The organism is Streptomyces sp. HPF1205, assembly GCF_020400825.1.
In the GTDB taxonomy this organism is placed as follows: domain Bacteria; phylum Actinomycetota; class Actinomycetes; order Streptomycetales; family Streptomycetaceae; genus Actinacidiphila.
Map to the genome: position 1 here is coordinate 173015 of NZ_JAINVH010000012.1, position 45060 is coordinate 218074.

43 protein-coding genes and 5 pseudogenes (1 of these 48 running past the window's edge) are annotated in these 45060 nt (G+C 71.3%); 24 read left to right on the forward strand and 24 right to left on the reverse strand.

What is annotated here, in order from left to right; all coding sequences use genetic code 11:
- The 4 genes in view from K7G61_RS16280 to K7G61_RS16295 are tightly spaced (at most 34 nt apart) and all read left to right on the forward strand, a layout consistent with a single transcriptional unit that may run on beyond the window.
- Window positions 1–362: the end of a putative baseplate assembly protein gene (locus tag K7G61_RS16280; protein WP_225847561.1), read on the forward strand. Its footprint begins 3418 nt before the window's first position; the window shows 362 of its 3780 coding nt (coding positions 3419–3780); the start codon falls outside the window, past its left edge; the stop codon is at window positions 360–362.
- Window positions 359–2587 (forward strand): hypothetical protein, encoded by a 2229-nt coding sequence (locus tag K7G61_RS16285; RefSeq protein WP_225847562.1) that lies wholly within the window; start codon window positions 359–361, stop codon window positions 2585–2587. Before K7G61_RS16280 ends, K7G61_RS16285 begins: the two co-directional genes overlap by 4 nt.
- A 34-nt stretch (window positions 2588–2621) precedes the next feature.
- On the forward strand, window positions 2622–4052 hold the full coding sequence (locus K7G61_RS16290) for a DUF6519 domain-containing protein (protein ID WP_225847563.1): 1431 nt from the start codon (window positions 2622–2624) through the stop codon (window positions 4050–4052).
- Window position 4053: 1 nt separating this feature from the next.
- Window positions 4054–4878: an N-acetylmuramoyl-L-alanine amidase gene (locus tag K7G61_RS16295; RefSeq protein ID WP_225847564.1), complete on the forward strand. Its 825-nt coding sequence runs from the start codon at window positions 4054–4056 to the stop codon at window positions 4876–4878.
- 159 nt (window positions 4879–5037) lie between these two features.
- On the opposite strand, the gene K7G61_RS16300 is transcribed toward K7G61_RS16295, so the two are convergent.
- Window positions 5038–9105 (reverse strand): beta-galactosidase, encoded by a 4068-nt coding sequence (locus K7G61_RS16300; RefSeq protein ID WP_225847605.1) that lies wholly within the window; start codon window positions 9103–9105, stop codon window positions 5038–5040.
- Between the two features lie 428 nt (window positions 9106–9533).
- Here K7G61_RS16300 and K7G61_RS16305 point away from each other — a divergent pair, with 428 nt between their 5' ends.
- The gene (locus K7G61_RS16305; protein ID WP_225847565.1) at window positions 9534–11552 is read left to right on the forward strand and encodes an NPCBM/NEW2 domain-containing protein; all 2019 of its coding nucleotides are present in this window, start codon (window positions 9534–9536) and stop codon (window positions 11550–11552) included.
- Between the two features lie 243 nt (window positions 11553–11795).
- Here the strand turns inward: K7G61_RS16305 and K7G61_RS16310 are convergent, their stop codons facing one another.
- On the reverse strand, window positions 11796–12500 hold the full coding sequence (locus tag K7G61_RS16310) for an SDR family oxidoreductase (protein ID WP_225847566.1): 705 nt from the start codon (window positions 12498–12500) through the stop codon (window positions 11796–11798).
- 138 nt (window positions 12501–12638) lie between these two features.
- Here K7G61_RS16310 and K7G61_RS16315 point away from each other — a divergent pair, with 138 nt between their 5' ends.
- Entirely contained in the window at window positions 12639–13292 is a 654-nt protein-coding gene (locus tag K7G61_RS16315) for a TetR/AcrR family transcriptional regulator (protein WP_225847567.1), read from the forward strand.
- 84 nt (window positions 13293–13376) lie between these two features.
- On the opposite strand, the gene K7G61_RS16320 is transcribed toward K7G61_RS16315, so the two are convergent.
- Window positions 13377–13931, reverse strand: a complete 555-nt coding sequence (locus K7G61_RS16320; RefSeq protein WP_225847568.1) for an NAD(P)-binding domain-containing protein — start codon at window positions 13929–13931, stop codon at window positions 13377–13379.
- A gap of 282 nt (window positions 13932–14213) precedes the next feature.
- On the opposite strand from K7G61_RS16320, the gene K7G61_RS16325 reads away from it, so the two are divergent.
- Window positions 14214–14795 carry a lytic transglycosylase domain-containing protein gene (locus K7G61_RS16325; protein ID WP_225847569.1) on the forward strand — a complete coding sequence of 194 codons (582 nt, stop codon included), beginning with the start codon at window positions 14214–14216 and terminating at the stop codon, window positions 14793–14795.
- A 459-nt stretch (window positions 14796–15254) separates the two neighbouring features.
- On the opposite strand, the gene K7G61_RS37295 is transcribed toward K7G61_RS16325, so the two are convergent.
- Together K7G61_RS37295 and K7G61_RS16335 are read right to left on the reverse strand one after the other, a co-directional pair.
- Window positions 15255–16169 carry an FG-GAP repeat domain-containing protein gene (locus K7G61_RS37295; protein WP_374204142.1) on the reverse strand — a complete coding sequence of 305 codons (915 nt, stop codon included), beginning with the start codon at window positions 16167–16169 and terminating at the stop codon, window positions 15255–15257.
- A gap of 121 nt (window positions 16170–16290) precedes the next feature.
- Complete coding sequence (locus K7G61_RS16335; protein ID WP_225847571.1) at window positions 16291–17310, reverse strand: hypothetical protein; 1020 nt, start codon at window positions 17308–17310, stop codon at window positions 16291–16293.
- Between K7G61_RS16335 and K7G61_RS16340 the strand changes: the two genes are divergently transcribed.
- Together K7G61_RS16340 and K7G61_RS16345 are read left to right on the forward strand one after the other, a co-directional pair.
- Complete coding sequence (locus K7G61_RS16340) at window positions 17309–17851, forward strand: hypothetical protein (RefSeq protein ID WP_225847572.1); 543 nt, start codon at window positions 17309–17311, stop codon at window positions 17849–17851. The two genes, K7G61_RS16335 and K7G61_RS16340, sit on opposite strands and share 2 nt — an antisense overlap.
- A 33-nt stretch (window positions 17852–17884) precedes the next feature.
- Window positions 17885–18779: pseudogene (locus K7G61_RS16345) on the forward strand (hypothetical protein).
- A 93-nt stretch (window positions 18780–18872) separates the two neighbouring features.
- On the opposite strand, the gene K7G61_RS16350 reads toward K7G61_RS16345, so the two are convergent.
- On the reverse strand, window positions 18873–19352 hold the full coding sequence (locus tag K7G61_RS16350; protein ID WP_225847573.1) for a macro domain-containing protein: 480 nt from the start codon (window positions 19350–19352) through the stop codon (window positions 18873–18875).
- A 9-nt stretch (window positions 19353–19361) separates the two neighbouring features.
- Window positions 19362–19634 (reverse strand): hypothetical protein, encoded by a 273-nt coding sequence (locus K7G61_RS16355; RefSeq protein WP_225847574.1) that lies wholly within the window; start codon window positions 19632–19634, stop codon window positions 19362–19364.
- 426 nt (window positions 19635–20060) lie between these two features.
- Between K7G61_RS16355 and K7G61_RS16360 the strand changes: the two genes are divergently transcribed.
- Together K7G61_RS16360 and K7G61_RS16365 are read left to right on the forward strand one after the other, a co-directional pair.
- A complete protein-coding gene (locus K7G61_RS16360; RefSeq protein WP_225847575.1) occupies window positions 20061–20315 on the forward strand; it encodes a hypothetical protein in 255 nt (84 codons plus the stop codon).
- Window positions 20312–20683: a fic family toxin-antitoxin system, toxin component gene (locus K7G61_RS16365; protein WP_225847576.1), complete on the forward strand. Its 372-nt coding sequence runs from the start codon at window positions 20312–20314 to the stop codon at window positions 20681–20683. Before K7G61_RS16360 ends, K7G61_RS16365 begins: the two co-directional genes overlap by 4 nt.
- A gap of 5 nt (window positions 20684–20688) precedes the next feature.
- Here the strand turns inward: K7G61_RS16365 and K7G61_RS16370 are convergent, their stop codons facing one another.
- The 3 genes from K7G61_RS16370 to K7G61_RS16380 form a co-directional block, all read right to left on the reverse strand.
- Window positions 20689–20889 (reverse strand): hypothetical protein, encoded by a 201-nt coding sequence (locus tag K7G61_RS16370; RefSeq protein WP_225847577.1) that lies wholly within the window; start codon window positions 20887–20889, stop codon window positions 20689–20691.
- Between the two features lie 408 nt (window positions 20890–21297).
- Window positions 21298–21690 carry a hypothetical protein gene (locus K7G61_RS16375; RefSeq protein WP_225847578.1) on the reverse strand — a complete coding sequence of 131 codons (393 nt, stop codon included), beginning with the start codon at window positions 21688–21690 and terminating at the stop codon, window positions 21298–21300.
- Between the two features lie 428 nt (window positions 21691–22118).
- Window positions 22119–23198 carry a protein phosphatase 2C domain-containing protein gene (locus K7G61_RS16380; protein WP_225847579.1) on the reverse strand — a complete coding sequence of 360 codons (1080 nt, stop codon included), beginning with the start codon at window positions 23196–23198 and terminating at the stop codon, window positions 22119–22121.
- 177 nt (window positions 23199–23375) lie between these two features.
- Between K7G61_RS16380 and K7G61_RS16385 the strand changes: the two genes are divergently transcribed.
- Window positions 23376–23585 carry a hypothetical protein gene (locus K7G61_RS16385; protein WP_225847580.1) on the forward strand — a complete coding sequence of 70 codons (210 nt, stop codon included), beginning with the start codon at window positions 23376–23378 and terminating at the stop codon, window positions 23583–23585.
- Here the strand turns inward: K7G61_RS16385 and K7G61_RS16390 are convergent.
- The gene (locus K7G61_RS16390) at window positions 23582–23944 is read right to left on the reverse strand and encodes a hypothetical protein (protein ID WP_225847581.1); all 363 of its coding nucleotides are present in this window, start codon (window positions 23942–23944) and stop codon (window positions 23582–23584) included. The genes K7G61_RS16385 and K7G61_RS16390 overlap by 4 nt on opposite strands.
- Before the next feature lie 122 nt (window positions 23945–24066).
- Here K7G61_RS16390 and K7G61_RS16395 point away from each other — a divergent pair, with 122 nt between their 5' ends.
- Window positions 24067–24492, forward strand: coding sequence for an ATP-binding protein (locus K7G61_RS16395; protein WP_225847582.1), 426 nt, complete (start codon window positions 24067–24069; stop codon window positions 24490–24492).
- 5 nt (window positions 24493–24497) lie between these two features.
- On the opposite strand, the pseudogene K7G61_RS16400 reads toward K7G61_RS16395, so the two are convergent.
- Window positions 24498–25177, reverse strand: a pseudogene (locus K7G61_RS16400) (transposase).
- A 541-nt stretch (window positions 25178–25718) separates the two neighbouring features.
- On the opposite strand from K7G61_RS16400, the gene K7G61_RS16405 reads away from it, so the two are divergent.
- Together K7G61_RS16405 and K7G61_RS16410 are read left to right on the forward strand one after the other, a co-directional pair.
- The gene (locus K7G61_RS16405; RefSeq protein WP_225847583.1) at window positions 25719–26339 is read left to right on the forward strand and encodes an L-threonylcarbamoyladenylate synthase; all 621 of its coding nucleotides are present in this window, start codon (window positions 25719–25721) and stop codon (window positions 26337–26339) included.
- A 54-nt stretch (window positions 26340–26393) separates the two neighbouring features.
- Window positions 26394–26561: pseudogene (locus K7G61_RS16410) on the forward strand (DNA helicase); the annotation flags it as partial.
- A gap of 109 nt (window positions 26562–26670) precedes the next feature.
- Here K7G61_RS16410 and K7G61_RS16415 read toward each other — a convergent pair.
- A complete protein-coding gene (locus K7G61_RS16415; RefSeq protein WP_225847584.1) occupies window positions 26671–27060 on the reverse strand; it encodes a DUF6233 domain-containing protein in 390 nt (129 codons plus the stop codon).
- A 104-nt stretch (window positions 27061–27164) separates the two neighbouring features.
- Here K7G61_RS16415 and K7G61_RS16420 point away from each other — a divergent pair, with 104 nt between their 5' ends.
- Genes K7G61_RS16420 through K7G61_RS16430 form a run of 3 tightly spaced genes read left to right on the forward strand, consistent with a single transcriptional unit; the run spans window position 27165 to window position 29193 of the window.
- Window positions 27165–27836: a helix-turn-helix domain-containing protein gene (locus K7G61_RS16420; RefSeq protein WP_225847585.1), complete on the forward strand. Its 672-nt coding sequence runs from the start codon at window positions 27165–27167 to the stop codon at window positions 27834–27836.
- The gene (locus tag K7G61_RS16425) at window positions 27833–28573 is read left to right on the forward strand and encodes an SRPBCC domain-containing protein (RefSeq protein ID WP_225847586.1); all 741 of its coding nucleotides are present in this window, start codon (window positions 27833–27835) and stop codon (window positions 28571–28573) included. Before K7G61_RS16420 ends, K7G61_RS16425 begins: the two co-directional genes overlap by 4 nt.
- A 47-nt stretch (window positions 28574–28620) precedes the next feature.
- The gene (locus K7G61_RS16430) at window positions 28621–29193 is read left to right on the forward strand and encodes a dihydrofolate reductase family protein (protein ID WP_225847587.1); all 573 of its coding nucleotides are present in this window, start codon (window positions 28621–28623) and stop codon (window positions 29191–29193) included.
- Between the two features lie 301 nt (window positions 29194–29494).
- On the opposite strand, the pseudogene K7G61_RS16435 reads toward K7G61_RS16430, so the two are convergent.
- Window positions 29495–29632, reverse strand: a pseudogene (locus K7G61_RS16435) (FAD-dependent monooxygenase); the annotation flags it as partial.
- Between the two features lie 324 nt (window positions 29633–29956).
- On the opposite strand from K7G61_RS16435, the gene K7G61_RS16440 reads away from it, so the two are divergent.
- Window positions 29957–30418: a hypothetical protein gene (locus K7G61_RS16440; protein WP_225847588.1), complete on the forward strand. Its 462-nt coding sequence runs from the start codon at window positions 29957–29959 to the stop codon at window positions 30416–30418.
- A gap of 201 nt (window positions 30419–30619) precedes the next feature.
- Here the strand turns inward: K7G61_RS16440 and K7G61_RS16445 are convergent.
- From K7G61_RS16445 to K7G61_RS16460, 4 genes and pseudogenes are all read right to left on the reverse strand, one after another.
- Window positions 30620–31639, reverse strand: a pseudogene (locus tag K7G61_RS16445) (ISAs1 family transposase); the annotation flags it as partial.
- A 149-nt stretch (window positions 31640–31788) separates the two neighbouring features.
- Window positions 31789–33003, reverse strand: a complete 1215-nt coding sequence (locus tag K7G61_RS16450; RefSeq protein ID WP_225847590.1) for an MFS transporter — start codon at window positions 33001–33003, stop codon at window positions 31789–31791.
- Complete coding sequence (locus K7G61_RS16455; RefSeq protein ID WP_225847591.1) at window positions 33000–34250, reverse strand: glycosyltransferase family 4 protein; 1251 nt, start codon at window positions 34248–34250, stop codon at window positions 33000–33002. The genes K7G61_RS16450 and K7G61_RS16455 overlap by 4 nt, the downstream gene beginning before the upstream one ends.
- A 325-nt stretch (window positions 34251–34575) precedes the next feature.
- Complete coding sequence (locus K7G61_RS16460) at window positions 34576–34986, reverse strand: hypothetical protein (protein ID WP_225847592.1); 411 nt, start codon at window positions 34984–34986, stop codon at window positions 34576–34578.
- Between the two features lie 397 nt (window positions 34987–35383).
- On the opposite strand from K7G61_RS16460, the gene K7G61_RS16465 reads away from it, so the two are divergent.
- A complete protein-coding gene (locus K7G61_RS16465; protein WP_308190638.1) occupies window positions 35384–35818 on the forward strand; it encodes a hypothetical protein in 435 nt (144 codons plus the stop codon).
- A complete protein-coding gene (locus K7G61_RS16470; RefSeq protein WP_225847593.1) occupies window positions 35815–36093 on the forward strand; it encodes a hypothetical protein in 279 nt (92 codons plus the stop codon). The genes K7G61_RS16465 and K7G61_RS16470 overlap by 4 nt, the downstream gene beginning before the upstream one ends.
- A 153-nt stretch (window positions 36094–36246) precedes the next feature.
- On the opposite strand, the gene cynR is transcribed toward K7G61_RS16470, so the two are convergent.
- On the reverse strand, window positions 36247–37152 hold the full coding sequence (gene cynR, locus K7G61_RS16475) for a transcriptional regulator CynR (protein WP_225847594.1): 906 nt from the start codon (window positions 37150–37152) through the stop codon (window positions 36247–36249).
- Window positions 37153–37276: 124 nt separating this feature from the next.
- Here cynR and K7G61_RS16480 point away from each other — a divergent pair, with 124 nt between their 5' ends.
- Both K7G61_RS16480 and cynS read left to right on the forward strand, forming a co-directional pair.
- Window positions 37277–37894 (forward strand): carbonic anhydrase, encoded by a 618-nt coding sequence (locus K7G61_RS16480; protein WP_225847595.1) that lies wholly within the window; start codon window positions 37277–37279, stop codon window positions 37892–37894.
- A gap of 109 nt (window positions 37895–38003) precedes the next feature.
- Window positions 38004–38474, forward strand: coding sequence for a cyanase (gene cynS / locus K7G61_RS16485; RefSeq protein WP_225847596.1), 471 nt, complete (start codon window positions 38004–38006; stop codon window positions 38472–38474).
- A 190-nt stretch (window positions 38475–38664) separates the two neighbouring features.
- On the opposite strand, the gene K7G61_RS16490 is transcribed toward cynS, so the two are convergent.
- Window positions 38665–40341 (reverse strand): acetolactate synthase large subunit, encoded by a 1677-nt coding sequence (locus K7G61_RS16490; protein WP_225847597.1) that lies wholly within the window; start codon window positions 40339–40341, stop codon window positions 38665–38667.
- Window positions 40342–40688: 347 nt separating this feature from the next.
- On the opposite strand from K7G61_RS16490, the gene K7G61_RS37300 reads away from it, so the two are divergent.
- Complete coding sequence (locus tag K7G61_RS37300; RefSeq protein WP_374204143.1) at window positions 40689–40988, forward strand: transposase; 300 nt, start codon at window positions 40689–40691, stop codon at window positions 40986–40988.
- 39 nt (window positions 40989–41027) lie between these two features.
- Here K7G61_RS37300 and K7G61_RS36450 read toward each other — a convergent pair whose 3' ends face one another.
- The 4 genes from K7G61_RS36450 to K7G61_RS16505 all read right to left on the reverse strand — a co-directional run bounded on the left by K7G61_RS36450 (window position 41028) and on the right by K7G61_RS16505 (window position 44137).
- On the reverse strand, window positions 41028–41150 hold the full coding sequence (locus tag K7G61_RS36450) for a hypothetical protein (RefSeq protein WP_263984455.1): 123 nt from the start codon (window positions 41148–41150) through the stop codon (window positions 41028–41030).
- A gap of 61 nt (window positions 41151–41211) precedes the next feature.
- Window positions 41212–41679 (reverse strand): nuclear transport factor 2 family protein, encoded by a 468-nt coding sequence (locus K7G61_RS16495; RefSeq protein ID WP_225847598.1) that lies wholly within the window; start codon window positions 41677–41679, stop codon window positions 41212–41214.
- Window positions 41680–41693: 14 nt separating this feature from the next.
- On the reverse strand, window positions 41694–42641 hold the full coding sequence (locus K7G61_RS16500; protein WP_225847599.1) for a pyridoxamine 5'-phosphate oxidase family protein: 948 nt from the start codon (window positions 42639–42641) through the stop codon (window positions 41694–41696).
- Window positions 42642–42931: 290 nt separating this feature from the next.
- Complete coding sequence (locus tag K7G61_RS16505) at window positions 42932–44137, reverse strand: MFS transporter (RefSeq protein WP_225847606.1); 1206 nt, start codon at window positions 44135–44137, stop codon at window positions 42932–42934.
- Window positions 44138–45060: the final 923 nt, after the last annotated feature.

Below are 45060 nucleotides of genomic sequence, written 5' to 3' on the forward strand. Positions count from 1 at the left end.
CCGGCGTCGACCGGATCGACGTGACCGCCTTCACCGGCGTGCCGGGCAGCCTCACCCCCGACGGCCTGGAGCACCTCGCCGAGCAACTCACCACCCCGCAGAGCGTGGTGCGGGCACGGCTCGCCCGCTACGACGAGCAGCGGTACCGCGTCCGAGGCGAAGCCGAGAGCCTGACCGCGATCGCCGCCCGCTTCGGCATCACCGTCGCCGACCTGCTGCGCCTCAACCCGGGCATCACCGGCACCCGGCCGATCGAGCCCGGCCGCGCTGTCGTCGTCTTCCGCGGCATCCGCCCCGCCCAACTCGCGGTGCTCGCCCCCGAACTGCCGGACACGCTGATCCTGAAGGAGGCGACCCGATGAGCCCGACGAGCGGCCGGGACCCCGACGGCCGGTACGGCAGCCGCGACCCCGACGGGCTGTACGCCCGGCTCCCGCAGTGGCACCGGATGCGGGACGCCGAGGCCGGCGAGCCGTTGCGGGCACTGCTGGCCGTCATCGCCGAACAGGCCGACCTGGTACGCAGCGCCATCGAGCAGAACTACGATGACTGGTTCGTCGAGACCGCCGCCGACTGGGCACTGCCCTACCTCGGCGACCTCGTCGGCTACCGCCTCCTGCCCGGCTACGAGGACACGCCCGGCACCGACCGCGGTCTGGCCGAGTGGCTCGCCCCGCGCCGCGACGTCGCCGACACGGTGGCCAACCGCCGCCGCAAAGGCACCCTGGCGCTGCTGGAGGAGCTGAGCGCGAGCGTCGCGGGGTGGCCCGCGCGGGCAGTCGAGTTCTCCCGCCTGCTCGCCGCGACGCAGCCGGTGCGGCTGTTCCGGGCCGACGAGGGGGTGGCCGACCGGCACAGGCTGCGCCGCGGACACCTGGCCGACCTGCGCGACGGCGACGGCCTCGACCTGCTCGGCAGCCCCTTCGACGGGCAGGCGCACACCGCGGACGTCCGGCGGGCAGCCTCACCGCGCAGGCAGGGCGGCTACACACCGGCCGGTGTCGGCCTGTTCGTGTGGCGGCTGGGGCCGTACGCCATCTCGCGCGGTCCCGCCTACTGCCTCGACCGGGCCCGCAACCTCTACACCTTCTCCATTCTGGGCAATGACAGCCCGCTGGTGACCAAGCCGGAGCCCGAGCCGTCGGCCACGCACATCGCGGCCGTCGACAACGTGCCCGCGTACATCAGCCGCCGGCTGCTGGCCGACCGCCTCGCCGACTACTACGGGCCCGGGAAGTCCTTCGCGATCTGGCGGGACGGCGAGTTCCAGCCGGTCCCCCTCGCCGACATCGTCGTCGCCGACCTCACCGACTGGACCTACCGGCCCCGCCGCGGACAGGTCTGCGTCGACCCCGAACTGGGCCGGATCGCCTTCGGTACCCGCTCGGCACCGCGGCGCGGCGTGTGGGTCACGCACCACTACGCCTTCGGCGACGACATGGGCGGCGGCCAGTACCCGCGCGACCGCGTCACCCCGCGCGAGGCCGCCGTCTACCGCGTCGGCCCCGGGCGCACCCACGAGCGCATCAACGACGCCTACGAGCAGTGGCGGACCGACAGGTCCTCCGGTGCGGCCGGGGCCTCGGCGATCATCGAGATCACGCACAGCGGCGCCTACCAGGAGCAGCTCGACTTCGCACTCGACCCCGGCGAGCGGCTGGAGTTGCGGGCCGCGGAGGGCACCAGGCCGGTGATCCGCCTGCTCGACTGGTACAGCAACCGCCCCGACGCGCTCAACGTCCGCGGCAACCCGGGGGAAGGCCCGGGCGGGCGGCTCGTGCTCGACGGGCTGCTCGTCACCGGCCGCGGCCTCAGCGTCACCGGCCCGCTCGGCAGCCTGATGATCCGGCACTGCACCCTCGTACCGGGCTGGTCCCTGGAGCACCACTGCGCACCCCGGTCGCCCCAGGAGCCCAGCCTCGTCCTGGACTGCACCACCGCCTGCGTGCAGATCGAGCGCAGCATCCTCGGCACGATCCGGGTGATCGGCGACGAGGTGGGCACCGAGCCCCTGCCGATCCACATCGCCGACAGCATCCTCGACGCAACCGCGGACGATCTGGAGGCGCTGTCCGCACCCGACTGCCGCCACGCACACGCCGTCCTGCACGCCCAGCGCACCACCGTCATCGGCGAGGTCCACACCGACACCGTCGAGATCGCCGAGGACTGCCTGTTCACCGGCCCGCTGCACGTGGCCCGCCGCTCGGTCGGCTGCATGCGCTTCAGCTACGTTCCGCCCGCCTCGCGCACCCCGCGCCGCTACCAGTGCCAGCCCGACCTGGTGCGCGCCGCCGTCGACGAGCGCGTCGAACGCGGCGAGCTGGGCGCCGCCGAGGCCGCGGCCGAACGCGAGGCCGAAGCCCGGCGCGTACGGCCCCGATTCACCTCCGTGCGCTACGGCACACCCGCTTACGGGCAGCTCGCCAGGGGCTGCGCCACCGAGATCACCCGCGGCGCCGGGGACCGTTCGGAACCCGGCGCCTTCCACGACCTGTTCCAGCCCCAGCGCGAGGACAACCTGCGGGCCCGGCTCGCCGAGTACTCCCCGGCCGGCACGGACGCCGGACTCTTCTTCGTCTCCTGACGCACCACCCGTGAAGCCCGAAAAAGGGGGAACCATGCACGCCGACTTCTCGCGCGTGACCTTCCGGCCCACCGAGCACTACGCCGCGGTCCTCGCCCAGCAGGGCCGCGTCCAGCTGGACGCCGACGCCAACGAGCAGGCGGCCATCGAACTCCACCGCGTCCGCACCCTTGCCGCAGACGTCATCGGGCGCAACGGCGGCCCGCTCGGCGCGGCCGGTTTCGCCATCGACCACGTGGCCGGCGACCACGAGGCGGACGACCTGACCATCGGCAGCGGCCGCTACTACGTCGACGGGATCCTCCTCGACGCGACGCGGCCCGAACCCGGCCAGGCGGTCCCGGAGGACGGCGTGTGGCCGCCCGGGCAGGACGAGTCCGGTGCCTCGGGCTCCTCGTGGACGTACTGGGACCAGCCCGACGCCTACCGCGACCCGGAACACGACCAGGACCGGCTGCCCAGCCGGTTCCCGTACCTGGTCTACCTCAAGGTGTGGGAGCGCGCCGTCACCGCCGCGGAGGACCCGGCGATCCGCGAGGTCGCCCTCGGTACGGCGATGCCCGACACCGCGGCCCGCCTCAAGACGGTCTGGCAGGTGCTGCCGCTGCCCGCGCAGGAGCTGGACGTCCCCGACGGCCCGGCGGAGACCGTCCGCAACGCCTTCGAGACCTGGGCCGACGCCCAGCAGACCTCCACCGCCCGGCTGGCCGTGCGCACCCGGCGCCCCGAGCACGCCGACGAGGACCCCTGTATGGTCCGTCCCGGAGCCCGCTACCGGGGCGCCGAGAACCAGCTCTACCGCATCGAGATCCACCACGGGGGAACGGCCGCCGAGGGCGCCACCTTCAAGTGGTCGCGCGAGAACGGCAGCGTCGTCTTCCCCGTCTCCGGGATCGACGGCACCTGGGTGGCGCTGGCCACCCTGGGCAACGACGACAAACTCGTGCTCGACGCCGGCGACTGGATCGAGATCGCCGACACCGCCTACACCAGCAGGGGCGAGCCCGCTCCACTGCTGCGGGTCGAGGAGGTCGACCTGCCCGGCCGCCGGGTGCGCCTGTCCGGCGAGCCGGTGCCGGGGGTCGGCCGGCGCGCCGACCGCCATCCGTTCCTGCGGCGCTGGGACCACGGCGCGGCCGGCGGCCCCGGCTCGCCCCGGCAGGCCGGCGGCGCCCTGCAGATCCCCGAGGGATCCTGGACCGACCTGGAGGACGGCCTTCAGGTGTGGTTCCGGCCGGGCGGCGCGTACCGCCCCGGCGACTACTGGACCGTTGCCGCCCGCACGGTCACCGGCACTGTGGAGTGGCCGCAGAACGCGGCCGGCGAGCCGCTGCTGCTGCAGCCGGCCGGCATTCGCGTCCACTACGCCCCGCTCGCCTGGGTGACCAGCGCGAGCTCGGTGGTGGACCTGCGGCGCACCTACCGCCGGCTGACCGACCCGGCCCCGGCCGCACAGGAGAACTGACGTGGCCTTCTGCCCGTTCGCCACCACCAGGCTGCTCGCCCCGCCCGGCACCCCTCGCCCGACCATCAACCCGACGCAGATCGTCGTCCACACCATGGGATCCACGCCGGCCGCCGCGGACCGCCGCTTCCGGCGCGCCGACGCCCACGGCCACGCGATCGGGCAGAGCCACTTCGGAATCGGCCGCGACGGCACCATCGTGCAGTGGATCGACACCACCGCACGAGCCGACGCGACCTACCGGGCCAACCGCCGCGCCGACACCACCGGAGCCGTCGCCGTCACCACCGAGGGCCACGCGTGGCAGCCGTGGACCGACGCCCAGACCGACGCGCTCGTCCGGCTGCACGTGTGGCTGCTGCGTACACACCCCACGATCGGCCGCCGGGTGTGCCGTTCCGCCGCCGACCCGGGCCTCGGCCACCACACCCTGTTCGGTGCCTGGACCGCGCGGACCCATTCCTGCCCGGGACGGCTGAGGGCGCCCCAGTGGAACGAGACCGTGATCCCTCGCGTCCTGGCCGCTTTCGGAACGCGGTACGGCGACCCGACACCCGACCAGCTCGCCGCGGCCTTCGTCACGCAGATGACCGGCGAAGGCGAGGACGCACCGCCGGAAAAGCCCCCGTTGCCCGCACTGCCCCGGGCCGACGAACCCGCCGCCCTCCCGGCAGCCGGCCCGCCCCCGGCCCCGCCGGCCCCCGGCGGCCCGGCCGTACGGGGGCCGGACCCCGAGCCGCCGCACACCCCCTCCGTTCAGGTCGTGGTGCACGCGGTCCGCGACTTCTTCCTGCCCGACTCGGCGCCGAAGCGGGACCACCCGTAGGGCACGGGCACCCGCCGGGCGTTCGACGGGATGCCGTTGAAGACGCTCGCAGCGGCCCGCCGCGCGAGGCGTTCTGCCGCTGAGCCCGGCTCAAGGCGCGGCACGCGTACGCCCGTCCGGCCGGCGGCCGGACGGGCGTACGACGGTGTCGGGCGGGGGTCAGCCGCAGGTCAGCACGGGCGTCCCCCAGTCGCCGTGGTCCTGCCCGTTGCCGTCTCCCGCGTCGCCGACCCGCAGGTCCAGGACCTGGGCGCCGGTGACGTCCACGTTGATCGGGACGGCCGCCTGGCGGCCGCGGATCGTCTGGGTGGTGGTGAGGACCTTGCCGTCGGCGAGCACCGAGAAGGTGACGGTGCCGCCGCCGCCCGTCTCGTCGTCGACGCCCACCGCGGCGGTCAGCCGGGTGCAGGTGCCGGCGAGGTAGAGCTGGACGTCGCTGATCGAGTTGGTGCCCAGCCCCTTGGCGTACTTCGTGCCGGCGATGGTGATCGGCCTGCCGTCGCCGGCCGCCTGCTCGCCGACGCTGGTGTCGCGCTCCACCGGCCCCCAGCCGTTGGAGGCGGACAGGAAGGGCAGGTCGCTCACCGCGTTCTGCCCGGCCGGCGGCACCGGCGGTATCGCCTTCATGACGCGCTCGTCGGCGGCGGTGGCCGCCTTCCCGCGCTGGGTGAAGTGCGCGGTCGCTGTCAGCGCCGAGGCGTCGGGCAGCGTCCCGCCGGGCGGGGTGACCGTCCAGCGGATGGCCGCCGACGTGCCGGGCGTGACCCGGGTGACCGCCGGGGGCTGCGGGGCGCTCGCTGTCCAGCCGTCGGGCAGCGTGAGGGCCGCCGTCAGGGCGGAGACCGTCGGCTGGTCCGCCGGGACGCTCACCGTCGCGGTCGCGGTGAAGGGGGTGCCCGCCTGGGCGGTGCCCGGCACGTCGAGCGCGACGTGGGCGCCGGGTGCCTTCGGCATGGCGTACGCCCTGGGGTCGTAGCGCGGGCCGGCGTTCTGCGCTACGCGCAGCGACGAGGCGTAGCTGCCGTAGTTCGTCAGCTCCACCTTGCCGAGCCCGCCGGTGGTGCCGTCCAGGTTCCATACCGCGATGGCGATGGTGTTGTGGCCGTTGGGGTCGAGGATGCCGTTCGGCACCGGGAAGGAGTGCTGTGGGCCAAGGTAGTTGACGTAGTTGCCGACCTGCCAGCCGTTGACGAAGATCGTCGCGCGGTACCGGCGCGCCGGGTCGTCGGTGAACGTCAGGCCGACCGAGGTGTCCTGGTGGTGCGGCAGGTCGAGGTCGGCGTCCGTGCGGTACCAGGAGACGCCCGGGGTGGTGTCGGTGGCGGGAAGGGTGACGTCCTGCCAGGACTCGTCGGGGTAGCCGGGCAGGTCCCAGCCGGCCCGCTCGCCGTACAGGCCGCCGTTGTTGAGCGGGCCGCGCACGGTGTCGACCGGGTCCTCACCGCCCCGCACGCCCTGGATGCGCCAGGTGACCGGGGTGAGCGGCGCACCGGTCAGGGAGGCGGTGGTCAGGCCGCGGGCGGTCTTGTTGCCGTTGGAGGAGCCGTAGTCCTCCTCGTGGCCCATGTTGACGGTCAGCACGGACAGTACGTTGTCGCCGGTGGGCTTCACCGCGCCGGCGGGGAAGGTGAAGTCGGCGCTGCCCGTGGTGGAGCTGCCCAGGAAAGTGCCGTTGAGCCAGGCGGAGAAGGCCTGGGCCCGGCCGCCGGAGTCGGACACCAGGTGGATTCCGGTCTCGGAGCCGGAGGCCCGGAAGCGGCCGCGGTACCAGGTGTTGCCGGTGTGGAAGCCGTAGTCGTCGGCGTAGAGCACCGGCAGCGAGTTGACGCCCGAGGAGCTGTTGGTGGTGGTCTTGTCGGCCACCTGCCAGCCGGAGTCGTCGAAGCCGGGTGCGGCCTCGGGGGACTCCTCGGCGTGCTTCCAGTCGGTCAGCGCGGGCAGCGTGACGGGCGCGGCGACCGGGATCTGTGCGGTGCGGCTGCCGGTGGCGGTGGCGGTGGTGGACAGGGTGCGGCCGTTCCATGTGACGGTGTCCGCCGAGGTGAAGACCTCGATGTCCTTGTCGTCGGCGTTGTCGCCGGTCAGCGCGACGATGTGGCCGCCGTCGAGGCTGGTGGCGGTGCGCAGCAGGTGGGTGCCGCGGACCAGGACCGGGCCGGTGGCGGTGTCCTGGCGCCAGAAGGTCGCCGCGGTGGCCTTGTCGCCGACGAGCAGCAGCTGCGGGCGGGAGCCGCCGCCGCTGATGGCGATGCGCAGCAGGCCGTCGTGGGTGTAGTTCAGCCGCAGGTCGCCGGTGGCCGGGTCCCAGGTGGTGGCGACGTCGCCGCCGGTGGCGGTGACGGTGGGCCGGGAGGTGTAGCGCAGCACCGTCTCGCCGTCGCTGCCCTTGTCGCCGTAGAGCACCGAGACGTCCCGGCCGCCGATCGCGGCGGTGGTCATGATCTCGGACGTGGAGTACTGCAGCTGGGTGTCGCCGAGCTTGTCGTCGGCGACGATGATGTGCGAGTCGCGGCCGTCGAGGGTGATCGCGGTGCCGGGCTGCTGTGGGACGACGGGGTAGGTCGGCTGGAGCGTCTCGCCGTCCTTGGGCACGTCGATGGCGTCGATCGCCACGAAGTTGTCGGTGGACGCGGAGCTGTGGCTGCCGGTCACGACGATCTTCAGGGTGTGGGAGCCCGCGGCCAGTCCGCTCTTCTGGAAGACCACCGCCTGGCTCTCGCCGCCGGAGTCGTCGACCGTGGCGACCTTGGCGCCGTCGAGGTAGACGTCGGCGTAGCCGTGATTGTCGGTCTTTGAGCCGATCCAGCGCACGGCGGTGCCGTCGAAGGGGACGGTGACCGAGTCGCCCTTGGTGTTGGAGAAGGACTCGGTGTGCTTGTAGTCGCCGCCGGTGTAGCTCTGGTCGGCCACGTGCGACCACGCGCCGGCGTAGGCCAGCGCCGGATCGGGGTCGTCCCAGGTGTAGGAGGTGTCGGCGGCGGGCTTGGCGTTGAAGTCCAGGGAAATGTGGGTCCTGTCCACCGCGGTGGACGTGGAGTTGCCGTGCCGCAGCACGTGGAACTGCGTCCCGGTGTCCGGGTTCCTGCGGGCGGTGTCGATGACCGCGGGGTCGTCCGGCGGGATGGTCCTGATCTGGTCGGTCTTGGTCAGCGGCGCCTCGGACTGGGTGAAGTAGCCGATGAGTTTGTCCTCGTCGTACTTCGGGTCGAGCTGCCGGGTCTCCCGGATCGCGGCGCCGTAGTCGTAGGAGGTGTAGTTCTCCGGCATGCCCAGCCAGCCCCAGTTGGTGCCGCCGTAGGTCATGTAGAAGCTCTGGGCGGTGGCGCCGACCGCGATGTTCTGCTTGTAGAAGACGTTCGCGAACTGGTCGTTGATCAGCTGGGCGCACTTGTCGTAACCCGGGCCGCCCCACGGGTCGAAGGCGCCGCCCTGGAACTCCGGGGTGTAGAGGGGCCTTCCCGCCGGGTGGTCGTAGCTGATGTCGGGCACGCCGGCCCACTGCGTGGGGCTGGAGCAGTTGAAGCCCTGCGGGTAGGAGTCCGGGCCGTCGACGTCGAGGGCGCCGTCACCGGAGTTGAACGTGCCGTTGTTGTTGCCGGTGAGGGGAACGGTGATGCCGTCGGCGCGGGCCTTGTCCTCCAGGTGCTTCATGTACGCGCGGGCGGAGGCGGAGCCGTTGTAGTACTCGTTCTCCACCTGGTAGGCGATGACCGTGCCGGTGCCGTTCGTCAGCTGGTGGCGGGCGAGGATGCGGTCGATCTGCGTGAGCCACTCGTCGGCGTACTTCAGGAACTGCGGGTCGTCGGTGCGGTTCTGCTCCTTTTTGGTGGTGAGCCAGCCGGGGAGCCCGCCGCTGTCGACTTCCGCGTTGATGTACGGGGCCGGGCGCGCGATGACGTACAGGCCGGCCTGCTGCGCCATGTCGAGCAGCTTGTCGACGTCGCGCACGCCGGTGAAGTCGTACACGCCCGGCGCGGGCGAGTGGTAGTCCCAGTCGAAGTACAGGGACGTGGCGTTGAAGCCGGCGGCCTTCATCTTCTGGAAGATGTCCAGCCACAGGTCCGGGCTGGGCAGCCGGAAGTAGTGGAACTCGCCGGACCACAGGTAGGTGCGGTCGCCGTCGACGAGGAACGAGTAGCCGTCGAAGGTCACCTTGTGCGGCGTGCCCGCGGCGGCGGGAGCCCCGGCGGGCGCCTTCGCGGTGTGCCCGGCGGCGTCGGCGGCCATCGCGGGGACCGCCTGACCGGCGGACAGGGCGAGGGCCACGGCCGCCGCGGCCGTGGCCCACCACCTTCTGCGGCGGCCGGATCTCCCGGCCGCGGAGTCGTACGGATGACGTCGCACTGCGCCTCCACGTTCGCTGATGAGTAGTCAACTCCAAACATATTCAATCGAAGTCGAACAATAGGAGGGTGAGCCCGCCGGAGCAATAGGCAGGACGAAGGTCATCACCGCCGAAGGGCGGAAACTCACTTGTCCTGGTTTGGTGGCCACAGGACGCGGATGACGGGGCAAGGTTGCGGGAGGTGCGGACCGATGAGTTCCTGTCACATCTCTTGACAGTGCACAGGTACCGGGACTGTCATGTGGCCAACTGTTGAGTTGCGTCGGATTCTGTTCCGACGATCCGGCTGGAACCTACGATGGGACCTCGTATGCCGATCACCCGCAGGATCCTGTCCTGCGTCACCGCGGGAGCCATGTGGGCCGGCGGCCTCTCAGTGGCCGCGGTCACGGCCGCCGTCGCCACGGCGCCCGGGGCGGCCGCCGTGGACAACGGCCTCGCCCTCACCCCGCCGATGGGCTTCAACGACTGGAATGCCTTCGGCTGCAACGTCAGCGAGCAACTGATCAAGGACACTGCCGACTACTTCGTCAGCTCCGGGCTGAAGGACGCCGGCTACACCTACGTCAACATCGACGACTGCTGGATGACCCACACCCGCGACGCCTCCGGGCGGCTGGTCCCCGACCCCGTCAAGTTCCCCGACGGCATCAAGGGCACCGCCGACTACGTGCACGCCAAGGGCCTCAAGCTCGGCATCTACGAGGACGCCGGCACCGCGACCTGCGCCGGCTACCCCGGCAGCCTCGGCCACGAGGCCGTCGACGCGCAGACCTTCGCCGACTGGGGCGTGGACTACCTCAAGTACGACAACTGCAACAACAAGAGCGACGGGACCAGGGCCGACTTCGTCAACCGCTACACCGCCATGGGCGACGCGCTCAAGGCGACCGGGCGGCCGATCGTCTACTCCATCTGCGAGTGGGGCCAGGTCCAGCCCTGGGAGTGGGCCGGCGACATCGGCAACCTGTGGCGCACCACCGGCGACATCAGCGACAACTGGGGCAGCCTGAAGTCCATCACGGACGCCAACCTGCCGCTTGCCGCCTACGCCGAGCCCGGCGCCTGGAACGACCCCGACATGCTGGAGGTCGGCAACGGCGGCATGACCGACACCGAGTACCGCACGCACTTCTCGCTGTGGTCGATGATGAACGCGCCGCTGCTCATCGGCACCGACCTGCGCAAGGCCACCCCGGCGACGCTGCAGATCCTGCTCAACAAGGACGTCATCGCGCTCGACCAGGACCCGCTGGGCAAGCAGGCGACCGTGCTGTCCTCCAGCGGCGGCGCCCAGGTGATCGTCAAGCAGCTCGCCGGCGGCGACCGCGCGGTCGCGCTGTTCAACGAGTCCGACCGGCCGCAGCACATCTCCACCACCGCGGCCGCGGCCGGCCTGCCGGCCTCCGACAACGGCTACCTGGTGCGGGACCTGTGGCAGCACCGCGACTTCCAGTCCGCCGGCACGCTCGCCGCGACCGTCCCGGCACACGGCACCGTGCTGCTGCGGGTCGGCACCGACGCGCACGCGATGCAGAACCCGGCCCTCCTCGACGCCGGCGTCACCGGCACCGCTTTCGTCCAGCCCGGCAAGGGCGCCGACATCACCACCTCCGTCACCGACCTCGGCACCGCCCCGGCGCACCAGGTCCAGGTCCGGCTCACCGCACCCGGCGGCTGGTCGGTCCGCCCGGCGGGCGCCACCGGCACCCCGGCGCTGCCCGGCGGCCACACCCTGGCCACCACCTGGCACGTGGACGTGCCCGCCGGCACCGCGACGGGCACCTACGACCTGTCCGGCACCGTCACGTACACCCGCGGCGGCGGCAAGGGCGCCGTCACCGTGCCGCTGGCCGGCCGGATCACCGTCGCCGTCCCGCCACCGGCCGGCACCTCGTACCTGAGCGACCTGCCGTGGCTGTCGGCGAGCAACGGCTGGGGTCCGGTCGAGCGCGACACCAGCAACGGTGAGACGGCCGCGGGCGACGGCCGGCCGATCACCCTGGGCGGCACCGTCTACGCCAAGGGCCTCGGCGTCCACGCCCCCAGCGACGTCGCCTACTACACCGCCGGCACCTGCACCTCGCTGACGGCCACGGTCGGCATCGACGACGAGAAGATGAACAGCAAGGGCTCGGTGGAGTTCGAGGTCCTCGCCGACGGCAAGAAGGTCGCCGACAGCGGGATCGTCACCAGCACCACCGGCGGCCACCCGCTGACCGCCGACATCACCGGCGCCCAGACGGTGGACCTCGTCGTCACCGACGGCGGCGACGGCAACGACAGCGACCACGCCGACTGGGCCGGCGCGCAGATCACCTGCTCCTGACCCCGTCCCCCCGGCCGGTGCCCCCGCTCCCACGCGGGGGCACCGGCCGCCCCGCGCTCAGAACGGCATGGCGGCCAGCCGGTCCCATACGCCCTCGCGGCCCGTGGCCCGGGCGGGGACGAGATGCTCCGGGCGGAGCGGGTCTCAGCCGCGACCCACGAGGGATCGTGATCGCGGTCCTGGTGACCCTCCGTAGCCCCGACGTCGTGGCCTGGACGCGGCAACCGGGCGGCGGTGGCGGGCTCAGCGCGCGAGCTGGGGGTAGAGAGCCGCGACACCGGCGGACAGGCCCGACTTCACCTGCTTGGCCGTGTCGTCCGCGAGGACCTCGAAGTCGCCGGCGGCCAGACCGGCGAGGGCGGTGCGGACGATGTCCGCGGGTGCGGACTTCGGCGCCTGGACCGCCGCCGTCATGTCCGTGTCGACATAGCCCATGTGCAGGGCGGTCACCTGGGTTCCCTGGGCGGCGAGTTCGACCCGCAGGGCGTTGGTGAGCGACCATTCCGCGGCCTTGGCCGCGCTGTAGGCGGCGCTGCCGGGCAGGGCGAGCCAGGACAGCGCGGACAGCACGTTGAGGAAGGCGCCGCCCCCGTTGCGCGCGAGGACCGGCGCGAAGGCCCGGCTGACCGACAGGGTGCCGAGAACGTGCGTCTCGTACTCCCGTCGCCAGTCGGCCAGCTCGCCGTCCAGCAGGGCGGCCCCGGTGGACGTGCCGGCGTTGTTGACCACCAGCGTGACGTCGGGAGCCTGTTCGGCGGCGGCGCGTACGGCCTCGGGGTCGGTGATGTCCAGCCGCAGCGGCACGGCGCCGGGCACGGTGACCTGCCGCGGGTCGCGTGCGGCGGCGTACACCTGCGCGGCGCCCGCGTCGAGCAGCGCCCTGACGAAGTGCTCGCCGATGCCGCGGTTGCCCCCGGTGACGAGTGCGACGGAGCCCTGGATGTCCATGGGAAGCCCTTCGTGATCAAGCTCGTGGTTGTGGGCCGGTTCCGGCCGGGGCTTGCGGGGCCCACTGGAAACCGATCGGTTTCCCCGACTGTAAACCGATCGGTTTCCGATGTCGAGCCGGGGCGCTAACCTGGGCGCATGACCACCACGCCGAAGCTCTCCCCCCGCGACCGGCTGCTCGACACCGCGGCCGCGCTCTTCTACCGGGAGGGCGTGGGTACGGGCATCGACGCGCTGTGCCGGGCCGCGGGTGTCTCGAAGCGCTCGATGTACCAGCTCTTCGACAGCAAGGACGAGGTGTTGGCCGCCGCCTTGGAGCGCCGGGCCCCGGCCCTCAGCGCACTGCTGCTGCCGCCGCCCGGCGAGCCCGAGGCGCCGCGCGACCGTGTCCTGTACGTCTTCCGGCGGCTGGAGGAGGCCGCGGCCTCGCCCGACTACCGCGGCTGTCCCTTCCTGGCCACGCAGGTGGAGTTGAAGGACCCGGGGCATCCGGCCAGCGTGGTGGCCGCACGCGCCAAGCGGGACCTGACCGACTTCTTCCGGGCCGAGGCCGAACGCGCCGGCGTCGCCGATCCCGTCCTGCTCGCCCGGCGCCTCACCGTCGTGTACGACGGGGCCGGCGCCCGCGCCGGCATCGGTTCCGAGGTGCTGGACGGGCTGGCGGTCGGAACCGCGGCGGCGCTGCTGGACGCGGCGGGCATGGGGGACACCGCGGCGGCCACCGGGGCGGACGCCACGCCGGCCACCGCAGCGGGCACGGCGGGCGGCGCGTCCGGCCCGCCGGCCGGCTGACCCTGCCGCCGGAAGCCGGGGGCAGAGCCCCCGGACAGTCCTGGCCCGCCGCCTCAGCCGGCTGGACGGGATTCCGTGGGAGGTTCAGGCCCTGGCCCGGGCGACCAGGCGGGCGGCTTGGACCAGACCGGACGCGCCTGCCTCACCACGTGCCAGGACGTCGTCGGGACATGCGCCGCGCTCGCGTACGGCATGCGCGAAGGGGTGCATGTCCTCGCGCATCAGCGGTTGGAGGTGTTCGGCGAGGTCGGGGGTGATGTCGGTGCCGAGAGCGCGCAGTGCCGCGCTGCCACCGCTGCCGGCGCCGATGGCCTCGATCAGCGTGGGCACGTCGAGACCGATCCGTTCGGCCAGGGCAAGGACGTCTTCGGCGTTCTTCATGTTGGTGATGGTCAGCGCGTCGTTGAACAGCTCGGTGAGCTGTCCGCCTCCCACCGGGCCCATCAGCCGCACGGTGTCGCTGAAAGCCTCGAACACCGGGCGGGCGGCGCGGAAGGTGTCCGAGTGCCCGCCGACGCATGTGGTCAAGGTGCGGGCCCGGGCGCCGGGACCGCCGCCGCTGACCGGTGCGTCAAGACAGACCGCGCCCGCTTCGGCGACGTGCGCGCCGATCCGCTCGGCCTCGGCGGGGTCGCACACATGGCTGGCGATGCCCGGTCGAGTCCGAGTTCGGCGAGCCGCACTCGACGCCGGGGCCTGCCGGAGCCGCGCCGGGTCCTCGCCGACCCGCCGGAGGGGGCTGAAGCGCGGGTCCCCCCGGCCCGCGCCGGGCCGTGAGCCGAGCGTGCCCGTCCGGCCGGCTTGAGGGTGCCGCGCGCGGGCATGCGCTCCCGCAAGGGTGCACGTGAGGTGCCGCCCGGGCGTGGTGCGGACGGCGGGGACGTCGGAAAGAGGGGCGGGATGGCCGGGCGAGGGGTGCGGGTGACGGAACAGGGAGACGGGCCGCGCGGGGGCGCCCGCACGCCGCCGCTGCGTCCCGGCGGTTACGATCCGGCCGACCACGCCGCGGCCTGCGTGCGCAGCGCCGCGCGGGCCGGGGTCCCGCCCCTCCTCGTGCTGACCGTGCTGCACAACGAGGCGTACAAGCCCCACAACCCGCTGCTGGAACGGCTGTGGCAGTGGTGGAAGCCGGGGGCGTCGTACGGCGTGGCCAACATGCACCGGGCGACGTTCGAACAGGTACGGCGCGACCACGGCCTGTCCGGGCGGTGGGAGGACCTGCGCGACGACCCCGCCTTCGCCGTCCACGCGGCCGCCCTGCACCTGGGGGACCTCGACCGCCGCCTGCCGCGGCGGCACGTGCGCCGCTACACCCGGGACGAACTCCTCGCCCTGGGCTACAACGCGGGCGCACACAACATGCGCGCCTTCGCCCGCGGAGTACCCCCGGGCCCCATGGCACGCTCCTACCTGCGGCGTTACCGTGCGCACCGCAGCCGGGCCGCCGACATTCTGGCGGCCCTGGGCACCTGCGGGCCGGATACGGCCGCCGCGTCCGGGTAGCCCGGGCCGCCGTTCGGTGCGCTTCCTCGCGGCGGGGCCCGCGGGGCTGGGGAGGACCGGCTGGGCCCGACGACGGGCAGGCCCGCCGGGCGAAGTGATGGAGTCGACCGCGGCGACCCCGACCGTGACTCAGGACGGGATGAGTACGCGCACCCATGCCGACGGAGCAACAGGGGAGTTGAGTAGGGGCATGGACGCATACCCGAACGCCGGTGCCGACGAGGACACCGACTTCGACGAGGACGACGCGAAGTGGGAGTCGTACCGGGGGCCGCGTACGGCGGGTCCCGACGAGCGCGCCCGCCTGGGGGCCGGCCCGCTGCTCTCGATGATCGCCACGCTGCCCCTGGCAGGACTCGCGTTGGTGTTCGCCTCAGCCTCGGCGATGGCGTGCGACGCGTGCGACGGGGCGAAGGCAGACGCCTTCGACAGCAGCTTCACCGGCGGCTTCCACGTCCTTCAAGCCGTGCTCGGGGTGGCGCTGTCCGTGCTGTTCGCGAGCTGGGTGCTGCCGCTGCGGGAGCGGTACCGCACCGTCCGGACGCTGCTGGCGCTCAGCGCGCCCGTGCTCGTTGTGGTCGGCTTCCTGGCGTTCGCCGAACTGGTGGACTGGCCCAGCCGCTGGGGGTGAGTGGCAGAGCAAGCGGGGGCGGCGGCGATGTCCGCGATGCCGTCGCCGGTCAGGTCGCCGGCGCCGACGATCCGGTTGTAGATTTTCCAGCCGCCGCCGATCAGGACCGGCTTGCCGGTGAAGGCGCCGCTCGCGCCGCGTGCCTTGAACCACAGGTCGCCGTGGGTGTCGCGGGCGACCACGTCACCGTGGCCGTCGCCGTTCAAGTCGCCGTTCAAGTCGCCGGGGCCGGCCGCCGCGGTGTAGTGGCCGCCCGGGATCGTCTCGGACGCGGACGCCCCGATGTTCGTCAGCTCGTTGTAGCTGTTACTGGCGAGCATTCCGCTCTGGCCGTCGTCGGTCGCGGCCACGGCGTACGTCAGCAGGGGGTAGTACCTCGGCGTGAAGCCGGACCCGGAATCCCCGCCCGGGAAGAGCGTGCCGTCCTCCCGCCCCGTGTACACGTAGAGCTCGCCGCTGGCGGTCCGGCCGACGATCTGGCCCTTGCCGAAGTCCGGCTGGTGGCCATCGTTCGCGATCACGTTGTAGCTCGCCAGGCCCGTGGCGACCCGGACGCGGCCCGCGTAGCCGCCGGCCCCGTCGGAGTCGTAGGCGTACAGCGTGCCCGACTCGGTGCGGCCGATGATGTCGCCGCGGCCGTCGCCGTTCCAGTCGAGGCCGAGGAACTGGTCGTACATCTTCCTGCCAGTGCCGATCCGGCGGCGGCCGCAGAGCGTGCCGTCGCTTTCCCGTCGTACAGCCACAGCCGGCCCTGGAGGTCGCGCGCGAGGAGGCAAGCGCGGGGCGGAACCGTGGAAGCCGGCCGCTGACGGCCCCCGGCGCGTCGGCCGGCCACGGCCGTACGACAGATCCTGGCCGCGCCGGTCAGGGCTTGGCGGGTGTGGGCGCCGGGGTGCCCAGCAGCGCGGAAAGGTCACGGGTGTTGGCGGCGTCGAACAGGACCCCGGGCTCGTGGTCGTGGGCTGCGTGTGCGCGCAGCTGCACGATGTGTGCCGCACCGCCTACTACCTTCGCCTGGGGAGCGGTCAGCAGGTCCGACCATGGCTGCGCGGTGCGCTGCGACGTGCCTTGCGCCACCCGGTCCGGCCACGCCGCGGCCAGCGCCTTGGCCGAGGCGTCGTCCTTCGTCGCGACACAGAGGACTTCCTCCTCGTCGGTGGCCGAAGTGGCGGTGACGCCGACACCGAACGGCAACGGCCAGGTCTGCGGATCGGTCTGGATCACCGCGGCACGCGCGTCGCCCAGGCAGCCGGCCAGTCCGGCGTACGCCGGGTCGTCGGCCAGCGTCGGCTTGCCGCTGAGCGCCTGGTCGATGTCGGAGCCGGCGCCGCCGTAGACGATGCGCGTGTCCGACACGTGCACGACGTTGAGCTGCGCCACGATTCCGAGGTCGGCCAGCGGACCGTTCGGGTCGAGCCGGTGGTCGTCGTGCAGGGTCCACACCGTGTCCCCGCCGTCGGCGCGCTTGTGGTAGCCGAGCGCCTGCAGCTTGGTGCCTATCGCGGCGGCGTCGAAGGAGCCGTACAGGACCCCGACCTGGTTCGGCGGCCGGCCGATGGTGATTGCCGAGGTTGCCCGGGTCAGGTCGATGCCGGTCTTGTCCGGCAGGAGTTGGTACTGCGCGGCGATGCCGGACGCGCCGTAGTCGAACAGTTTTGAGAACGGCGCGCTGCCGGTGGTCCGCCCGCCGTCGAGACGGAGCAATCCGGCGGTATCACCGAACTCGAAAGCCGTCTTGGTGAGGTCCGTCGCATGGACCCTGCCCAGCGCGTCGGCCACCGGCCCCCTGCCGCCGCCGGCAGCGCTCTTCGAGCCGCTGCCGGAACAGCCGGCCAGCAGGATCACCGCGACGGCGACCGCCGCAAGTCGTGGACCGGTTCGCATGCGCCGACTCCCCCTGTCGGAACCAAGGCTGACGGCCCGAGAGTTTACCGGCTCGGCCGGCGAGGTCTGCTGGCACCCGAACACCTGGTTGCTGCGCTCCGCGGACCGCCTTGGCCCGGTCTGTCCGGCGCGCGCCCTGACCACGGCCGAACTGCGCCGACGCGGCGTCACAACCGACGTGATCGGCCCGATTACCCTGGTCATCGATCCGCACGGCCCGGCCGGGCGAGCCCGGCACGCCCAGAGCGCGCTGACCGCCCTCGCCGTCCGCCTCGCCCCGCCCGGCATGCCGTTCATCCAGGTCCTGTCCCTGCTCCATGACCAGCTGAATCCCCCCAGGGGCGGACCCTACGTCTGGGGGTGGCGCGGCCATCTTCCTCTGGTCCGCCCGCTGATCCAAACGAAACTGCCTAGCGACCTGAGTCGGAGATTCGTCGGCCGCGTCCCGGCCGACGCCACACCGGCCGTCCTCGGCTTCACCATGGCCGGTCACACCCTCGGACGCGCGGTGTTGATCGCCACTGCCGAAACACCCGCGTGACAGCGCCACCCGCCTCCGGGAGACACCACCGCCATGCACCTCGACGCCCTTCCCGGCTCCGCCCGTACCGGCGGCGGCCCGATGGACCTGAACGCCGTCCGTGACGTCAGCCGCGCCGTCAGCGCCGCCCACCTGTTCATCTATCTCGCCCCCGAGAGCGCCGAGGAGGCGGCCGGGCTCGGCGTGACCGACCGCGGGCCGGCGTATCTGGCCTTCCGGTCGGCCGCGATGGGCGCGGTTCCGTGGCAGGTCACGCTCGCGGCCTTTTACAACTGCAGCCCGCGGGCAGTGCGGGCCATGGCGGGCGTATGGGAGGCGGCGCCGCCGGAGCAGTGGCAGGCCGCCCGTTACCTGGCCGCCGGACGGGCGATGCGGCGCGTCAACGTACATCTCAGGGATGACCACCTTGCCGAGGCGCGCTTGCTGATCGACGCGGTCGTCGCCGGCGCCGACTACGCCGGAAAGGTGCTGGCGGCCGCGAACGCAGCGGTCCCGCTTCCATCCGATCCCCTTGTCGCACTGTGGCAGCAGATCACGGTGGCGCGCGAGTGGCGGCGACGCGTATCTCGTCGTACTCGCCGACAACGGCCTCCGACCGTGCGACTGCCTCGTCCTGCACACCGCAACCGGCCGCCTCCCCACCGCTCTCGCGCGAGCGACCCGCCAGTGGGACGACGAGGAGTGCAGCGCGGCGACAGCACGCCTCGTCGCGCGCGGCTGGCTCGACTCCCACGGCGTTGTCACCGACACCGGCAGCGCGGCACGCGAGCGCATCGAAGTGGAGACAGACGAGCACTGCGCCGCGCTGTGGGCACCGATCGGCAACGCAGGCGCCCGCCGCTTCGCCTCGCTCATCGCGCCGATCACCAACGCGTTCACCGCAGCAGGAACGTTCCAGGCCGTTCCCGGACAGTCTGATCTCGCATGAACAGTCCTTTGCGCGAGCAAAATCAATCACCAATCCGCCGGGCCCCGCCGATCCCGGATTCGCTCTTGAAGAACCAAACACCCACTTAGCTGATCACGCCTGGTAGTCGTAGATGGTGACGGGTATCCCTTGTTCGGTCAGTCTGCGGACGACGAGGGGTTCCACCCGGCTCCATTTCCCGCCGGCCAGGCCGCAGCCGATGCGGGGCATGTGGACCGATGCGTGGAGCTGAAGGGCGCGGTCGGCAAGCGTGGCCAGAGCGGTGTCGATCGCCTCGTACCGCACCGGTGGGCCGTTGCTGCCGGTACGGATGCCGTGCTGGCCGATCATGTTGGCCACCCACAGCAGCCGGTCCACCTGGACGAGCTGGACGGCTCCGAGGCCGAAGCCGTTCGATGCCCGTTCCCGGTGCCAGCGGCGGTAGGCCGCCTCCGGCTCGGGCCAGCGCCTGGAGACCGCGAGCACGAATCCCTTGCCCCAGCCGCCCCGGTCATTGCACAAGTGCCCGATGATCTTCGGTCCCCCGCTGTGCGGCTGGGTCGCGTCCCCCCGCACGTAGGTGATCTCCTCCATACCCGGACCCTACGGCTGAGCACCGACAGACGTTGGCGTCCGCGCCGCCCACCGGCCGTTGCCGGTCAGCGCCTGCGCCCGCCCGGGCCGGTCAGCGCCGGGCCGCAGCCAGCGGTGCACCTGCTGGACGACGGGCGCGGGTTCGTCCGAGAGCCTGCCGTACCTGTGGGTGGCGGCCGGGAGGTGGATCTGCAGGTCGTACCACCATGTCGTGTCGGCCTCGCAACGCCGGCGCTTGACGACGGCGTACAGGTGCTGGCCGTCGTGGAGTTCCACGCGCACCAGCGGCCCGTCGGCCAGGGCAGGTCTTCCGGGCTGCCCGCGTCCTCGCTCACGGCTCCAGGCTAGTTCGATTCTCCGTTCGATTCCATGGTGGAACAGCCTCCACTACCGCACCCGGCGGGAGTTGTTCTGTGCCACCGAACCTTGATCGTGTGCCATCGAACTTTGACAAGCGCGAGTTCGTGTCATCGAAGTTTGATCAGTCCCACCCGGGTCCGGGCCCGCGGCATCAACCGAACCCAGTAGCCGCTGGGCCCGGCTCCGCCCACGGTCGGCGGCATGGCTGACGAGCGCTTCGGATATCCACGGCTTGCCGCCATCTATGACCCCTCGACCCCGACAACGGCGGCCGCCACCCGAACGGGCGACGGCAACCGTCCCCGAAGCAGGTTGTAGCGGCTCGTAGACGCCGCTACGCTCGACGCCATGGGACTGAAGCAGATCAACATCAGGGTCGACGAGGAGAAGGACCTGCCCGGCATCGAGGCCCGTGCGAAGGCGGCCGGCATGAGCGTGACGGAGTACGTGACGACGCTGGCGACCGACGCGGGAAACGACCTGCGGCACCGCTTCCTGCAGGCCGGCGCCCACTTCGCGGACGCCTGGGCCGAGGACTTCGCCGAGCAGTTCGGCCGCCCCCCGGCCAAGGACACCGGCCGGGATGACGTGAACGCCGCGTGATCGTCACCATCGACCGGGCCTGGCTCCTCGACCTCGCGCAGAAGTCGATCCCCGGCGACCCCGACACCGTCGACTTCGGGACGATGGCGGCAGCCGTCGCTCGCCATACCGACAAGGTCATGGACACCTACGTCTACACCGACGTGCACCACCGCGCGGCCGCCCTGATGCACCAGCTCGTGCGCGTACCCGGCCTGGAATACGGCAACGAGCTGTTCGGCGCGGTGGTCGCCGCCTCCTACCTGACCGCCTCCGGCGTGGCCGTCACCGCCACCGGCAAGCAGGCCGCCGAGCTGGCCGCGCGCATCCGCGACGGCCTTGACGTGCGCAGCGTCGCCGAGGAGATCCGGGGCTGGATCGGCGCGTAGCCGGGTCAGCGGGCCGCCCGGCAGATGTCGGACGGGGCCGCCGGGAAGACCGTGCGCTGGGCCCGGTCGTCCTGCCGGTCCTCGCCCCCGATCGCCTGGCAGGCGCGGGCGATGTTCAGCGCGTCGATGCGGTCGGGGTCGCCGTCCAGCGCGGTACGCAGCACCGCCGACGCTGACTCCGCGGACCGGGCAGGGCCTGCAGCCACGGCAGGTGCGTGGTCATCTCCAGCCGGCAATGCCGCTCAACTCGTCGGTCGCCGCGCGCAGCGTGCGGGCCCGCTCATTGGTGCTCAGCTTCTCGTCGTGGACGGGCCGTGCCAGGGCCGCGACCCGTGGGACCAGTGCGGCCGCGTCGGGGGACGGGTCCGCGTCGGTGAAGGTGCCTGGTCATCCGCCGTGGCGCAATGGCCGGCCGGCGCGCAGCGCAAGAGCGGAGGACCGCTGGCGTCCGCTGCCAGGCTCGATCAGGCCAGGACGTCACCGTGGCCTGGCCGGACCTGGCAGCGGCAGGCCGGCCTTCGCCGGGGCTGATCGGTGTTGCGTAAGGCTCCGGGGTGAATCGGCGCAGCTCAGCAGCGATACGGAGGTAGCTGTCGGGCGCAACAGGTGCTGCGCTACCCCTCGCCGGGGTGATGCGTCGCCCGGGACAGACGTCTTTCGTCGGACCAGGCCAGGGGTGAGGAGGCGTCGCCCAGGAGCAGGGGCGCCAGCGTCTGGTGAGACGTGGCAGGAGGCTCGGTGTCGGTAAGGAGGGGCCGCCGGCCGCCTGCTGCGGCGAGGAGCCGGGCCGTCGCCGGTGCGGCTCCGTCCGGGTCCATCATGCCCGCCCGCTGGGCGAAGGCGAGGGCCACGGCCGTCGACAGCCCGCGGGCGGTCGAAGTCTTGCCCGCACCGACGCGGCGGTATCGCCCGGTGGTGAAGTTCGCTTCGGTGATGCGCCGTACGGCCGCGAGGTCGGGGCGCGCGGGCCGCGGCGCGGTCAGGGCGCGGGCCTGGGCGCCAGTCATGCCAGTGGCTGCGACGAGGGCCTTCACGGCGGTCTCGGGCAGGGGGGCCGGCGGCGACTTCGTCGAGGTGGTCGCCGGCCGAGGCGCCGGGCTGGAGGCCGAGGAGTTCCATGGTGCGGTGCCGGGACGCGGCGGCCGGCTGTCCTGTCCCAGATAACTGTGGGCAGGGTGGGGCTCTGACCCTGGGTGCCTACGGTTGAGGGGGACAAGCCGGGACGGTTGTGTCCCGCCCAACCGTAGGCAGCGTGATGTTCATCCGCGGAGCCGGGCCGGCAGGCGCCGTTGAGTCGGTCGCGACGTGTCGGCTGTCGTGGCCTTGGGAGCCGGCTTGGCTTTCCTGACTTGTTGGAAGAGCCGGTATTCGTCGGCTTCACGGATGAGTTCGTGGGAGCGGATCCGGTGCAACTCGAAGTGCATGCCGCTCGCTCCTACTGCTGGAGCTCCATGACGTCTGCGACCACGCAGCTGACGTTGTCGGGGCCGCCGGAGCTGATGGCGAGGGTGATGAGTTCGCGGACGGCCTGCTGGGGTGTGCTGATCTCGCAGAGCACTCGGCGAATGTGTTCGGTCGGCACGACGGTCGACAGACCGTCGGAGCAGAGCAGATATCGATCTCCCCGCTGGGCGTCGTGCAGCCGCATGTCAGCAGTGGTATCGGCTCCTTGGCCCAGGGCTCGGACCAGCAGTGACCGCTGGGGGTGGGAGGCGGCTTCTTCCGGGGTGAGCCGTCCTTCGTCGACCATCGACTGGACCATGGTGTGGTCGTGGGTGATCTGGCACAGGTCTTTGTCGCGCAGGAGGTAGACGCGGGAGTCGCCGATGTGGACGAGGCCCAGCTGTGTTCCGGTCCAGAGCATCGCGGTGAGTGTCGTGCCGGTTTCTTCGGGCGAAGCGCCGCTCCCGGCGGCGTCGTGCACGGCCTGTCTGGCCTGTTCGATGACGTCTTCGAGGACGTTGAGGAGACTGCCGGCCGGGATGCTGTCGGTTTCGAGGTGCTTGAGTGCGTTGACGGCGGCTGTGCTGGCAGGGGCTCCTTGGCTGCCGCAGCCGTCGGCGACGGCGAGCAGGCGGGGACCGGCGTAGGCGGTGTCCTGGTTGGTCTCGCGGACCAGGCCCGTGTCGGACAGAGCGGCGTAGCGGATTCCCAGGGGCTTGGCGGTGGGGGACATGGCAGGGTCCTTCCAGGACAGATGGTCGATGAGGAAGGTGGCCAGGTCCCGCCGTGCGGCAGTGGCGGCCTCGAGCTGGACCCAGAACGCGCGGACCTCCTGGGCTGCCGCGGCTGCATCCAGCGTGCAGACGCGGCGGATGCGGGCCAGAGGCATTCCCAGGCGGCGGAGCCAGGCGACCAGCCTGGCCTGCTCCAGTTGTTCGGGTGCGTAGAGGCGGTAGCCGGTGACCGGGTCGACACGAGCGGGGGTCAGCAGACCGAGTTCGTCGTAAAGACGCAGTGCCTTCGGCGACAGCCGGGACGCCTTCGCGAACGCCCCGATGGTCAGCAGCCCCATGCCCGCTCCTCCTCACGTCGGGCACATCGCCCGGCTCCCTCATGCTGTGGCTTCCCCCAAGGTGAAGGTCAACCAAGGCACTGCTCGGCTGCGTCCGGATTGGCGATGAGTGTGGCCGCGCCCTCGGGGTTGCCGACGAATCGGGCTAAGCCCAGGCTCCGCTGCCGGCCAGGTTGCTTGACCTCGCGAGCAAGCAGCCCACCACTGGACGGCCGGCCCCCCGACCAGCAGCGGATCACCACCAAGTCCCGCGAGAAGGTGGTGCGAGCGCTGCGGAACGCCGACCGGAAACTGAACGAGGAGAACGAACGGCTCCGCAACGAACTCGCCGTGGCCCTCGGACAGCTCCGCGACCTTCGCCGAAGCATCCCCGCCTCACGTGGCTAGGGTCCAGCCTTGGGGGGCGGCCCGACATCGGCGAACCGGCGGATCCGGTCCTTGTCGGCGGTCTCGTCGGAGGCGTCGAAGTGCCGTACCTGGTTCCACCAGCGATCATGGTCATAGCCCTCGCAGTGATTGAACTCGTGGGCCGTACTGCGTAGCCGCTGCCACTCGCGCACGATCGCGGCCCGCTGCCACCTCTCGGGCCGCTCCACCGCGAGCAGGGTGGAGAGGAACCCGGCCGAGTCGCAGACCAGGCGGAGCAGAGACCGCATTGCGAAGGACTTCTCACCCGTCTCGCCGACCTCCTCGTACCCCCGCCCCAGCCGGACATTGAGCAACGTCTCCAGAGCGCCGACGTCCAAAGGCTCGGACGCCCTGAGTAATTGTCAAATCCTGTGGACGAGCTGGTGTGACCGCATGACCGGGTCGGGGACGTCTGCCCGGTTCTGGCCTGGACGGCGGTCGGGGGTGCGGGGGTGTCGTCATGTTGATCGTGATGGCGGGGCTGCCCGGTTCGGGGAAGAGTTCGCTGGCTGAGGCGTTGGGGCGGAGGCTGGCTGCTCCGGTTGTCTCTGTCGATCCGATCGAGGCGGCGATGTGGCGTGCGGGAGTGGCTCGTGGCCAGCCCACCGGCCTGGCGGCGTATGTCGTGGCCGAAGCCGTGGCCGGTGGCGTGCTCGCCCTTGGCCAGACGGTGATCGTCGACGCGGTCAACGCCGTGGAAGCGGCGAGGGATCAGTGGCGGTCGCTGGCGGGTCGATCTGGCGTGCCGATGGCGTTCATCGAGGTGGTGTGCTCGGACCCGCTGGTGCACCGCCGGCGGCTGGAAGGCCGCTCCCGCGGGATCGACGGCTTCCCGGAACCGACGTGGGAGGCAGTGGAACGGCTGCGGGAGGAGGTCGCCCCCTGAACCGATCACCGCCTGGTACTGGATGCGGTGACCGACGTGTCGTCGAACGTGACGGCGGCTGTCGAGTTCCTGGCGGCGGTTTCCTGAGCGGCGTGGGGCTCACGGCAGGAGCGTTGGGCCATCAGGCAGCGGCGCCCTGCTCCTCGCGCTCGACCAGGACGCCGTTGTCGAACCGGGCGCGGGAACGAACCCAGGGGGACGAGGTGGGCTCCGGTGATCGCGCGCCGGCGGTCCTGGGCGGACTCGACGAGCTTGAACACCATCGCGAGGGCCGCGGCCGGGCTTCCGGCGCCGCGGGTGACCTTGGTGCGGAGCTTGGCCGTGGAGAAGGTCGACTCGATGGGGTTGGTGGTCCGCAGGTGGATCCAGTGCTCGGCCGGGAAGTCGTAGAACGCCAGCAGCTCCTCGCGGTCGTCGGTGATCTTCGCGACGGCCTTGGGCCATTTCGTGCCGTGGGTCTTCGCGACCGCCGCGATCGCCTTCTCGGCGTGGGCGCGTCCTGGGCGTTGTAGATCTCCTGCACGGCCCTCGTTGCGCCTGGTTGGGCGGACTTCGGCAAGGCGTCCGTGACATTCCGGGCTCTATGGACCCAGCGCCTCTGGTGCCGTGCAGTGGGGAAAACCTCGGCCAGGGCCTTCCACAGGCTCATCACGCCGGCGCCGATGACCAGCTCCGGGTCGCGCATGCCGCGCCGCCGGCAGTCGCGCAGCAGGCCGCCCACGACTCGGTCGACTCCCGCAGTCCCTCAGCGAGCGCGATCAGCTACTTGGTGCTGTCCAATCGCACGCCGAGCAGGACCAGGACGCACGAGTGTGCCTGGCCGAGCCGGACCTTGGGGTGCACTCCGTCGACCCAAAAACGTAGACGAAGTCGCGGTCGGACAGGTCGCGGTCCTGGATAGCCCGTGCCCGAGCTCAGGAGACCCCCTTGGTGATGACGGCGTTCTTCTGCACCGGCGCAGCCCTCACCTTTGGCCGCCACCGGCCGGCTGCTTGCCACCTTCGTCGCCCTCCTCGCCCGGGACCCCGCCCGCCGTGCCCAGGCCCGCGAAGTACTGCGTCTCCTCCTCAACCGCCGGCCGCGATCGCAGCCAGCGGTGATCGTCACCAGTAATGGCGGGTACGCGCCCGGGCCCGCGGGCAGGCGGCCACCTCGGGGGACCCTCGCCGGGATCGACACGATCGACATCTGATCCGCGGGGTGCGCCCAGGCCCTAGGGTGGGCGGGTGGCCCGATACTTCGACGTACACCCGGACAACCCCCAGCCCCGGATCATCAGCGCCGTGGCCGACACCATCCGGTCGGGCGGGCTCGTCGCCTACCCGACCGATTCCTGCTACGCGCTCGGCTGCGGGCTGGGCAACCGCGACGGCATCGACCGCATTCGTTCCGTCCGTCACCTTGACGACCGGCACCACTTCACCCTGGTCTGCCATAATTTCGCGCAGCTCGGCCAATTCGTGCAGATCGATAATGATGTGTTCCGCGCGGTCAAGGCGGCGACTCCCGGCAGTTACACCTTCATCCTGCCCGCGACGAAGGAAGTGCCGCGCCAACTGCTGCATCCCAAGAAGCGAACCGTCGGCGTCCGTATCCCCGATCACGTCGTGACGCAGGCGCTGCTTACCGAGCTCGGTGAGCCGCTGGTCTCCAGCACTCTGCTGCTGCCCGACGAGGCCGAGCCGATGACGCAGGGCTGGGAGATCAAGGAGCGGCTCGACCATGCGCTGGACGCCGTGGTGGACTCGGGCGACTGCGGCACCGAGCCCACCAGCGTCATCGATTTCTCCGGCGATGAACCCGAAGTCCTGCGCCGCGGCTCCGGGGACCTGACGCGGTTCGAGTAACTGTCCCCTCGGCGGGCAGCGGTGGTCGCTTCGCGGCAGCGCGCACTCATCCGATGGGTCATGGTCGGCGACTTCGCCCAGGCCATCTACCACTGGCGCGGCGCCCGCGACATCATGACCGGATTCCGCGGCACCCGCCTGTCCCTGTCACGCTCTTTCCGCTTCGGCCCCGCCCTGGCCGAAGAAGCCAACCGCTGGTTCGCCATCGCCGTACCGGTCAGGACACGCCGGGCGTCCTGGGTCATGGACGGTGCGCCGGATGCCCGGCGCCTCGCGGTGGCGCCGTGCCATTGGCAAGGGCGTTACACCGGAGACAGGACCTGGGTCAGGCCTACGCGGCCCTGCCGAGTGGCCGGTCGGGGCGGCAGAGCTGACAGGTTGCGGTGTCGGGGCGCTCGAGGGCGGTGCGGGCCTGGCCGGTGGTGGCGGGCTGGGCGAGGACGCGGTAGGTGCTGCGATGCACGATCCGGGCCGACCCGGACTCGGTGCCGAAGGAGACGGCCTGTTCGATCTTCCAGTCCGGGGTGACGCCGTGTCGCTCGGTGGGCACCTGGTCGTACGCCTGGCCCTGGACCGGGTCGCAGCGCGAGGCGGGGGCCTGGAAGTCGACGGGTGCGGGTTCGTCGGTCAGGCGGCCGTACCGCTGGGTGGCGGCGGGGAGGTGGATCTGCAGGTCGTGCCACCAGGTCGTGTCGGCCTCCTTGCGTCGGCGCTTGACCACGGCATGGATGCGCCGGCCCGTCGTGGACTTCCTCGTGCAGAGACGCTCTTACCGACAACTCGAATTTTCTTGACAGGAATTCTTGTCGGTCGCATCCTGGAACGGTGCTGGATGTCGCTGTGATCGAAGAGCCCGCCGCGGCGGAGGCGTCCCTGGACCCGATACGGTCCCGGATCCTCGCCGCCCTGGCCGAGCCCGGCTCGGCCGCCATGGTGGCCGGCCGCCTTGACCTGCCCCGGCAGAAGGTCAACTACCACCTGAAGGAACTGGAGCGTCACGGGCTGGTCGAGCTCGCCGAGGAGCGGCGCAAGGGCAACGTCACCGAACGGATCTACCGCGCCACCGCCGCCTCGTACGTGATCTCCCCCAGCGCGCTGGCCGCCGTCAGTCCCGACCCCTCCCGCTCACCGGACCAGCTGTCCGCGCGGTGGCTGCTGGCGCTGGGGGCCCGGCTGGTGCAGGAGGTCGGGGCCCTGCTGACCGGTGCCTCCCGAGCCCGCATGCGGGTGAGCACTTTCGGCATCGACGCGCAGGTGCGGTTCGCCTCCGCGGCCGACCGCACGGCCTTCGCCGACGAGCTGACGCAGGCGGTCGCGGCCCTGGTCGGCCGCTACCACGACGAGTCCGCTCCGCGGGGCCGCACCCACCGGGTGGTCGTCGCACTCCACCAGATCCCCGCAGCCCAGCCCCGGGACGCGGCTGAACACACCGAACCGCGGCGGCCCGCGGCGACGGACACGACGGAACGTGAAGCAGGACAGGACGAGGAACGATGACGCATCCGTTCGAGATCGAACTGGAGACGACCCTGCCGGCCAGCCCGGAACAGGTGTGGGAGGCGATCGCCACAGGACCGGGGATCGACTCCTGGTTCATGGGGCGCAACGACGTGGAGCCGCGCGAGGGCGGAATCGCCGGCATGGACACCGGTGGCCACCGCGAGGAGGCGGTGATCACCGCGTACGAACCTGGCAGGCGCCTGGCCACGCGTACCGCCACCGCCGACGACGGCCGCTTCATGGCGTTCGAGTACCTGATCGAGGGCCGAGACCAGGGCAGCACCGTGCTGCGCGTCGTCCACAGCGGTCTGCTCGGTGACGACTGGGAGGACGAGTTCGACGCCCTGCGCCGCGGCTGGCCCTTCCATCTCCACACGCTGGGCGAGTACTTGGCGCACTTCCCCGGCCGCACCGGTGTTCCCGTGTTCGCCGTGGCGATGCCGGGCGGGCGGCCGGCGCACGAGGTGAGGGCGGCGCTCGCCCGCGCCTTGTCGCTGCCGGCGCCGGTGGCCGCGGGCACGCGGGTGCGCGCCGAGCCGGCGGGCCTTGCGCCGGTGGACGGCGAGGTGGTCTGGGCGGACGACGAGCGCTTCGCGGTCCGTACCGGCGACGCGATCCTCACCTTCCACCACGGCGCCGCCGGCCCCGTGCTGATGTTCCACCACCTGTTCGGCCCGGACACGCGCGGAGCCGAGGCCGCCTGGCAGCAGTGGCTGAACCGGCTCCTGGCCTGACCCCGGAAACCGACCGGACACCGCTCACGACAACCCGAGGAATCACCATGCGTACCCTGATCAGCACCGCGTTCATCTCCCTCGACGGCGTCGTGGAGGCCCCCGGCGGCGAACCCGGCTACCGCAACTCCGGCTGGACGTTCAAGGACGTCGAGTTCGTCCCCGAGGCCTTCGAGATCAAGGGGAGGGAGCAGGAGGAGGCCGGCGCGATGCTGATGGGCCGGGTCAGCTACGAGGCGTTCAGCCCGGTGTGGCCGGATATGGAGGAGTTCGCCCGCTACAAGGCGATGCCGAAGTACGTCGTCTCCACCACCCTCATCGAGGGCGACCTGGTCTCCGGCTGGGGACCGACCACGATCCTGCGCTCGCTCGACGAGGTCGCCGACCTGAAGGACACCGAGGGAGGCCCGATCATCGTCCACGGCAGCGCGTCCCTGAACCATGGCCTGTCCGACGCCGGCCTGATCGACCGCTACCACCTGCTCGTCCACCCGCTGCTGCTGGGCGCGGGCAAGCGCCTGTTCAGTGCCACGGACAAGGACACCCAGAAGCTGAGGCTGGTCGAGCACGACACCTACTCCAACGGCGTGCAGAAGCAGGTCTTCGACGTCGTCCGCTGACCGGGGACCCCGGGTGATCGGGGCGGGCGGCACCGGGCCGCCCGCCCCCGCGTGGACATGACGCCGCCTGCCGGCGCGGCGCCCTGTCAGGCCGTGACGGGTGTGTTCCAGGGGATGCGGTGGTCGTACTGCCGGGCCGTCTTCTCGGGGGTGGCCGGGCGGGCGACCGGCGGCAGGACGGCGTCGCGTACGACGCGGCCCACGGGCCCGCCGCCTTGTTGCTGTTGATACGGGCGCCCTGGGCGATGACCTTCTCCACCCTGGCCCGGCGGGCGCGCTCGTAGGTGGCGAAGGCCTGGTCGTACGGGAGGTCGCGCAGCGCGCGGGCGAGTTCGACGGCGCTCTCCGCGGCGAGCGAGGCGCCCTGGCCGGAGTTGGGCGACGTGGCGTGCGCGCAGTCGCCGACCAGCACGATCCGGCCGCGGTGCCAGTGCGGCACGTGCGGCAGGTCCTGCCCTCGCCGAGGGCAGGCACCTCGCCTTCGGCAACGTAGTGATCAGCCGGCAGGGGGTGCGCGGGCAGGTCGGCGTGCTGCCCTGGTCGCAGGTGGAACCGCTGCAAACGACCGCGGCGAGGCAATCGTCAAACGCTTCGGACAGCTCCGCCCGCTGGCCCGTACGCACCTCGGCTCGATCCCGAACCTGCCCATGTTCCGCACCCTTTACGAGGACCTGCGCCGGGCGCGGCCGGCCCGACGGAAGGGCTGTGTCACAGCCCCGTCACAGCGGGCGTCCGGCGGGCGGCGATCCGGCAGGCTCAACGCATGCGTACCCGACACTGCGCCGCGGCTCTGGCCTCCGCCGCGCTTTTGGGCCTCACCATGGCTGCCTGCTCGTCCTCCGGCAGCAGCGGCGACGACGCCAAGGCCACCACCACGCCGCCGACAACCACGACCGCGCCGGCCACCGCTTCCGTGACCCCCTCCGCGACCGCCGGTGCGTCCGGGCCGGCGTCGAACTACACGGTGTACCGGAACTCCGGCGGCGGCGCGGAGATGGGCATCGCCGACCTCTTCCTGCCGGACGCCACCGAGGCGACCGCACGGGCCGCGATCCAGGACTTCGTGCGGAAGAACAGCGCCAGCGTCGGCTACAGCGTCCAAGTGGTCCGCACCAAGGTCGCCGGCCAAGGGTTCGTCTGCCAGGGCCAATGGCGCAAGGACTCCGCCACCGCCAAGACCTACGGCGGGACGGTGGGGCTGACGATCACCTGCCCGAACCCGTAACCAGGGCTTCGGCGTAGTTGGCGGCCGTCCGTTTTGTGATCACGTGAGGTCGAGGAGTTCGAGGGGTCGGCGGGCGTCGCGCGCGTTGCGGCGGAGTCCGGCGGCGATGTTCTTCACGCCGCTGAGCCGTGGAGCGCCGGCCGCGAGGTTGCGCCAGGTCGCCATCGCTCGGGGAGCATTGCCGGTCCGCAGCTGGGAGGCGTCCTCGGCGAAGGTGGTGTCGCGGACGTGGTGCAGCGCCTTGATCTTCCAGTGGCCCCGGATCAGCCGTGCGGGCTGGGCGGGGTTGGCTTGCTCGGCGGTCGGGCTCGTGAGTGCGTACACGGTCGTGATCGTGGTCCTGCCGGTCTTGCGGTCGGTGCGGCGGCGTTTGATCTGGATGGCCTGGAAGGTTCCGGGGAAGAGCAGGTTGCTCATGGTGGCGGTCTTGATCCGGCGGATCTCGGGGCGGCCGTGGCCTGTGCCCCGGGTACGGCCCTGGAGCGGAATGTCCTTCCAGGGCAGGGACTTCATCTGCTTGCGCGGCTTCTTCTGGTTGCCCTTGACGATCGCGATGTAGTGGGCTCGGCGGCCGAGGAGGTGGCCGGCGTGCTCGCGGTGGGTGTGCAGCGCGTCGCTGGTAACGACCGTCCCGGCGAGGTCGGCGACGGTCTCCAGCAGCGGCTGGAAGCGGGTGGGCTCTGCGGTCTTCTCGCCGACGTCGAGCTGGGCCGGGACCGGCCCGGTGGTGTGCTCCACCGCGGCGAGCAGGTGTATCTTCCGTCCTCGGGCTTTCGCCGTGCCGCGTAGAGACTTGCCGTCCACGGACAGGCCGTGCAGTCCAGAGCCCGCAGGCCGGCGGTCGGTGAGCCAGCCGCCCACCGCCGGGTCCAGGGTATCGCCGTCGATGCGGGCGGGCAGCCGGCGGACCGTCGCTTCGGCCGGCACCAGCCGCCTGGGCAGTACCGGATCGGGTCGAACCCCGAGACGCTCCAGCACGTGCGGTGGTGCGTCCGCGATCCGCTCGCCGACCGCCAGTAGCGAGGTCGCCCCGGCCAGTACCGCGCATGCGGTCAGGGCGAGTACGACGGCCGGCGCGTGCCGCACGCCACGCGGATCGCGCGGGTCCGGGACCCGGGTCAGCCGCTCCAGCAGGCCGGGCACTTCGCCGGGCCCGACGTCGGGCTGCTCGCGGAGTTGGTCAAGGGCAGGCGGAATCGGAGATGATGCGTCGGCAGGCACGGTCTTCCAGGCAGGTCACGGGGCGTCGAGAACTCCATGATCTTGGAAACCGTGCCTGCCCTGCATCCGCCCCTGACCCCCAACGAACCATCACCAACCAGCCGACAGCCCACTACGGCGCAGCCCTGGGGGCGGGACGGGAAGGTGCTTCACACGGTCATTTCGGCCGGCACGGAGCGCCGGAGGGTCTGGCCGCCGAGGACGGTGATCAGCATGGCGAGAGTGGCGGCCAGGCCGGCGACGAGTGACACGAGGCCGAAGGAGCTTCGCTCGACCAGGAAGCCGCCGATGGCCTTTCCGGCCGAATCGCCGATGGCGTCGGCCGTGGTGATCCACATGAATGCCTCGTTGGCGAAGCGGTTCGGCACGGTGCCGTCCAGCAGGAGGTAACGGCACGTGATCATGGGGGCGGCCGGCAGGCCGACCAACAGCGTCAGTAGCACCACGGCGGGCATCGAACGCGCGAGGGAGAGCGCGGTCATCAGCAGGGCGAGGAGCAACAGGATGGCCGCGTAACGGCGGTCGACCGCGGACCTCCAGGTGCGGTGGCCGTATGCGAGCCCGCCCACGAGGCTGCCGATGGCGACCAGGGCGATCAGCAGCCCGGCGATGCCAGGGACGGCGTGCCGGGTGGCGTAGGCGGGGAGGTCGACTTCCACGACGGCGAAGGCGAAAGCGGTGGGCGCCGTCGTCGCGATCAGGACGGCCAGCGGTCCGCTGGCCATCACGGCCGGCCTGCTCCACATCTGCACTGCGGCCCGGGGTTGGCTGCGAACCGCGGACAGCCGGCTGAAGACCAGGGTCGCCGACCAGGTGAGGCAGGAGGTGGCGAGCAGGGCGAAGGTGGTCCCGGCCTGCGCGATTGCGGCACCGGCGCCGGCCGGGCCGCCGATGTATCCGATCTCCTGGAGGACCGCCTGAACCGCGTAGGCGCTCTCGCGGTCCTGCTCGCCGGTCAGCCGCGACCAGGCCGACCGCATGGCTGCGTACACCGCGGAGTAGCCGGTGCCGACGGCTGCCGAAGTCAACACCAGGACCACCAGCGGTGCGTGGGCTTCGCCGGCGGCGACCAGCGCCAGGGTGAGCACCAGGTGCGCCGTGGCGATGACGGCGAGCACGGCGGCGCCGTACCGGTCGGCCAGCCGGCCGCGCACCGGAGCGGTGGCGGCCGAGCTCAATCCGTAGCAGCCGATCACGATCCCCGCGGATCCGAACGACCCCGTGGCGTGGACCAGGAACAGCAGCATCGCGAGCGGTTCGGCGCCGACGCCTACGAACACCAGCGTGCCCACGACCGTCAGATTCCGGGTTTCGCTGCTCAGGAGGAGACGGCCGACGCGCTGACGGTCGGTCTTGGTGCTCATCGCGGGTTCTCGGCCAGGCGAGGAAGGACCGCTTCGTAGACCGCTGTGATCTGCCGCAGTGCTGCCGGTGCGCCGTAGGTCTGCTCGACCGCCGGCCCGGCCGATCGGGCGAGCGCCGCATAGCGATCGGGCTCCGCGATGATCCGCCGGACCTTCGTCGCCAGCGCGTCGAGGTCGCCCGCCGGCACCAGCATGTCCGGGCAGAGCCGGCCAACGGTCGTGCGCAGACCGCCAACGGCGAAGGCGGCCATGGGAGTTCCGACGGCCAGCGCCTCCAGTGCGACGCCGCCGAGTTCCTCGTAGGAGGAGGGCATGACGAGCGTGGTCATGACTGCGAGGGCCTCCGGGACCCGGTTGTTGGGGACGAATCCGGTGATCAGGAACTCGTCCGCCAGTCCCTCGGCGCGGATCTGCTCCTCCAGGCGCTCGCGCTGCGACCCGTCGCCGACGATCAGGAACAAGGGGTGGAGGTCGCGCAACCGCAGTGCCAGCGGCACCAGGTACTGCCAGCCCTTCTCGCTGGCAAGGCGACCGACGAAGCCGATGATCGGGCGGTGGCCGGCGGCGGACGCCCAGGCGCCGAAGTCGCCCGCGCCCGCTCGGGACACCCGGGGCGGGGCGGGCCCGGTGTCCACGATGTCCGGCACCACGGCGAAATGCTGCTCGCTCACGCCAAGGGCCTTGGCCGCAACGCGCGCTGTGCTCTCCGTCAGCGTGACGACCCGTGCCGCGCGGCGGATCGCGTGCTTCTCCGCGATGGCCCCGAAGCGCTGCTGCAGCCGGGCCATGGCGGACCGCGGGACGTAGCCCGCGAGGCGCGAGCAGTGCAGGGTGAGGACGTACGGTGCACGGACCAGCCGGGCGGCAACCGGGGCGAGCAGCAAGGTCCAGAGCGCCCCATCGGCATGGACGTGGACGAGGTCCGGCTTCCACCGCCGCAATCCGAAGCAGGCGCCGAGCGTGGCGAAGAACCACGCCGGGGTCAGCCCCACCAGACCGGTCGATTCGGAGCGGATCTCGGGAATCGGCATCCGGGCGATGCGTACGGTCAGCCCTTCCCGGTCCTCGCGGACCGGCGGGAGCCCGGGGAAGCCGACGGTCACCACCACCTGCTGCACGCCGTCCTCGGCTAGCATCCGGGACAGTCGGGTGGTCTGGATCTGCATTCCCCCGATGGAGTCGTACTCAGCGGGCCAGGCATCGACCTGGTCGTGGTAGTACCACGGTGTGAGCCGCAGGATGCGCAACGGTTCCCCCCGGTCCCTGTCGTTGCTCGGCAGATCAGGAAGGCGGCGCGGTTCCTCGGGCCCTGGGCGCGATCGATCGAACCGGATCAATTCGCACTGTCCCACGGGAACGATCCCGTCATCCCGACGAGCGTGGCCGCCAGGGCCGCCGCGGCGACGCCCAGGGATGCGGTCCGCCTCCTGGTCATTCCGCTCATGCGCAGCTTCATGTGATTCCCTTCCGAATTCGTTGCCGGCGGCGATGCGGGGCTGCGAGGGGCTTCCCGCGTGGCGCACCGGGCCGGCACTCGGACCGCGGTGAGCCCTGGGGGACGTCCGTCAGCGATCAGTTGGGGGGACCGTAGGCGTCGGCGCTGGCGACTCCCTCGTCGAGCACCCTCACCCTGAGGCTCACGCCGGGGCCGTCGTAGATGCCGTCAGGCTGCGGCTGGTTCCCCGCGGCGGACCTCGTGAGGAAGACCTCCGCGAGGCTGTTCCCATCGACGATCTCGTATACGCAGTCGGGGCTGTTGTCGACCGTCGGGTCCAGGAACATGTGGTCGTGGCCGTTGATGATCTTGGTCAACTCTAGGGCCTGGCACGCCGAGTCGGCCACCACCGGGGTGGGGGCCACGCTGGCACTGGCGATGCCCGACGTGGAGAGCACCACCGCGGTGGCGGCGACCGCCGGCACAGCGAGCCGGAGGAAGCCCTTGCGCGACCTTTTCACCGCCGCCGCCTTGACCGAGGGATTCATCACTGTCCTTTCGCCACACCGGAACCTTCCGAATGCTGACGGTGACCTTATGGACACCGGTCCGTTGACCGTCCTAGGTTCGTCCTAACGCGAGGTCGGCGAGGGGCTCGGCGCTGAGATCGTGAGGTTCCGGGGGGAACACGGGATTCGGCTTCCCGGACCACGTCCTGTGCGGTGAGGCGGGGATCCTCGTAGCGGCAGATGACGGCGGCGAGTTCGGGAACGACGACCTGCCCGCGGCGGCCCGATCACCGGCTGGATCGAAGCATTCCGGCGCGATGCGTACGCCGATGTGCCGGCTCCGGCGCCATTCACGCACGTGAGGTACATCGTGGGCTTTTGGGCGAGCGGGTGCGGGACTCGAAATATCGGCCCCCGGGGGATCGTGCCTCGTTCGGTGGCCGGCGCGGGGTCGTATCCCGTTCGGTGGCCGGCGGCCACCGGCTTCGACACCTCACTCTCGCCCATCGAGGCCGCCCGCCACGCCGGCCAGATCAAACGCCGCCGCACCGACCGCAAGACCGGCAGGACCACTGTCACGACCGTCTACGCGGTCACGAGACTGACCATCGGCCAAGCCAATCCCGCCCAGCTCGCACAGCTGATCCGAGACCACTGGAAGATCGAGGCGCTGCACCACGTCCGCGACACCACCTTCGCCGAGGACGCCTCCCGACCCCGGACCGGCAACGCTCCCCGCGCGATGACGGCCTCCTGGCGCAACCTCGCCATCGGCGCCCTCCGGCTGAACGGCGTAACGAACATCGCAGCCGGACTCCGCCGCAACACGCGCGACGCCCGCCGCCCTCTCGAACTCCTCGGCCTCGCATGATCACAAACCGGACGCTCGCCGACTACGCCGAAGCCCTGCAGAACGAGCTGCGCACGCTACGCGCCCAGAACCTGGGCGCCCGCCTCCGCAACGGCCTGGACGCCCACTCGCCGCGTGACACGGAAATGGAGGAATTGCGCAAACAACGAGACGCCGCACTTACAGCCGGCCGCCAAGCAGAGACCGCCATGCAGGCACTCCGCAACGTCAACCAGCGGCTGATGGTCGAGAACAGCCGGCTGATCGCCGCAGATGCTCCGAAACCAACCGGATAGCCCAAGCCCGCAAGCCGCCCCACCTCTGAGAACCTGCGAAGCGCCGCGATGTTCAGCGAGCCAATCTCGCTGATGCGCGGCCAAACGAGGGCAATTCAAAGCAAAGGCAGGGCGTCCCCGTGCCATGGGTCACAGCCCACTGCCGCCGCGACCTCACGGGGAGGAGTATCCGCTGGGGGCGACCCATTGTCGGGTGAGGTGGGTGAAAGCGCGGGCGGCAGCGCTTTGGTAGGAGCCCGAGCGGCAGAGCAGGGTGACAGTCCGCTCGGGCAGGGGCGGGTCGAGGCGGATGGCACGCAGATGCGGGTGATCTCGGGTGATGGCCTCGGGCAGCACAGATGCCAGAGGGGTGCGCTGGATCATTTCGGTGACGGCATTGACCGAGTTGGCTTCCATCGCGATGCGCGGTGTGGTGCGGTACTGATCGAAGTAGGTGTCGATGTGCCTGCGTGTGGCGAAGTCGCTGCTGAGCAGGGCCAGGGGGCGTTCTTCCAGTTCTCGCACGGGTAGGGGGTCTGTCCGGTCGGCGTGGGGGTGGTGGGTGCCGACGACGAGGCTGAGGGCTTCGGTGAACAAGTCGTCCGTGGTGATGCCGGGCAGGTGGGCACGGCGAAAGGCGATCCCGAGGTCGAGGTCATCGGCAAGCAGGGCGGACTCGATGCGGTCCTGTGTCATCTCCCTGATGCTCAGGGTGATGCCGGGATGCCGGACGTGAAACTGTCCGGTGAGAGGGCCGATGAGGTAGGCGGTGAAGGTGGGGGTGACCGCCAGGCGCAGGCTGCCGCGGGAGAGGTCGGCCACGTCGTGGACGGCGCGTTCGGCAGCGGCGAGTTCCTGCAGGGCGCGACGGGCGTAGTGGACGTAGGTCTCACCGGCGTCGGTGAGGCGCACGGCACGGCCCGTACGGTCCAGCAATTGCGTGCCCACCACGCGTTCCATCTGTTTGACCTGCTGGGACAGGGTCGGCTGGGAGATGTGCAGGACTTCGGCGGCGCGGGTGAAGCTGCCTTGTTCGGCGACGGCGAGCAGATAGCGCAGATGACGCAGTTCGAAGCTCATGACCTCACTATAGATGTGACCAATAGATCTTATATTCAGGGCGTCTTGGACTCTATAGGTACAGCTCATGCATGGTGGAGCTCGTCAACCCGCACCAGTCGGGCACTGGCCGAAAGGAGTGATCATGCACGAGCTCGTAGAGGGAGTCGCGCATTTCCAGCGGGGCGTCTTCCCTGCCAAGGCGGCACGCTTTCAGCACCTGGCCACCACGCACCGGCCCAGCACCCTGTTCATCAGCTGCTCCGACGCCCGCGTCATACCGGAGCTGATCACACAGAGCGAGCCGGGCGAGCTGTTCGTCATCCGGACGGCCGGGAACCTGGTGCCCGCCTACACCCCGCACGCTGACGGGGTCGCGGCGAGTGTCGAGTACGCCGTCGCCGTCCTGGGCGTGTCCGACATCGTCGTCTGCGGCCATTCCGCCTGCGGGGCGATGACCGCCCTGGCGGACGGCCACGACCTCGCCGACCTGCCGGCCGTCGCCCACTGGCTGCGACACGCGGACGCCTCCCTGGCCCGTGCGCCGCACGCGGCCAGTGCCGAGCCCGGCGAGAACAAGGTGAGCGTCCTGGTACGGAACAACGTGATCGCCCAGCTGGCGAACCTGGCAACACACCCCAGCGTCGCCCGGGCACTGGCGGCGAAGACCCTCACGCTGCGCGGCTGGGTCTACGACATCCCCACCGGCGCGGTCGACCAACTCGACCCTGGCACGGGCTCATCCGCCGCCCTCGCGGCCTGAGCCGCCCTGCCTCTCTTCCCCAGGCCGCCGTCCGGCGCTCTGGTCCCCCGACCGTTCGAGTTTGCTGTGCCCGCCGTGGAGCGGGCCGGCACATAGAAAGGAACACCTCATGGTGCACGCCCAGTTCGACCCCACTGCCCGCCAGGCTCTGGCTGCCGAAGTCGTCGAGGCGAAGACGCGCAAGGACCTGACCTGGCAGCAGCTCGCCGACGCCGGCGGCCTGTCGGTCGCCTTCACCACCGCCGCGCTGCTGGGTCAGCATCCCCTGCCGGAGGCCGCCGCCAGGGCGGTCGCCGAACTGCTGGAACTGGATGAGGCGGCGGCCGTGCTGCTTCAGGCCATCCCGGTCCGCGGCTCCATTCCCGGCGGCGTCCCGACCGACCCGACGATCTACCGCTTCTACGAGATCGTCCAGATCTACGGCACCACGCTCAAGGCCCTGGTCCACGAGCAGTTCGGCGACGGCATCATCAGCGCGATCAACTTCAAGCTCGACGTGAAGAAGGTCGCCGACCCCGAGGGCGGCGAGCGCGCGGTGATCACCCTGGACGGCAAGTACCTGCCCACCAAGCCCTTCTGACCCAGCCGTCCGCCGTGCCGGGGGCCGCTGCCGATAAGGCGCCCGGGCCGGCTCGCCGATTCGCTTCGGGCGACCAAGGCCACCATTACAGGGCTCCCCCGCCGCTTCCCGCGCCCCCAGCACGACAGGGGGTCGCGGTGAGGCGGCGGTGCCTTGCGCTCACTTGGGCCACGGGACAGTCACAACGACATCACAGTGCGGCGTCCAGTTGACCGAGGCGGGCGGTGAGCCTGAGGTTTTCGCTGTAGTCGACGGGGCAGGCGATGATGGAGACTCCGGGGTCGTCCAGTGCTGTTCGCAGCGTGGGCAGCAGTTCCTCCGCGGCGGCAATCCGATATCCCGTGGCTCCGAAGCTCTCCGCGTAGCGGACGATGTCGGGATTGCCGAAGGCGGTGGCGTCGTGTTCGCCGAGCGTCAGGTCCATCTTCCACTCGATGAGCCCGTAGCCGTTGTCCTCCCAGATCAGCACAGTGAGCGGGATAGCTTCGCGGACGGCAGTTTCGATCTCCTGGGAGTGCATGAGGAACGAACCGTCGCCGACCGCGGCCAGCACCTTGACGTCCGGTTCGGCCAGAGCCACGGCGAGCGCCCCGGGCAGTGCGAAACCCATTGCGGACAGGCCGTTGGAGATCAGGCAGGTGTTGGGCGCGTACGTGGGGTACAGCCGCGCCATCCACATCTTCAGGGCGCCGGTGTCGACGAGTACGACATCGTCGCGCCCCAGAGCGGCGCGGGTGTCGGCAACGATGCGCTGCGGTGCGAGCGGGTACCGGCCGTCGGCACGTCCGCGATCCAGCTCGGCTTGCACCATTTCGCGGCACCTGGCCGGGACCGGGCCGCGGAAGCGGTCGGAGACGGCGGCCGACAGCGCGTCCAGGGACTGCGAGATGTCGCCGATGATGCCAAGGTCGATCGAGTAGCGCGCGTCGACCTCGGCGGGGATGCGGTGCACGTGGATGATTTTCTTGTCGCGTTGGGGGTTGATCCGGGCGGGGTCGAACTCCTGCAGTTCATAGCCGACGGCGATGATCAGGTCGGCCGCGTCGAAACCGAAGTTGGTGTAGTCGCGGCGCATGAAGCCGATCGAGCCCATGGAGTTGATGAGGTCGTCGGCAATGACTCCCTTGCCATGGAAGGTGGTTGCCACTGGTAGTCCGAGGGAGCCGGCGAAAGCGGTGAGCGATGTGGCCGCGGCGTTGCGGGCGGCGCCGTGGCCGGCCAGCACGATGGGGTGGCGAGCGTTGTGCAGGAGTGCTGCGGCGCGGGCGATCTGGCCCGGCGACGGTGCCTCGGCGCGCACCACGTAGCGAGGCAGCGGTTGCAGCCCGGCGGCGGCGGGCGCGGCGTCGACGTCCTCGGGTACCGCCAGGTACACCGCGCCGGGCCGCTCGGTTTCGGCGGTCTTGAACGCGCGGCGCAGCATTTCGGGGATCGCGCTGGCGCTGGGGACGCTGGCCGACCACTTGGTGATGGGAGCAAACATGTTGACCAGGTCGACGAACTGGTGGGTTTCCTTGTAGTTGCGGTTGTGGCCGACCTGCGCCGACAGGGCAACCAAGGGGGTGCTGTTGGTCATGGCGTCGGCGACACCGAGCTGAAGGTTGATGGCTCCCGGGCCGAGCGTGGCCGAGACGACCCCGGCCGTACCAGTGACCCGGCCGTACATCTCGGCCATGAACGAGGCGGCCTGTTCATGGCGGGTCAGGATGTACCGGATGCCGGAGCGCGCCAGGGCGAAGGTCAGGTGAAGGTTCTCCTCGCCGGGAAGGCCGAAGACGACGCGGACACCTTCGTTCTCCAGGCAGCGGACCAGCAGTTCCGCTGCGCTGTGCTGATCCCGGTCTGAGAATCCGCTGGGCCCGGTCATGACACGCCTTCCTTGCCGGGGTCCATATCCAAGCTACGCCTCCTTCTGGGTCCGGACCCACCGCAGTCGCGTGGGGGGCCGCGTGGGCTGGCCCGGGGGCACTCCGAGTCCGTCACACCGTGATCACCGGCGCCTAGAGCATGGCGCGCTGGGTGGCCGATGCGAGGTCGGCGCTGCCGCGCGTTCTGGTGGCTGTGGACATGCTCGTCAAACCGGCTCGGCGGCTTCGTAGTGGTCCTCTGTTTCGCCGGTTTCGTCACCGCGCTGTACGGCGTCGGCGGCGCCGTGGCGCGGTCGCCGGTGGCGTGCTCGCGGACCGCCTGGACAGGCGGAGTGTGCGTGTTGGCATGGCCGATGGGGTCGCCGAACCCGTCGCCGAGGTGAGTACGTTGTGGCACAAGCGGCACCACGCCAGGCTTCCCGCCGCCGTACGGATCTGGACTGGGAGTTCAGCGAGCGCTGCCTGCCGATCGGCAGGTTCGCCCCCGTACCTCGCGGGTTCGGTGGTTCGCAGGGTTGCTCTGGCGGTGAAGAACGGGCGGCAGTGGCGGGAGATGCCGGGCGAGTTCGGTGCCTGGCCGACCGTCCACAACCGATTCCGGCAAGGGAGAGACGCCGACGTCCTCAAAGCCGGTTGGTGGGGCTGATGGCTGAAGCGAAGCAGGGTGAGGTGAGCCTGTCCCTGGTCACTGGTGCGACGAGGACGGGAAACCGCCCAGAAGGGCCCGCTTCGGTGCGCCAGGCTCACCGGTTTCCCGGTAGAACACCCGGTATCCAGTTACGTCGATGGTGCGGAAGCTGAGGGTCATGGCCATTCGCTCATTGCTGTGCCCAGGCGCCGTCATGGGCATCTTGGGGCGTGCGGTGGTTTCAGGCGAGGGGGAGGTCGTGCCCGGGGCCGCGCTCGCTGTCGGGGCGGGGGCCGAAGTAGCGGCGGTCTTCCTCGTTGATGGGCAGGTCGTTGATGCTGGCCTCCCGGCGGCGCATCGGACCGTTGTCGGCGAACTCCCACAGTTCGTTGCCGTAGGAGCGGAACCACTGACCTTCGGCGTTGTGCCATTCGTACTGGAAGCGGACAGCCATCCGGTTGCCACGGAAGCCCCACAGGCTCTTGAGCAGGACGTAGTCGAGTTCGTGTTCCCACTTGGCGGTCAGGAACTCGGTGATCTCTTCGCGGCCGGTGACGAGGGCATCGCGGTCACGCCAGACGGAGCCCTCGGTGCAGGCGAGGGCGACCTGACGCGGGTCGCGGGTGTTCCAGGCGTCTTCGGCGGCTTGGACCTGGGCGAGGGCGCTGTCGATGTCGAACGGAGGAAAGGGCAGGCGGCTGTCGGTCATGGCGGGGCGGTCTTTCATTGTGCGGTGGGCTGGTCGGTCAGCGGCGGGTTGCCGGGGGCTGCGGTAACTGCGTCTGCCTGGAGTGGCAGGAGGCGGCCGGCCACGAGATGGCGGGGGGTGAAGTGGACGCGGCGGCCGGTGCGGTCGTCGTCGCCGGGGATGCCCGTGCGGGTCCATTCCAGGGCGGCCAGACCGGACAGGTGCAGGGTGTGGCCGGTGGTGAAGTCGCAGAAGAGCAGGGCTGCGGCGGGGTCGGCCTGAAGATTGCCGAGGGTGTTGAACATGTTGTTGCCCCAATAGTCGGGCCACCACAGTTGTCCGTCCTCGACGCGGACGAATCCGGGAGGACCGCCGCGGTGTGAGGCGTCGTTGCCGCGGGTGGGGTGGGTGGTGCCGATCAGGAAGGTGTCGGACCGGCGGATCAGGGCGATGTCGCTGGCGGCGAGGGTGTCGGCGATCCGGACCGGCTCCCCGTGAGGGATACCTGCGGGCGTGGCGTGGAGTTGCCGGCTCTGGATGTACTGGGGACAGTTGCCGTATGCCTGCTCCACGTCGATGAGCAGGCCGTCGCTCCCGGTGTCTGAGAGGGTGCCGTTGATCCGCAGGCGTCTGCGGGTGGCGTACTCGACCACGATCAGCCCGGCCGGCTGGGCCGCCGGTAGGTGATGCAGTGGGTCGCCTTCGGCGGGCAGTGCCCGCACGGTGAGGGCTGCCGGCGAGGCGACGTGGAGGAACCCGGGCGGTCCGGTGAGCGGGGAGACCCACAGCGTGCCGTCCTTGGCGCGGGCGGTGATCGCGGCGAAGGTCCGCTCGGCCAGGAATCGGGCCACGCCGCCGCGCAGCTGGGCGGGGGCCGGCATGCCGGAGAGCCGTGCCGCGTCCATGGCTACGCCTGCCTGAAGCTGGACGTCCAGCTCGCCGTCGTGGAAGCCCACCGGAGTGCTGCGCGCCGGGTCTGTCATCGTTTTTCCTTCCACGGGCGGTCGGGGGTGTCGCCGACCGGCGGGCGAGGGGGCCGCCGGCCTGGCCCCGGTCGGGGGGTGGGGCCGGGCCGGCGGGGCGGGTGCGGGTCAGACCGCGGAGCGCGGCGTGACCACGGGCCAGTCGTTGTCGACCTTGGGCCGGATGTAGAAGTGGTTCGTCAGGTTCAGGGCCAGGTGGGCGACGGCCTCGCCGATCTCGGCGCCCGAGGCGCCCGCGTCGCGCGCGGCCTGCAGGGCGCGGTCGTCGACACGGACGCGTCCGCACGCGGTCAGCCCGCCCGTTCGGCGCGGAAGAGGGGGACGGCGAGGCCGGCGGCGAGCAATGCGGTGGCGCCGAAGGCAGTGAGCGCGACGGTGAACCCGGCCGTGAGCAGGGACTGGAAGGCGAGGCTTCCCAGGCCAAAGCCGGTGAAGAGGGCGAAGACGTTCAGGCCCATGGCCTGGCCGCGGGGGCCGGGCAGGTCGGTGACAATGCCGCCCAGGGGCGGCTGGGTCATGTCGTAGCCGAGCGACAGCGCGGTGATGATCACGACTACGGCGGGGAGGGGCGAGTCGGTGGCCAGCAGCAGCGCGCATGCGGCGGCCAGGGCCACGCCGGCGGGGATGATGCGGGCGCGGCCGTAGCGGTCGGCCAGGTGGCCGATGACTGGGCCGAGCAGAAGGCCGGGGATGCCGTAACCGAGCAGCGCGAGCCCGACGCCGACCGGGCCGAGCGCGAACCGCTGGATCAGATACAGCCCGAGCCAGGTGTAGATGCCGGAGTGCAGCATCGCGTTGAGCAGCACGTAGGCGTAGGTGCGCCGGCCGCGAGCGGTGTGCAGCAGGCGCCGGTAGCCGACGGCGACCGCGGCCAGCGGCGGGAACGTGGCGGGTCGAGGCGTGCTGGGCAGGACGCGGGCGGCCAAGGCCACGGCCAGCAGGAGGGCGCCGCCGGCGGCGGCCAGGAACAGGCCGGGCCAGCCGATGGCGGGCTCGGCCAGGGCGCCGGCGCTGGAGCCGACCGCGGTGCCGCCGGCCATGCCGCCGAACAGCCAGCCCAGCGCCTTCCCGCGCCGGGCGTAGGGAAAGACGTCCCCGATCAGGGCCAGGGAGATGGGCACCACGCCGCTGGCGCCGAGCGCGGTGGCCAGCCGCAGGCCGAGGAACGCTGCGGTGCTGTCGGCGAGGGCGGTGGCCGCGGTCAGGACGGTGAAGGCGGCCAATGAGGTGAGGATGATCGCGCGGCGGCCGATGCGGTCGGACAGCGGCCCCCATACCAGGGTCATCGCCCCGTAGGGCACCAGGTACGCGGGGACGGCCAGGCCGACGGTCTCGGGCGTGGTGTGGAAGGCCCGGGCGAGCTGCGGCAGGATCGGCGCGATCATGAACGCCTGCGCGAAAATCAGAAACGCGGCGGCGGTCAGAAGGGCCAGCAGGCCGCGGTGCTGGCTCGAACCGACGGACGCTTCGGGCTCGGACACGTGGGCGGGAGTCATGCAGGACACGCGGGTTCCTTCGTATCGATCGGCCCTGCCCGGCCGGGGCGGACGGACGCGCCCGGACCTGGTGGCGCTGGAGGTTTCAGTGGCAGGCGAGACCCGGCGCGCTGGCCGGCTCACGGTTCAGTGGCTCGCCGGCCAACGCTGCTGATGGCGGCGAACAGCAGGGTGTGGGCCGGGCGCCGATGGAGTTGGCGAAGACGGTGGTGACCGACAGGCCACGGCGGTCATTGCCCAGGCCGGGTGGAACCGGCCGGCGGCGGCCGGGACGAGCAGGTCGTTGAAGGTGAAGGCCTGCGGCGGGTGCGGGCGGGCCGAACACGATGCCGCCACCGCTGCGGTGTCTCCGGGCCTGCCGGGGTGTCGCTCATCAGGCCGGGATATCGGTCTGCGTGCAAGCGGCCCGCAGCAGCATGCGTGGCAAAAAGGGAGGCGGAAGTCGATGGCGCTCACCGCGCCGTCGCCGTTCGAGCCCCACGGCGAGTACTGAGCCCGCGCCGGCCCCCGAAGCGCCCCGCGGGGCAGGCTAGTCACAGCTGCGCGGCAGATGCTCCCGGCGCTGCACGCAGACAGCAGCTCTCGCTGTTTGAGGGCCGGCTTCTGGGGCCCCGAAGCTTGATCGTGAGTTCGGTTCCCGCGGCCTGCTCGTGCAGCCCTGCAACAACGCGCTCAGTGGCCGCGCGGTTCAGGCGCTTCGACCGACCGGCACGCTCGGGCTGTCGTGCCTCGACGGCCCGCTGTTGGCCGAGGCCACAGGCTCCGCCGCGAGAGCCAGGGCTGGCATGAAGTGACGGGGACGGTCTCACCCCACTCCCTCAGGCCTGTCCTCTGTCGGGCGCACGCACCACGTCGCGTCCGCCCCTCCGATCGACGGCCACCCGGCTGGCTCTCAACCGGGTGGCCGGCCTAGGACCTGTCGC

Excerpts from the sequence above, each read along its gene's own strand:
- K7G61_RS16375 (WP_225847578.1), bottom strand. The coding sequence starts at position 21,690 with ATGACTGGCGCCCAGGCCCGCGCCCTGACCGCGCCGCGGCCCGCGCGC.
- K7G61_RS16380 (WP_225847579.1), bottom strand. The coding sequence starts at position 23,198 with ATGGGGCTGCTGACCATCGGGGCGTTCGCGAAGGCGTCCCGGCTGTCG.
- K7G61_RS16360 (WP_225847575.1), top strand. The coding sequence starts at position 20,061 with ATGGGACTGAAGCAGATCAACATCAGGGTCGACGAGGAGAAGGACCTG.
- K7G61_RS16290 (WP_225847563.1), top strand. The coding sequence starts at position 2,622 with ATGCACGCCGACTTCTCGCGCGTGACCTTCCGGCCCACCGAGCACTAC.
- K7G61_RS16300 (WP_225847605.1), bottom strand. The coding sequence starts at position 9,105 with ATGGCCGCCGACGCCGCCGGGCACACCGCGAAGGCGCCCGCCGGGGCT.
- K7G61_RS16430 (WP_225847587.1), top strand. The coding sequence starts at position 28,621 with ATGCGTACCCTGATCAGCACCGCGTTCATCTCCCTCGACGGCGTCGTG.
- K7G61_RS16315 (WP_225847567.1), top strand. The coding sequence starts at position 12,639 with ATGACCACCACGCCGAAGCTCTCCCCCCGCGACCGGCTGCTCGACACC.
- K7G61_RS16440 (WP_225847588.1), top strand. The coding sequence starts at position 29,957 with ATGCGTACCCGACACTGCGCCGCGGCTCTGGCCTCCGCCGCGCTTTTG.
- K7G61_RS16425 (WP_225847586.1), top strand. The coding sequence starts at position 27,833 with ATGACGCATCCGTTCGAGATCGAACTGGAGACGACCCTGCCGGCCAGC.
- K7G61_RS16470 (WP_225847593.1), top strand. The coding sequence starts at position 35,815 with ATGATCACAAACCGGACGCTCGCCGACTACGCCGAAGCCCTGCAGAAC.
- K7G61_RS16460 (WP_225847592.1), bottom strand. The coding sequence starts at position 34,986 with ATGAATCCCTCGGTCAAGGCGGCGGCGGTGAAAAGGTCGCGCAAGGGC.
- cynS (WP_225847596.1), top strand. The coding sequence starts at position 38,004 with ATGGTGCACGCCCAGTTCGACCCCACTGCCCGCCAGGCTCTGGCTGCC.
- K7G61_RS16395 (WP_225847582.1), top strand. The coding sequence starts at position 24,067 with ATGTTGATCGTGATGGCGGGGCTGCCCGGTTCGGGGAAGAGTTCGCTG.
- K7G61_RS16505 (WP_225847606.1), bottom strand. The coding sequence starts at position 44,137 with ATGACTCCCGCCCACGTGTCCGAGCCCGAAGCGTCCGTCGGTTCGAGC.
- K7G61_RS16340 (WP_225847572.1), top strand. The coding sequence starts at position 17,309 with ATGCGCCGACTCCCCCTGTCGGAACCAAGGCTGACGGCCCGAGAGTTT.
- K7G61_RS16335 (WP_225847571.1), bottom strand. The coding sequence starts at position 17,310 with ATGCGAACCGGTCCACGACTTGCGGCGGTCGCCGTCGCGGTGATCCTG.
- K7G61_RS16500 (WP_225847599.1), bottom strand. The coding sequence starts at position 42,641 with ATGACAGACCCGGCGCGCAGCACTCCGGTGGGCTTCCACGACGGCGAG.
- cynR (WP_225847594.1), bottom strand. The coding sequence starts at position 37,152 with ATGAGCTTCGAACTGCGTCATCTGCGCTATCTGCTCGCCGTCGCCGAA.
- K7G61_RS16450 (WP_225847590.1), bottom strand. The coding sequence starts at position 33,003 with ATGAGCACCAAGACCGACCGTCAGCGCGTCGGCCGTCTCCTCCTGAGC.
- K7G61_RS16285 (WP_225847562.1), top strand. The coding sequence starts at position 359 with ATGAGCCCGACGAGCGGCCGGGACCCCGACGGCCGGTACGGCAGCCGC.
- K7G61_RS16310 (WP_225847566.1), bottom strand. The coding sequence starts at position 12,500 with ATGGACATCCAGGGCTCCGTCGCACTCGTCACCGGGGGCAACCGCGGC.
- K7G61_RS16480 (WP_225847595.1), top strand. The coding sequence starts at position 37,277 with ATGCACGAGCTCGTAGAGGGAGTCGCGCATTTCCAGCGGGGCGTCTTC.
- K7G61_RS37300 (WP_374204143.1), top strand. The coding sequence starts at position 40,689 with ATGGCCGATGGGGTCGCCGAACCCGTCGCCGAGGTGAGTACGTTGTGG.
- K7G61_RS16350 (WP_225847573.1), bottom strand. The coding sequence starts at position 19,352 with ATGGAGGAGATCACCTACGTGCGGGGGGACGCGACCCAGCCGCACAGC.
- K7G61_RS36450 (WP_263984455.1), bottom strand. The coding sequence starts at position 41,150 with ATGACCCTCAGCTTCCGCACCATCGACGTAACTGGATACCGGGTGTTC.
- K7G61_RS16305 (WP_225847565.1), top strand. The coding sequence starts at position 9,534 with ATGCCGATCACCCGCAGGATCCTGTCCTGCGTCACCGCGGGAGCCATG.
- K7G61_RS16495 (WP_225847598.1), bottom strand. The coding sequence starts at position 41,679 with ATGACCGACAGCCGCCTGCCCTTTCCTCCGTTCGACATCGACAGCGCC.
- K7G61_RS16490 (WP_225847597.1), bottom strand. The coding sequence starts at position 40,341 with ATGACCGGGCCCAGCGGATTCTCAGACCGGGATCAGCACAGCGCAGCG.